The 57,671-nt window shown below is 61.4% G+C and carries 50 protein-coding genes and 1 pseudogene (1 of these 51 running past the window's edge); 15 read left to right on the forward strand and 36 right to left on the reverse strand.

What is annotated here, in order from left to right:
• The 6 genes and pseudogenes from E5W70_RS07010 to tssL form a co-directional block, all read right to left on the reverse strand.
• Positions 1-1,027, reverse strand: a 1,027-nt coding sequence (locus tag E5W70_RS07010) for a serine/threonine-protein kinase (protein ID WP_292655727.1), incomplete at its 3' end; no start/stop codon positions are given.
• A 5-nt stretch (positions 1,028-1,032) separates the two neighbouring features.
• Positions 1,033-1,806, reverse strand: a complete 774-nt coding sequence (locus E5W70_RS07015; protein ID WP_292655729.1) for a protein phosphatase 2C domain-containing protein — start codon at positions 1,804-1,806, stop codon at positions 1,033-1,035.
• A gap of 279 nt (positions 1,807-2,085) precedes the next feature.
• A pseudogene (locus E5W70_RS07020) lies at positions 2,086-2,296 on the reverse strand (RES domain-containing protein); the annotation flags it as partial.
• Positions 2,293-2,679 carry a hypothetical protein gene (locus E5W70_RS07025; RefSeq protein ID WP_292655734.1) on the reverse strand — a complete coding sequence of 129 codons (387 nt, stop codon included), beginning with the start codon at positions 2,677-2,679 and terminating at the stop codon, positions 2,293-2,295. The pseudogene E5W70_RS07020 and the gene E5W70_RS07025, both read right to left, overlap by 4 nt.
• Positions 2,680-2,857: 178 nt before the next feature.
• The gene (gene tssM, locus E5W70_RS07030; protein ID WP_292655737.1) at positions 2,858-6,421 is read right to left on the reverse strand and encodes a type VI secretion system membrane subunit TssM; all 3,564 of its coding nucleotides are present in this window, start codon (positions 6,419-6,421) and stop codon (positions 2,858-2,860) included.
• A gap of 22 nt (positions 6,422-6,443) precedes the next feature.
• A complete protein-coding gene (gene tssL, locus E5W70_RS07035; RefSeq protein WP_366509676.1) occupies positions 6,444-7,679 on the reverse strand; it encodes a type VI secretion system protein TssL, long form in 1,236 nt (411 codons plus the stop codon).
• Between the two features lie 229 nt (positions 7,680-7,908).
• On the opposite strand from tssL, the gene E5W70_RS07040 reads away from it, so the two are divergent.
• Positions 7,909-8,214: a hypothetical protein gene (locus tag E5W70_RS07040; RefSeq protein WP_292655853.1), complete on the forward strand. Its 306-nt coding sequence runs from the start codon at positions 7,909-7,911 to the stop codon at positions 8,212-8,214.
• Positions 8,215-8,237: 23 nt separating this feature from the next.
• Here the strand turns inward: E5W70_RS07040 and tagH (E5W70_RS07045) are convergent, their stop codons facing one another.
• The gene (gene tagH, locus E5W70_RS07045) at positions 8,238-9,245 is read right to left on the reverse strand and encodes a type VI secretion system-associated FHA domain protein TagH (protein ID WP_366509677.1); all 1,008 of its coding nucleotides are present in this window, start codon (positions 9,243-9,245) and stop codon (positions 8,238-8,240) included.
• A gap of 292 nt (positions 9,246-9,537) precedes the next feature.
• Here tagH (E5W70_RS07045) and tssI point away from each other — a divergent pair, with 292 nt between their 5' ends.
• The 3 genes from tssI to E5W70_RS07060 are packed head-to-tail and all read left to right on the forward strand — an operon-like array spanning position 9,538 to position 12,641.
• Positions 9,538-11,868, forward strand: coding sequence for a type VI secretion system tip protein VgrG (gene tssI, locus E5W70_RS07050; protein WP_292655742.1), 2,331 nt, complete (start codon positions 9,538-9,540; stop codon positions 11,866-11,868).
• 12 nt (positions 11,869-11,880) lie between these two features.
• Entirely contained in the window at positions 11,881-12,306 is a 426-nt protein-coding gene (locus E5W70_RS07055; protein WP_292655744.1) for a DUF6484 domain-containing protein, read from the forward strand.
• On the forward strand, positions 12,306-12,641 hold the full coding sequence (locus tag E5W70_RS07060; RefSeq protein ID WP_292655746.1) for a hypothetical protein: 336 nt from the start codon (positions 12,306-12,308) through the stop codon (positions 12,639-12,641). Before E5W70_RS07055 ends, E5W70_RS07060 begins: the two co-directional genes overlap by 1 nt.
• 138 nt (positions 12,642-12,779) lie before the next feature.
• Here the strand turns inward: E5W70_RS07060 and E5W70_RS07065 are convergent, their stop codons facing one another.
• The 17 genes from E5W70_RS07065 to tssA form a co-directional block, all read right to left on the reverse strand.
• A complete protein-coding gene (locus E5W70_RS07065) occupies positions 12,780-13,679 on the reverse strand; it encodes a hypothetical protein (RefSeq protein ID WP_292655748.1) in 900 nt (299 codons plus the stop codon).
• Between the two features lie 66 nt (positions 13,680-13,745).
• Positions 13,746-14,834, reverse strand: a complete 1,089-nt coding sequence (locus E5W70_RS07070) for a PAAR-like domain-containing protein (RefSeq protein WP_292655750.1) — start codon at positions 14,832-14,834, stop codon at positions 13,746-13,748.
• On the reverse strand, positions 14,831-15,856 hold the full coding sequence (locus E5W70_RS07075) for a 3-oxoacyl-ACP synthase (protein WP_292655753.1): 1,026 nt from the start codon (positions 15,854-15,856) through the stop codon (positions 14,831-14,833). The genes E5W70_RS07070 and E5W70_RS07075 overlap by 4 nt, the downstream gene beginning before the upstream one ends.
• Positions 15,853-16,956 carry a DUF2169 domain-containing protein gene (locus E5W70_RS07080; protein WP_292655755.1) on the reverse strand — a complete coding sequence of 368 codons (1,104 nt, stop codon included), beginning with the start codon at positions 16,954-16,956 and terminating at the stop codon, positions 15,853-15,855. The genes E5W70_RS07075 and E5W70_RS07080 overlap by 4 nt, the downstream gene beginning before the upstream one ends.
• Complete coding sequence (gene tagF / locus E5W70_RS07085; protein WP_292655756.1) at positions 16,956-17,483, reverse strand: type VI secretion system-associated protein TagF; 528 nt, start codon at positions 17,481-17,483, stop codon at positions 16,956-16,958. The genes E5W70_RS07080 and tagF overlap by 1 nt, the downstream gene beginning before the upstream one ends.
• Complete coding sequence (gene tssM / locus E5W70_RS07090; protein ID WP_292655759.1) at positions 17,480-21,016, reverse strand: type VI secretion system membrane subunit TssM; 3,537 nt, start codon at positions 21,014-21,016, stop codon at positions 17,480-17,482. Before tssM (E5W70_RS07090) ends, tagF begins: the two co-directional genes overlap by 4 nt.
• 1 nt (position 21,017) lies before the next feature.
• Positions 21,018-22,340, reverse strand: coding sequence for a type IVB secretion system protein IcmH/DotU (icmH, locus tag E5W70_RS07095; protein ID WP_292655762.1), 1,323 nt, complete (start codon positions 22,338-22,340; stop codon positions 21,018-21,020).
• 4 nt (positions 22,341-22,344) lie between these two features.
• On the reverse strand, positions 22,345-23,679 hold the full coding sequence (gene tssK, locus E5W70_RS07100) for a type VI secretion system baseplate subunit TssK (RefSeq protein ID WP_292655765.1): 1,335 nt from the start codon (positions 23,677-23,679) through the stop codon (positions 22,345-22,347).
• A 39-nt stretch (positions 23,680-23,718) separates the two neighbouring features.
• A complete protein-coding gene (gene tssJ, locus E5W70_RS07105; protein ID WP_292655769.1) occupies positions 23,719-24,174 on the reverse strand; it encodes a type VI secretion system lipoprotein TssJ in 456 nt (151 codons plus the stop codon).
• Between the two features lie 3 nt (positions 24,175-24,177).
• A complete protein-coding gene (tagH, locus tag E5W70_RS07110; protein ID WP_292655772.1) occupies positions 24,178-25,656 on the reverse strand; it encodes a type VI secretion system-associated FHA domain protein TagH in 1,479 nt (492 codons plus the stop codon).
• Entirely contained in the window at positions 25,653-26,720 is a 1,068-nt protein-coding gene (gene tssG / locus E5W70_RS07115) for a type VI secretion system baseplate subunit TssG (RefSeq protein WP_292655775.1), read from the reverse strand. Before tssG ends, tagH (E5W70_RS07110) begins: the two co-directional genes overlap by 4 nt.
• On the reverse strand, positions 26,684-28,558 hold the full coding sequence (gene tssF, locus E5W70_RS07120) for a type VI secretion system baseplate subunit TssF (protein ID WP_292655778.1): 1,875 nt from the start codon (positions 28,556-28,558) through the stop codon (positions 26,684-26,686). The genes tssG and tssF overlap by 37 nt, the downstream gene beginning before the upstream one ends.
• Before the next feature lies 1 nt (position 28,559).
• Complete coding sequence (gene tssE / locus E5W70_RS07125) at positions 28,560-29,315, reverse strand: type VI secretion system baseplate subunit TssE (protein ID WP_292655847.1); 756 nt, start codon at positions 29,313-29,315, stop codon at positions 28,560-28,562.
• Entirely contained in the window at positions 29,302-29,763 is a 462-nt protein-coding gene (gene tssD, locus E5W70_RS07130) for a type VI secretion system tube protein TssD (protein WP_023678576.1), read from the reverse strand. The genes tssE and tssD overlap by 14 nt, the downstream gene beginning before the upstream one ends.
• Before the next feature lie 46 nt (positions 29,764-29,809).
• Positions 29,810-31,312, reverse strand: a complete 1,503-nt coding sequence (tssC, locus tag E5W70_RS07135; RefSeq protein ID WP_023720342.1) for a type VI secretion system contractile sheath large subunit — start codon at positions 31,310-31,312, stop codon at positions 29,810-29,812.
• A gap of 2 nt (positions 31,313-31,314) precedes the next feature.
• Entirely contained in the window at positions 31,315-31,851 is a 537-nt protein-coding gene (tssB, locus tag E5W70_RS07140) for a type VI secretion system contractile sheath small subunit (protein WP_292655782.1), read from the reverse strand.
• Positions 31,852-31,857: 6 nt separating this feature from the next.
• A complete protein-coding gene (gene tssA, locus E5W70_RS07145) occupies positions 31,858-33,036 on the reverse strand; it encodes a type VI secretion system protein TssA (protein WP_292655785.1) in 1,179 nt (392 codons plus the stop codon).
• A gap of 337 nt (positions 33,037-33,373) precedes the next feature.
• On the opposite strand from tssA, the gene tssH reads away from it, so the two are divergent.
• The 6 genes from tssH (at position 33,374) to E5W70_RS07175 (ending at position 39,287) form a co-directional block, all read left to right on the forward strand.
• Positions 33,374-36,124 carry a type VI secretion system ATPase TssH gene (gene tssH / locus E5W70_RS07150; protein ID WP_292655787.1) on the forward strand — a complete coding sequence of 917 codons (2,751 nt, stop codon included), beginning with the start codon at positions 33,374-33,376 and terminating at the stop codon, positions 36,122-36,124.
• Positions 36,125-36,253: 129 nt separating this feature from the next.
• The gene (locus E5W70_RS07155) at positions 36,254-36,487 is read left to right on the forward strand and encodes a type II toxin-antitoxin system VapB family antitoxin (protein ID WP_292655789.1); all 234 of its coding nucleotides are present in this window, start codon (positions 36,254-36,256) and stop codon (positions 36,485-36,487) included.
• 438 nt (positions 36,488-36,925) lie between these two features.
• A complete protein-coding gene (locus E5W70_RS07160; protein WP_292655791.1) occupies positions 36,926-37,222 on the forward strand; it encodes a nucleotidyltransferase domain-containing protein in 297 nt (98 codons plus the stop codon).
• Between the two features lie 80 nt (positions 37,223-37,302).
• A complete protein-coding gene (locus E5W70_RS33075) occupies positions 37,303-37,512 on the forward strand; it encodes a HepT-like ribonuclease domain-containing protein (protein WP_366509678.1) in 210 nt (69 codons plus the stop codon).
• Between the two features lie 200 nt (positions 37,513-37,712).
• Positions 37,713-38,810: an AI-2E family transporter gene (locus E5W70_RS07170; RefSeq protein WP_292655794.1), complete on the forward strand. Its 1,098-nt coding sequence runs from the start codon at positions 37,713-37,715 to the stop codon at positions 38,808-38,810.
• Between the two features lie 273 nt (positions 38,811-39,083).
• Complete coding sequence (locus E5W70_RS07175; protein ID WP_292655797.1) at positions 39,084-39,287, forward strand: hypothetical protein; 204 nt, start codon at positions 39,084-39,086, stop codon at positions 39,285-39,287.
• 90 nt (positions 39,288-39,377) lie between these two features.
• Here E5W70_RS07175 and E5W70_RS07180 read toward each other — a convergent pair whose 3' ends face one another.
• The gene (locus E5W70_RS07180; RefSeq protein ID WP_292655850.1) at positions 39,378-40,367 is read right to left on the reverse strand and encodes a Tim44 domain-containing protein; all 990 of its coding nucleotides are present in this window, start codon (positions 40,365-40,367) and stop codon (positions 39,378-39,380) included.
• Positions 40,368-40,725: 358 nt separating this feature from the next.
• On the opposite strand from E5W70_RS07180, the gene E5W70_RS07185 reads away from it, so the two are divergent.
• From E5W70_RS07185 to E5W70_RS07205, 5 genes are all read left to right on the forward strand, one after another.
• A complete protein-coding gene (locus E5W70_RS07185; RefSeq protein WP_292655800.1) occupies positions 40,726-41,445 on the forward strand; it encodes a FadR/GntR family transcriptional regulator in 720 nt (239 codons plus the stop codon).
• Positions 41,446-41,459: 14 nt separating this feature from the next.
• Positions 41,460-42,665 (forward strand): mandelate racemase/muconate lactonizing enzyme family protein, encoded by a 1,206-nt coding sequence (locus tag E5W70_RS07190; protein WP_292655803.1) that lies wholly within the window; start codon positions 41,460-41,462, stop codon positions 42,663-42,665.
• 39 nt (positions 42,666-42,704) lie between these two features.
• Positions 42,705-43,688 (forward strand): sugar ABC transporter substrate-binding protein, encoded by a 984-nt coding sequence (locus E5W70_RS07195; protein WP_292655806.1) that lies wholly within the window; start codon positions 42,705-42,707, stop codon positions 43,686-43,688.
• 196 nt (positions 43,689-43,884) lie between these two features.
• Positions 43,885-44,865 carry an ABC transporter permease gene (locus tag E5W70_RS07200; RefSeq protein WP_292655808.1) on the forward strand — a complete coding sequence of 327 codons (981 nt, stop codon included), beginning with the start codon at positions 43,885-43,887 and terminating at the stop codon, positions 44,863-44,865.
• A gap of 2 nt (positions 44,866-44,867) precedes the next feature.
• A complete protein-coding gene (locus tag E5W70_RS07205) occupies positions 44,868-45,599 on the forward strand; it encodes an ATP-binding cassette domain-containing protein (RefSeq protein WP_254819755.1) in 732 nt (243 codons plus the stop codon).
• Positions 45,600-45,650: 51 nt separating this feature from the next.
• Here E5W70_RS07205 and E5W70_RS07210 read toward each other — a convergent pair whose 3' ends face one another.
• From E5W70_RS07210 to E5W70_RS07260, 11 genes are all read right to left on the reverse strand, one after another.
• On the reverse strand, positions 45,651-46,649 hold the full coding sequence (locus E5W70_RS07210; RefSeq protein ID WP_292655813.1) for a sugar-binding transcriptional regulator: 999 nt from the start codon (positions 46,647-46,649) through the stop codon (positions 45,651-45,653).
• Positions 46,650-46,748: 99 nt separating this feature from the next.
• Complete coding sequence (locus tag E5W70_RS07215) at positions 46,749-47,804, reverse strand: hypothetical protein (RefSeq protein ID WP_292655817.1); 1,056 nt, start codon at positions 47,802-47,804, stop codon at positions 46,749-46,751.
• A complete protein-coding gene (gene ugpC / locus E5W70_RS07220) occupies positions 47,805-48,887 on the reverse strand; it encodes a sn-glycerol-3-phosphate ABC transporter ATP-binding protein UgpC (RefSeq protein ID WP_292655820.1) in 1,083 nt (360 codons plus the stop codon).
• 77 nt (positions 48,888-48,964) lie between these two features.
• Positions 48,965-50,290: an iron-containing alcohol dehydrogenase gene (locus E5W70_RS07225; protein WP_292655823.1), complete on the reverse strand. Its 1,326-nt coding sequence runs from the start codon at positions 50,288-50,290 to the stop codon at positions 48,965-48,967.
• Positions 50,283-51,866: an FGGY-family carbohydrate kinase gene (locus tag E5W70_RS07230; protein ID WP_292655826.1), complete on the reverse strand. Its 1,584-nt coding sequence runs from the start codon at positions 51,864-51,866 to the stop codon at positions 50,283-50,285. Before E5W70_RS07230 ends, E5W70_RS07225 begins: the two co-directional genes overlap by 8 nt.
• Positions 51,867-51,876: 10 nt before the next feature.
• On the reverse strand, positions 51,877-53,406 hold the full coding sequence (locus E5W70_RS07235; RefSeq protein ID WP_292655829.1) for an extracellular solute-binding protein: 1,530 nt from the start codon (positions 53,404-53,406) through the stop codon (positions 51,877-51,879).
• 47 nt (positions 53,407-53,453) lie between these two features.
• The gene (locus E5W70_RS07240; protein ID WP_292655831.1) at positions 53,454-54,353 is read right to left on the reverse strand and encodes a carbohydrate ABC transporter permease; all 900 of its coding nucleotides are present in this window, start codon (positions 54,351-54,353) and stop codon (positions 53,454-53,456) included.
• A complete protein-coding gene (locus E5W70_RS07245) occupies positions 54,353-55,264 on the reverse strand; it encodes a sugar ABC transporter permease (RefSeq protein WP_292655834.1) in 912 nt (303 codons plus the stop codon). Before E5W70_RS07245 ends, E5W70_RS07240 begins: the two co-directional genes overlap by 1 nt.
• 345 nt (positions 55,265-55,609) lie before the next feature.
• The gene (locus E5W70_RS07250; RefSeq protein ID WP_292655839.1) at positions 55,610-56,656 is read right to left on the reverse strand and encodes an NAD(P)-dependent alcohol dehydrogenase; all 1,047 of its coding nucleotides are present in this window, start codon (positions 56,654-56,656) and stop codon (positions 55,610-55,612) included.
• A 541-nt stretch (positions 56,657-57,197) separates the two neighbouring features.
• Positions 57,198-57,566, reverse strand: coding sequence for a GNAT family N-acetyltransferase (locus tag E5W70_RS07255; RefSeq protein WP_292655841.1), 369 nt, complete (start codon positions 57,564-57,566; stop codon positions 57,198-57,200).
• Positions 57,566-57,671: the final stretch of a DUF4172 domain-containing protein gene (locus E5W70_RS07260; protein ID WP_292655844.1), read on the reverse strand. It continues 368 nt past the right edge of the window; only the last 106 of its 474 coding nucleotides appear in the window; the start codon falls outside the window, past its right edge; its stop codon occupies positions 57,566-57,568. The genes E5W70_RS07255 and E5W70_RS07260 overlap by 1 nt, the downstream gene beginning before the upstream one ends.

The raw sequence follows: 57,671 nt of genomic DNA on the forward strand, positions 1-57,671 counted from the left end.
GGACATGCGGGACAAAGCGCTGCCCGCCCGAGCCCGCCAAAGGCGCGTCATGGCCTAAAACATTGGATGGCGGGGACGAGGCCTTCGGATCGGGCGCAAGGGTTTGCCCCGCCCGTGGCAAACCCGGCCTGTCGCGGTTTGGGATGAACGTCGGCGGCGTTGTCCCTTCGTCCTCGTCACGCGTCATCCTGGCGATTTCCGCCATGCTCGCCGGGCGGTCTCGCGGATCCGGCTGCAGCATGGCTTCAACAATGTCACGAAAATCGTCATCGATGTCGGACAGGTCGGGCACGGTCCGGCGCTTTTCGATGATCTCGAATTGGGACCCGCTCATGTCGATCGGCTTGCCGCGCAGGGCGGCAACCAGCACCAGCCCCAGGCTGTAGATGTCGGACTGCTCGCTGACATCGCCGCTGTATAGCCCCAGTTGTTCGGGGGAAACGTAGTTGTACTTTCCCGCGAATTTTCCGCCGATCAGGGTCTCACCGCCGACGGTCGCCGATCGCGCGATACCGAAATCGATGATCTTGGCGCGGTCAACCCGCCCGCCCGGCAAGATGATGTTGTCCGGAGAGAGGTCGCGGTGAATTGCTCCCGCCTGATGCACGGCGCTCAGACCCGACGTGAGGCGATGGCAGAGCTTGCGCACCTCCTCAGTCGGCATTGGGCCACGTCGCATAATGTCGTATAGCGACTCGCCGTCGACGAATTCCATCGCAAGATAGGGACGACCGATCCCTGGATCGATCGTGAAGACGTGATATCTCACGACCGCATCATGCGAGAGGTGATTGAGGATCGACGCTTCCTTGCGGAACAAGGACAAGATCGTCGGGTCGCGGGCAAATTCGGGCAGGACGATCTTGATCGCGACATGGTCGCCAGTCTGGATGTTGTGGCCGCGGTAGACCTCACCCATGCCGCCGAATGCGATCCTCTCGTCAAGTTCGTAGATGCCGCTGAGCTGCGTGCCGACGGCTGTGTTGGCCAGTTGCGGCGATATTCGCGTCTTGTCGTCGGCGCTCATCAGCCTCAACCCTCCGCTCTGGACAGATCAGGGTAGGGGGGGTGCCCATTGCTTCTGCTTGCGAATTTTACCAGTACAATCGTGACATTGTCTGTCCCGCCTCGCTCCAGCACCGTTTTCAGCAGAGCCTCACAGGCCGCCTGAGGTGTTGCAGTCACGACCGCGGCGCCGATTTCGGCATCGGTCAAATGCGCAGTCAGCCCATCGGTGCACAACACAAAGATGTCTCCCGGCATGATTTCCCCTTGCTGGAAATCGATGACGATTTCGTCGCTGACGCCTACCGCATGCGTGATGACATTGCGGCGCGGCCAGGTGAGCGCCTCGGCTGCGCTGATCATACCGCGGTCGAGAAGTTCCTGAACTTCGGTGTGGTCCTTCGATATCTGCGAGATCGAGGCGTTGCGGATCAGATAAACCCGGCTGTCGCCCGCCCACAGGCAGGCAAATCGCCCATCCATCGCCAACAGGGCGGCAACGGTGGAGCCGATGGTTATGCCGCGGGATTCGGAGATCTTGCGGATCTCGGCGTTGGCGCGGCTCAGCCTGTCCTCGAAGCGCGCACGAAGATCCGGGGCGGAACTGGCAATGCCGATCGTGGCCAGATGATCGACAATGCTGGCTGAAGCGACCTCTCCGGCTTCATGCCCACCCATTCCGTCGGCCACCACCCACAGGCCAGTCCGTGGCTCGACCAGATAGTTGTCTTCATTGTGCTCACGGACACAGCCATTGTGGCTCACGCCGAAGCTTTCAAAGGAAAGGGCGACATCGCTCAACTTGCCACCAAGCGCTTCTCGAAGCGTCCTCTGCAGCGCACTCTCAGGCGCTCGCTAGCGCCACTTTGCCATATGCTGCAATATTAAAGTACCGAAATTTAGCTTTGAGCGCGTGACGCTTTTCGGAAGAGGCTTGATGGCAAGGGCTATTGACGACGCCGGGCGGAACGTGGCTGTCATCATTGAACCCAATAGCGGATTGTAGTCTTTGCAGCAGGCACTGGCGGATTACGACCACGACGACTGATTGTGCGGAAGGCGGTTATCGGGATCGTAGGTAGCGAGCGTCGCCGGCGGCGTGATACTGGCGCCTTGCTTATTCCTCGAGCGCTGTCTGGGGCGCTCGCGACAGATACAGCGCTTCGACCCCCGGCCGATTGAAGCGGCCACCGTCGGAAGCTGCGCCCGCACCGCTGGTCGGGAGGAAGGCCCATTTGGGTGTTAGGTAGCGATGAAAGATTTCGTCGGGACCGACGCGAGAGATTTTCACCCGCGCGCGCCGTTCTCAAGATCGCGAACAAACGCGAGAACCGCCTCGACTTGGCCGTTGGCGACAAGTTCGGCCGCCGTGCGATGCCCATAGTCGGCGATCGGCTCGTTGCGATACCAATAAATGGCCCTGTCAACTTCGCCGGTGAGTTCCGTCGCCGCCGAGATCACCTTCACCATTTCGCGCATCCTGCCCTGCAGGCGCTCGGAGGAAGGGTTGCGCAACGTATTTCGATGGACGCCTGTTAGCTGCGCCAGATTGGCAATCTTCACACCTAGGGCCTTCGACAGGCGTTGGGGCGAGATATAGGGGGTCCGAGGCTCCTGAAGGCTGTCAACGAAGCCCGAGACCATTGCGTTGTATGCATGCTGAACCGGCGGCATGGGAAACCTCAAAAATTCATTGCTGCACAATGTATGCACATAATAATGCATATCAACCGCACAGGCAAATGCGCTTTATCCCAGAGTTCACTCTGATGCGACTTCACCGATGGAAGGACAATCCGTGATCGCAGCAACTTTTGGCGCCCTAGTTGCACCAGGTGAGGCTCAAATCCTCTCAAAACGCCTTCGGACAGCTGAATGCAGAAAGTGCGGGAAGGAAGAACGGGCTGGGTCCGGAACCGGTCTGGATCGTATAGCTGACGTCGCGTCCGCCGATTACGAAGCGCGCCTCAACAGTGCCGTCTTTGCTGGTGATCGTCGCCTTGTCCAGCAACCGCTTGAGCGACCACGGCCCTTCGAACCTGATTGCGGATTCGCGGCCCGGCATTTCCGGTATCAGTCTCAGACTGGCGGACGCCGAGGCCGCGCCGCTCGGCCAGGACACCGTGCTTGGCGTGTTACCCGCCTGGTTGCTCTGGACGATCTGGCCATCGACGTCGAGCACCGCAGCATCTGCATCGCCATTCAGCGAGAACGGGGCAAAGGTCAGGTTGACCGAGGGCATTGATCCGCCCGAGGGGAAAAAGGCGTTGCGGATTTCCGCAGCCACCTGAAAGTTTTTCAGCGTCGACTTCGACAGGTCGCGCCCAAAGCGCGCATCCTGTTTCCAGCTCCAGTCCTGGCCGCTCATGTCGATCAAGGAAGCAAGGTTCTGTGCGAAGAACCGGTCCATCAGGCCGCCCGGAGAGAACAACTTGGCGAAGTCCGCCATCGCAATATCCTGGGTACCATCGCCGGCGAAGGGGTAGCGGCCGTTGACCGCCTCCTCGCAGGGCTGCGTGACGGCCTGTTCGAGCATCTCGTTCAAATTCGTCAACGAAATTTCAGCCGCGTTGCCCTCAAATTCGTCTGCAGTTGCGTTGACCATTCTGCCGAGTTGCTTGGGCAGACGCGATGCATTGGCGCGAAGGGTGGCTATCTGCAGCTGCAGGTTGGCGTTTACACGTTCCGTCTGCGAAGGGACCTCGGTTGCCAGTTGCAGGCTCTGGTGGATATCGCGAAAATTCTGGGTCAGCGCATCGATCGGTCGGTGTCCAAAAGGACCGCTTACCAGAGCCTGGAAGGACCTGAACTGCGCTTCGATGTTTGCCCCGGGGCTCTGGCTTTGAAATTTCGCGGACCCGGTACCGGCACGGCTTTGCGATTTTGCGGAGCTAACTTGAATGCCGATGCGAGCCAGGCCCTTGGCCATGTCTGCGGCGTCCTGGGACTGGCGCATGACGGTGCCGGCTTGCATCCCTGTGCCCGACTCTTCGCCAGAGACAGAGTCGCGCGCCAGGGCTGTTTCCTCGGCAATCGCGGTAAAAAGCTGTTCGATCGGCGAGCTTGGTGAGGCAACGGCGGAAAGCGCGACATAGTGCGGCTTGTCGTTCAGCATGGCCTTGAATTTCAAACCATCGAGAACGCTGTTCCATGCGGCTGCGAACTCCTTGCCGTAGCGGTCGAGAAGTTCGGGGCCGAGTTTGAGCAACTCCTGATCGATGCCGCCTTGCTCGCCGCCACCTCCCAGAACCCACTGGTCGTCGTCGAGTGTCTGCGCAATGCGCGAAAGCTGTCCGAGATAAAAGTTGTTGAATCCGGCATGGGTGTAGAGACCGGGAACACGGAGCTTCGACAAATCGCCGCCATCGACGCGCTCGAACACAAGTTGCGCTTCCGGCCCGCCTTTTTGCGAAACAGAAAAATCGTCCAGCGCAGCCGCGTACACCGCCGACTTGATCGACGCGGACGCACGATCGGCAAGGCTCATGCGCCCGAGCGAACGCTGGGCGGCTTCCACAAGCGGCTGGTTGAGTTCGAAAACCGGATCATAGGCATCGTCCAACGCAAGCATGGCGCGTAAGTGCTTTTCGAGCTGCGCGCGTCCTTCCCGGTTGCTCTCGCCCGGATACCGGTTCTGTTCCCAATCCTGCTTCATCCAGGAGATGATCAATGGATCATCGACCTTGGGTGCCTTACCACCGAGCATCAGGTAAATCTTGAGCGGTTCGTAAAGCGCGGCGGGATCAGCCATCGTCGCCTGGACTGTCCGCTCAGCCTGAATAAGCAGACGCGACCGCAACATTCGTTCCAGTGCTTGCCGGTAGGCCGTTGTCGATGCCGAAAGAAGCCTTTCCCGCTGGCCAAGGCCGACCGTTTCCGCGATCGGTGTCGGTAAGTCACTGGTTTCGAAACCGGCCGGCATGTTGCGCAATTGGTCGAGCGGCCCGATGACGTTTTCAAGGTCGACATCGGTGACCGTCGTCGTTTTGAGCAGGGCGTCCGCTGTCACGCGATATTGGCTCATCGCCTGCGTCGTGGAGGCGATCAGTGAGCGGTTGGCCATGAAGCTCATCCCGAGCGTGCCAAGGGCTATGGCTGTGATCAACGCTATGATGCCAAAGCCGCAATATCGGAGAACCGCTGCCCGCCTCTCGGTCGCTCGGTCATAGGAAACCCATTCGGATTCAGCGAAAATGACATCAGTCAGGAGGTCGTGCAAAAAGAAGCTCTTGCCGGTTCCGGACAGATGGGGGCGGGAATTGTTGCCGAAGCTGCGGCCGATTGCGCCCAACACCTGATCGATCGGCGTCCCCTCTTGGGTCCCCGACGAGAAGTAGAGCCCACGCAAGCTGACATTCACCTGCCTGCGGACCGGATCGAACAGGCTGGTCACGAAACCGGCAATTCGGCCCTTGAGCGCGTAAAACTGGGCCGGAAAGCCAAAGATCGATATGCGCGCGACGGGATCAGCCTCTTCCTGCAGGCGATCAGCCATCTCATCCGCCAAGCGGTTCGCCAGTGCATCGAATTCGGCCGGAGCCTCACCGGCCATGTTCTTGTTGCGGTCTGTGGTCTGGAATGTCGCGCCCCAGACCTTGCGCCTGCGCGGCTCCTCGAAACTGCCGAAATAATCCATGAAGCCGGCAACAAGATCGGCCTTGGTGAAAAGCAGGTACACCGGAAACTGGATTTTCAGCGTCTCGTGGATCTCCCTCAGGCGACTTCGTATTTCAACGACATGGGCGTCGAGCTGCTGGTCATCGAGGCTGATGAGATCGGCAAGGCTGATGGCCAGGATAACCCCGTTGATCGGTTGTCTGGTGCGGTATTTCTTGAGCAGTGACAAAAACGCAAGCCAGCTCTTGCTGTCGCTTCCAGCATTGGAATCCTGCGTGGTGTAGCGTCCCGCCGTGTCGATCAGCACGGCCTCTTCGGTAAACCACCAGTCGCAGGAGCGGGTGCCGCCAACACCGGCCACCGGCTGGGCGTCTCCTGAACCGGCAAGCGGAAAATTCAGACCCGAATTGACCAGTGCCGTCGTCTTGCCGGCGCCGGGCGGGCCAATGACGATGTACCAGGGAATGTCGTAAAGGAAATTGCGCTTGCCGCTCGACCGCTTGAGTGCTGCGATGGCCTCACTCATGCGCGCCTCGAGCACCGGTGAATCGTCATTGCCCCCGTCGTTGCGGGCAATGACGATCTCGAGCGCTTTTTGCGCCTTTCTCACCTGCCAGACGCGCACTGCGTAAACGAGGGCCGCGGTCGCCACGATCGTGCCGATGATTGTCGCGCGCAACCAGACAGGTCCCAGCGGCCGGATATCGGCGAAGCGGATCAAAGGTCCAGCAAACCAGATCGCCGCCGCGAAACCGGCCAACGCGGCCGTGCTGAATATCCGCGGCAGCCAACGCATCATGGGCGTTTCCGACCGGCGGTGTTCACAGCGTTTCCTCCTTGGGGATCATCACGTCGACACGGCGGTTCTTGGCGCGGCCCTCGGACGTCGCATTGTCGGCAATTGGCTCATCTTCGCCCTTGCCATCGGCGGTTATTCGCGAGGGATCGCTAAGTTTCGCGGCGATCATTGTTTCAACAGCCTTCGCGCGGACGACAGAAAGGTCAAAGTTGGATTTGAACGTGCTTGATTTCCGTGGCTTCACATTGTCCGTGTGGCCAACGATCCTGATTGGCCCTGGCTCGTGCTCAAGGGCTGCGGCAATCTGTGCGGCCAGTGGCAGAAACTCGGGCTTCACTTCGGTCTTGCCAGGCTGAAACAACAAGAGATTGCTGATCTCCACAACGATGAAGTCGCCCTTCATGCCGACGGTGAGCCCGCCGCGCTCGACTTGCGTGGCCAGTGCCGAGCGGATGCGGTCGATCTGCTCGGTTGCAGCAGGCGAGGCGACTGTCACCGGTTTGGAAAGCGAGGGTACCACACTGGCGCGCTCGATCGTCACAGGCGTCGAGGGATTGAGCGCCAGCAATTGTCTGGCTGCAGCATCGCCTTCATCGGTCATGAACGCCCGCAACGTGAAGAACGCGGCCGTCAGCAGGGCTGAGGCCGCTGCAGCAACACCCCAGAGCGGCAGGCGGATTGAAGACGGCATCATCGTCGCGGCCATGCCTTGCCAGCGGGGGGAGATATCCTCTCCGGCGCGGGCCCTGAAATAGCGAAGCGTCTCGTACACGTCGCGCCGCACACGTTCGAGACTGGTATCGTCGCGCGCCAGCCCCCGATACTGGCCCTCAAATCCCAGGGAAAGGCAGACATGCATCAGCTCGACCAGGTCTAAGTGTGGCTCCGGATTGGCCAGCACCTTGTTCAATGCTTCGTAAAAGCCGGCGCCAGTGGCTTCGATGTGAAAGAACCGCGACAGCATACTGTGCAGTGCCCAGGTGTCCTTGCCGGCCCAGGGCAGGTTGCCCACAAGATCGTCGGCGGTTTCGCAAAGAGCAAACTTCGCGATCCGCGCATCCTCTTGGGGAACGCCTGACTTCTCCAGCGTCCAGTCGAACCTCTCGATCGCAGCGGCGATATGTTCGGCCAATTGCGCCGCCTGTCTTTCGACCGGCACGAGCCTGAGATGCCCGAACAGGACGAGCAACGGTGCTGACGCAGCGAGGATCGGATTTGCCGTCGAATATTTTACGGTGTCTGCGGCGCCGAGCAGCACCTCCTGCGCAATGGTCGGCCTTGACCCGGCTGCCTCGGCTCCGGCCGCTGTACCGGACGATGCTCCCTGATAAAGAATGGTTCCGGATGTCCAGTCCGGCGGCATATGCCGACCTATGTCAGGATCGAAAACTGTCGATTCTTTGACATCCGAGGGCCCGACGGTCTTCGCAATCGGTTCGCTTGCGGCTGGTTTCGCATTCTGCCCGCGCCGTGGGCGGATGACGGTCTTGCCCACCGGGCCGAAAGGATCGTCCTTCGAGCTCATCGCCGATATGCCGCTGCCATGCGGTGCCCGCGTTCGCGTGCGAGAGGCGCCAGATTTTTCCTGGCCGGATAGCGCAGGCAAGTATCATACCGGCACGGCCGCGGTCCGGAGCTACAAGAAACTATGGCGCCGCAATATGACATCTGCCGCAGACCCCCAGGTCAATCAGGCTTACCCGCTTGGCGAACTGTCGTATGTGATCGTAGTCTCAGATGTTGTCGATTGGAACATCATGCGGTGCGCCGACGCGCTTTTCTTCGTCAGCTAAAGCGCCGCAGTTTGTTTGGCCGTCTATTTTTGCTTGTCAGCTTTTGCATACGCTTCGCTGAAATAGGCCAAGAATATATCCAGCATGCCGTTTTCGTGTGCTTCCTCCATGCTCCGCCACGTCCCGACAAACGCGTCCCATGCTTGGGCCTTCTTCGAGGTAAACGACGTCGGCGGGAGCTTTTTGCCGATCGCTTCCGGCGACAGGTCGTCAAGCAGTCGAGAGAGCGCAGCTTGCATGGCGGCATAGGTGGCAAATTCGTGCGCCTTGAGATCGCGGAATGCGTCTTCGACGCTGTGCCTGGCATCGAGATAGCCGGCCCTGCGCCGCGCGAACATGATTTCGAGTATGTCGTCGGTGCCCGGGACAAATTTGAGGGGATTGTTTTCAGCGGAGCTTACCATTGTTCGGTGTGGGCTCTTGGCCAATGTCTTTGCGGCCGCACGTGCCTTCAGCAGCATGGCCAGTTGCTCGACCACCGTGCGCAGCACCGCGCCGATTTCGGCAGCGACTTCATGCGGATCACGCAATTGAAACAATTCCGGCGAAATGCCTGCGGCAATTGCAATTTCCCGCAGCGCCTCGTCTTTCGTCGAAGGGACGGTCGCAGGCGACGACGATGTCGATGGCGGGGCTTGCCCGAGCCATCGCTCTGCCGAACTGAAAAAAGGCTCGCCTCCGGAATCAAGCAGCCGATCGGCCGCGACCGGCATGTGTCGTTGCGTCGAACCTCGGTCAGCCTCCGGCTGACTTGGCGTTGCGTGCTCGTCGTCAATCGATACAAAGATGACGTAGCGGCCGACCAGGAGCCTGTCGCCGTGGTCTAGCCGGCGCGGACCGGTGATGCGTTGGCTCGATCCATTGATGAAAGTGCCATTGCGCGAAATATCGTGCAGCCAAAACGCGCCTGCCTCGTATCGGATCTGGCAATGCCGGCCGGAGATGAACTTGTCAGGGTCGGGCAAGATCCAGTCGCAATGTTCGCGCCCGATTTTGAAGCTGCGATTACGCGATCTGTAGCCGGGCGACACGCCAGCGGGCAGGGCATCGACATTGCTGATCTGCAGACTGATTAACATGCGAAATCGCCTGTGTGATCGCTGGCAGCCTTGCCGACACGATACTCCATGTTTTTAGCGTGGCTAATCCCAAAATTCGCATCACAGTGGGCCACCTATTCGTGGTCCGCTTTGGCCTGCACAACAAACATGTGGTACGCTCGAAATGGACTGGCAACCATCAGGGTTTGATGTGATTTCGAGTTCCTGATCAGGATCTTCAAATCCACTGGGCTGGCCGCCAGGCCGAGGAGGGGCACGACCCATGCCAAGTGAACAACGTGCCACGGTGGTGCAAACGCCAGTTGGCGCTGAGCTGTTGACCTTTACACATCTCGTCGGGCGCGATGAGATCAGTCGTTGTCTGGCCTATACGGTCGGGTTCGTGAGCCCCAGCCACGATATCGATCCGCTGAAGATGCTGGGTGGCCCCGTCTCGATCGAAGGTGAAGCCGACCCCCAGCGCTGGTTCAGCGGCATCGTGTCGGAGTTTCGCCTCACCCGGATCGAGGATCGACTGGCCTATTACGAAGCAGTCGTCAGGCCATGGCTCTGGTTTCTCGGCAATACGACCGACTGCCGCATCTTCCAGAACATGAGTGTCATCGAAATTATCGAGGAAGTTTTTTCGAAATACAGTACGGCAAAATTCGAGAAACGCCTGCAAGGTTCCTATCCGCCGCGCGAATATTGCGTGCAATATGATGAGACCGATCTGGACTTCGTGCAGCGGCTGCTCGAGCACGAGGGCATCCTGTATTTCTTCGAGCATGACGAGGGCAAGCACACGCTTGTGCTGGCCGATGCCATGAACAAGCTGAAGCCGGCGCCGGGCTATGAGAAGGTGCCGTATCACTTCGAAGGGCAGGGCTCCCGGCGCGACGTCGAATACATCACCGAATGGATTCCAGGCAGTTCAGTGCGGCCGGGCGCCTATGCCCATACCGACTATGATTTCAAGAAGCCGGGCGCCGACCTCATGGCCAAGTCAGCCCAGCCGTTCGGCCACAAGCTGGCTGCTGGCGAGAATTACCGCCAGCCTGGTGCGCATCTTGAAGTCGGTCGCGGCGACAGCCTGGCCGCGATCCGGCGCGAGGAGATCCAGGCGGTGCACCAGCGCATCGCCGCTGTCGGCACCGTGCGCGGGTTGTATTCGGGCTGCACGTTCGAGCTCGACGGGTTCCCGCGCGAAGACCAGAACCAGGAGTATCTGGTGGTCAGCGCCGAATACAGGCTGTTTGATCCGGGCTACAGAGCCCTTGCCGATGTCGCAAGCGAGAACTTCAAGGTGATCCTCGGCGTGGCGCCGACCGCCTTGCCCTATCGCCCGCCGCGGGTCACGACCCGGCCGATCATGCGCGGCCCGCAGACGGCGACGGTAGTCGGCCCGTCCGGCGAGGAGATATTCACCGACAAATATGCGCGGGTAAAGGTCCAGTTCCACTGGGACCGTCTCGGCAAGAAGGACCAGAACAGCTCCTGCTTCGTGCGGGTTTCGCAGACCTGGGCTGGCAGCGGCTGGGGTTTCATCCAGATACCGCGCATCGGCCAGGAGGTGATCGTCGACTTCATCGAAGGCGACCCGGATCTGCCGATCATCACCGGCCGCGTCTACAATGCCTCGCAGATGCCGCCCTACGGACTGCCGGGCAGCGCCACGCAATCCGGCTGGAAGTCAGATTCCTCCAAAGGCGGCGGCGGTTACAACGAGCTGATGTTCGAGGACAAGGCCGGCTCCGAACTGGTCAATTTCCAGGCGCAGAAGGATCATAACCTTCTGATCAAGAACGACCGCACCAAGCTGGTGCAGCACGACCAGTCCGATCGCATCGACCACGACGCCAAGCACTCCGTCGGCCACAACCTTGACGAGGACGTCGGCAACAACAAGACGGTCAAGGTCGGCGTCGACCAGACAACGGATATCGGCAACAACGACACCGAGACGGTGGGTGTGAACCGTTCGCTGACGGTGGGTTCGAATGAGACGATAGGTATCGGTTCGAACTCGACGGAGACGATCGGCGCCAACCACACACAAACCGTGGCGATCGTCCAGACGGTGACCGTTGGCGCTGCCCGGGTCGATTCGGTCGGAGCATCCGAGACGCGAACCGTCGGTGGCCTGCAAGCGAATACGATCGGTGCGACGCGGTCGGTCACTGTAGGCGCGGCGCAGAGCCACGATATCGGGGCAGCGGACAGCTGGAACATCGCTTCAAATCAGGACGTGACGATCGGCGGCGGCCAGACCTTTAACATCGCCGGCGACCAGAAGTCGAAGATCGGCAAGGGAAGGCGTACCGAAATCGCCACCGACGACGGAACCAAGGTTGGGGGCGCCTACGAGTTGCAGATCGCCAAAGCGAGCATGGTTCAGATCGGCGAGGACGGAAAGATCAATGTCGGCAAGACGTTCCTGATCGAAGCCGGCGACGCGATCGCGCTGAAATGCGGCTCGGCGTCCATTTCGATGAAGAAGGATGGCACAATCACGATCGAGGGCAAGGACATCACGATCAAGGGGTCCAGCAATATCAACGTGAAGGCATCGAGCGATATCGTCATGAAGGGCAGCAACATCAAGCAGAATTGACAGAGGTCATTGATGAACGAAGTTCGCGAGCGCATCGAGGGCGTCGTGATCGGCATATTCCTGGGTTTTGACGCGGAGGCTCCCCTGGTGGTTTTTCCAGGCAACCCCGTGGAAACCGCGGTGCCGGCGCGCAGCCTGACGGAACTTACCTCGGCGATGATTGGCGCCGAGGTTGCACTGCTGTTTCAGGAAGGCGACCCGGGACGGCCGCTGATCATCGGCCGGATCGTCGAGCCATCGCGCAAATCTCCCGCTCCGCAGGTGATACGCGATGGCGAGCGCGTCACCATAAACGGTGAAGAACGCATCGAACTTCGCTGCGGAAAGGCGACAATCATCATGGAGAAGGATGGCCGCATCACCATCCGCGGCACCTACGTGACAAGCCACGCCAGCGCCACGAACCGTATCCGCGGCGGATCGGTCAACATCAACTGATGGACAAGATCGTTCTGCCCGAGATCGTCAGGCAGCACGCCGAAATGGCTGCGTTCCTGTGGACCGTGTACGACCGTCACCTCCTCCACCCGGACGAGAATCCGGACATGGACGAGGAGCGGCTGTCGCGGCTGATGGAGCGGCTGGACGCCCATATCGACGGCCTTCGAGTTGCCGGCGATGCGGGCCGCGAAATCGCGGAAGAGCGCTATGCAGAATATCCCGAGGCAGGGGAGTTGTTCGTGCTGCGCATGCTGGTCAACGGCGCGCCGCGGCGAATCTCGGAACTCGACCTTGCCAAGGTGCGCGCCTACCTGGCCGAGAATGGGCTCTGACAGCCGCCCTGAAGTCGATCCAAAGGGCAACGTGGCAAAAAGTTGCGACTTGTCTGACCGGATAACGTGCAAAAACAGGTGGCGGCCGACGAGATCGACGTTTGCAGGGCTACCCTGCTCGTACGAACCTCGGTCCGACTACTCCAGCCGGAAACCGTCTTTGTACACGAGCGTGAGCGTCTTCCATTCCTTGCCGTCGAAACGCCAGGCGGCATCGATGCCGGCGGCGTAAAGGAAGTCGCCGTCGGAGCGCAAGTCCGATGCGATGCCGGTATCCTCGAACGCTGCCAAAGCGTCGCCGTTCTCGATGTTGATGCCCACCTCGTCACCCCAATAGCCCTTGCCTTTGTATGTACGCACGGCGAGATGAGTCAAAGCTGCGACGGGCTCTATTTCCGTCACTTCCTCATTGGCGATCCGCAGGCACACGCCATCCTCGCCGGAGACCCTGATCGTGCCATCGGCCGCGACATCGATCCCGTAGAACATATCGTGCCGGTGAACTTCGAGCGGCTGCCACGTTCCGCCAACTAATTTGTGAACCACCCCCATGTCTCCGCAAGCATAGATTCCGTGCTTGGGATGGCCGTGAATGTCCATATATTCGTCGTTGCCGATCGGCGTGATCGGCTGCCAGTTGGACCCGACCTGCCTGTATGCCGCTCCTTCCGCGCCGACTGTGATCGCTCCACCCGGGTCCGCGGCCCATACCTGGCGCATGCTTTGATCGCCAATCCTGTCACGGGTCCAATCGGCGCCAGCATAGCGCCAGATCCATACGGTCGCCTCCAGCGCGAACAGCTCGCCGGAGGGGGATGCCGAAAGCGACGTGAGCCATTCACTGGTGAAAAGGACTCCGCGCGCGGTCGAGGGTTCGAAATTGTCGACGATGAAGATTACCGAGACCGTGGTCTCGTAGTCATCGTCGCTGAGCAGAAACAGGATCGCGACCTTGCCGTCGCCCATGGGAGCAACCTGCAGGCACTCGGCGGAGGTGTCCTCATCGTTGACGAAGTCTTCGAGGTCTTCCTTGTCCATCTTGATCTGTCCAATCATGTCCGGATACCCGTAGCGTTTCGGTCGGCTCGATGCAGGCTTACGCAATCATGGCGGGCAAGACTTGCTCGACGGCCACACGTCGGACGCCGTGACGACAACTTTCGACGGATCTTTGCCGGCTTTCTTTGCCGCCGCTTTCAGTCGTTTTTTCGCGACGCCTGCAAGACGACCCTGGTCCGCCGCCTTCGGGCAGCTGTCGACGCACCTCGTCTTGTCTTTCACCTGCTTTTGCGTCTTGTTCATGCTCTTCTTTTGATAGTCCTCATTGGCATTCTTGAGGCATTCGGTGGCAGCTGCATGGACTTGTTTCGGGATCGTCGGATCCTTCATGTGCTTGACGGTCTCGCTCGCGCATTTGTCGTTGAAGTCTCCAAGCTTGCCCTTGGGATTGTCCTTTATCCATTTTGCCGCCTCTTGGGTCTTGGCCCAATGCGCCGTCTTGCGTTTCTTGCCGAGGATCTTCTTGGTGGGAATTCCTGCCACCTTGGCCTTGGCGCCTTCGCCGGCCACCCATTTTGCTTTCATGCAAATGCACGGCGCTTCCTGTTCGTCATAGGCTTTGCAGCAGTCGAGCGTAAGATCACGCACCCCCGCGGCCGTAAAGAACCGCACTTCCGTCGTATGCTCCTTCTCGTAGCCTTCCGGACATTCAAGGTCCTTGTAAGGCTTGATTTCTAGCATGTCGCACGTGAAGTCCGCCGGCGTTGCCGTGGAGATCAAGGACATGGGCGGCCCACCGGCGGCCGGCGAGGCGTGGTCGTTGGACCCCAGGTCGGAGAAACGGCTGACCGGCTCGCCATCCATCTTCACATTGCCCGACCAGGCATGGTTGTATTCCTTGCCGGTGTTCACCGAGGTGATGAGGTTCTTCTTCGGTGCGCAGCCGGCCTCGTTGCCCGAGCATTTTGTGTAGTACGATTTGTTCTTCTGCGTGATCGTCTTGCCGCCGATCTTGACAGTGCCGGTGCCGCTGTCGGTGTCGCTATCCATGCTGAATGTCGGATACGGAACCGGCACGCCGGGAGGCGTCGCCGGCGTCTGTGGCGGCGTGAAACAGACATAAGGGAAGGCCGCGATCACATTGTTGGTCTGCGCCTTGCAAGCTATTTCGAGTCCATTCGCGAAGACCGTCATGCTGCCATCCTGGTCGTGTCGGCAAAAACAGCCGCGCCGCAGGCCCCCTCGTCGGACGATGCCTCAACCAGAACCGGATTGCCGGCGGCGTAATTTTTCCGCGCGGCCGTCCACGCCATCCCCACCATCAACGGCACGGCGGCGGCGCCGATGTTGCCGAGGGATTCGGCCGGCGACCACAGGTCCTGAAATTCATGACGGCCACGCAGAAGCCGGATCGAAGCAAGAGCCGTTTGCTTGAAGTAATACTGCTCGCCGATCAGGTCGGAGATGCGGTAGCCGAGCCGGCTCATGTCGATACCGGTTTCGCGGAAGGCCGCGTCATAGGCGGCCGTCATGCCATCGGCTCGCAACGGCAGATCGCTATTGTTATAGATTGACGCCGCTTCGCGCGAGAGCCCAAGCCCGAAGAGCTGGAATCCTCCGCGCCCAGACAACGTGCATAGAACCGCGGCGGCGGCCTCGCCCGGAATGAAGCCATTCGGGTTGTCAGCCGTCAGCAAACGGCGCTTGTCCAGATAATGCGCGATCGTCGGCGCGGTCAGGTAACAGTCGACGCCGGCGATCATAACATACGGCGCTTCGCCTGACGCAAGCAACTTGCGGGCATGGTCGAAGGCAACGTGTCCGGACGGCCGCCCATGCGCGACAATGCGGGAGCGTCGGTGGGGCTCGATCTCGACGATGTCGCCGATACGCCGCACCAGGCGGGAATTGTCCCGTACCGGTCTGCCCGGACGGTCCTCCTCGGGCAAGCACAGGATCAGGGCGGTCTGGCCGCGCGCCTGCGGCACGCTCTCGAAAGCCTCGGTGATGGCGCCGGCGGCGAGATGGGCGAGGCGCTTCTCGCCAATCCAGTTGCGCGGCAGCGGCACCGGCGCTCCGGTCAGCCACCCTTCAGGCGTGCTGGCAAAGCGTGTTTCCTGAAAGCCGTCGAGCCGGGCGCGCATCGCCGCGCATGCGGAAGGCGCGTCTAGGCCCACGGCCGTCGCCATCCCGATCGAAACGACGTCAACGCTCATGCTCCCTCCGTTTCGTCTTGTGGTGCCCTGCCGCTCGCTCGGATGAAGGTCCGGCCGGTTGCCCTTGCCCGCAACATGGATTCGGTCGGAGGCCCGACCCAGCATTCGCTGAAATCAAGGATGGTTCGCTCGATCCGCTGCGACACACGCCAGACCAGCGAAAAGCGGCGTTTTTCCGGGTCAAGCAGAACAGTGTCTGGAAATATGTCGGCCTCATAGGCTTTCTGCCTGCCTTTGAACAACGTCATCGGCAATGCCGTTGACGACAGGCGAAAGCTCACCCGCCCCTCAGGCGTCAGGTTCACCAGCACCACCTCTTCGCCGCCTCTCGGCAGCTCGATCTGCTGGTCGGGTGGTGCCATCTGGAAATAGCGCTCGTCGAAGTCCGGTGGCAGAAATGGAAAGATGTTGGCGGTCCAGTTGTCGTCATAGGTGCCGCCATATTCGATGCGGCCGGGCCAGCCGCGACCCATCGGCCCAAAACTCATCGGCTTGTAATCGCCGAAGGGTGAGCGGATGTCTTCGCCGACCGCTTGGGTGTTGGGCAGGCGCAGGCCCGGGATCAGCCGTTGATTTCGGGCACGCGACCAGCCGGTTCCGACCGGGTTGTATTTATAGCTGGCGGGGAGCTTGTCCTCCGGATCCAGTCTGTCGACGCCACCCCAGGCGACGTCATAGGAGATGGGCAGCTTCAGGAAGGGCTGCGGCGCGGTTGCGCTGAAGACCGGACCGATGGCGCGCCATTCGCGTGTGCCGACGACTTCGAACAGCTTCGACCAATTGCCGACTTTTATGCCGACCGGGACCCGCTCCGCCGGGCGCCCGCCGGGCGCATAGGCACAGCCATTGGCGATGACGTCGCAGCGCGGTTTGCGGAAGGCAAAATCGGTTTCCCACAGCGTGGCGGAATAGCCGGGTTCACCGGTCTGTGTGTCGGCCATCACCAGCGGCACCTGCTCCGCCGATTTCCGCACCGGGCCGCCCGGCGTCGCGGGAAAATCGAACGTGCCCTTCACCACGACGACGATCCACTCATGGCCGGCCTTGTCCATGCCCATCGTGAATTGATGCGGATACCCAATCTGGTTCCAGATCTGCATCAGCTGGTCTCCCAGCTGGCGGCGAGGATCTGTTCCAGCGTCGCTTGCGGCGATTGCGGATCGATATCGAAAATGTCGGAGTAGGCGGTCCACATCACCATGCCGCTGATCAGCTCTTCGCGTGGCTCGACAGGCGGCACCGGCAGAGCACGCAACGCGGTGTCCAGTTCGTCGGGCGTCAGTTCGCCGCGTTGGGCGGCGATGGCCGCTTCTTCGATCCAGGCAAACCATGCTTCGACATGGGCCAGGTCCAGCGGCGCTTCGGCGAGCTGCGCGACGACACTCAACGGGAATTGCCTGCCGACCCTGTCCGCGCTTTGCAGAACGATACCCGCTGCGGCTCCGAACAAAGCCGGGCCGGTCATGAAGCGTAGCGCGGTGGTGCGCGGCCAGGTTTCGATGCCCACCAGCGGCACGATGTGCTGCGCCAGCCAGCGATCCCAGACGTGCACAAAATCCCCCGGCAACCGCCGCGTGACGAAATCGCCGGTGGCAGGCATTTTGCCGTAAAAGCCGGGCAGGATCATATCTGCGGCGGACATGAGAATTTCTTGAACATCTGGAGATTGTAAGGGTTTTCGACGCTCGCGGCCTTGAGCTCAAAGTCGGCGTACATGCCTTGCGTGCCCAGTCGCAGGCTGTAGACGTCCGACAGCGAGGTGCCGGTGAACCGACCGCTGCGCAACATTCTCAGCCACGCCCAGCTGCCGGTCTCGTTGAGCAAGATTTCGGGCGAGCCATCGATCGGCTGGAAGGCAAGCGAGATGACCCCTGTGCCGTCCTTGCCGGGCCACGTCATCGGCTGCGGCCTCGTTGCATTGTTATAATAGACGAGGTTCTGGCCATCGAGGTTGAGCGTCACGCGCGCGACATTGGGCGACAGGTCCTTCGGTTCGAGCGTGAAGCTCATCAGCGGGCCTGTACCGCCGGGAAAGAGATCATCGCGGATCCGCCTTGCCTGTTCGAACGCGGCCAGTGCCGAAGGATCAAGGCCGAAATCGGCGCGCCATTTCCATGGCTGCGCTGACGTGTCGACATAGCTGATCAGATGGTCGTTGATGAAGGTGTCGATCAGCCCTGCCGGTCCGAACAGACGGGCGAAGTCGCGGACATTGACGTCGACGGCGCTGTCAGGGCTGAAAGGATAGCGGTTGTTGAGTGCTGCCTGGCAGAACGGCAGGATGTCGGCTCGCCAGATGGCGTTGAGCTCCGAGGTGACCGCCTTCTGCGTCAGGCCGCTAGTATCGCCGGCAATACCGCCCAACCAGTCGTCGATCGGATCGGGCAGGATCTGCGCCTGCCTGGCAACCGCTCCAGTCAGTTCGGCGAGGCCGCCCTGCTTTTTGATGGCGTCCTGAGGATCGGGATTGGCCGTCACCGTCTGCAGCACGTTGGACAGTGCGGTCAGCGCGACAATGGCGGCGTCGAGCGCCGGTGGCTGGCCGTCGACCTCGGCGATGGCACCCTTGAGCGGCTTGAAATGCTCGGCCACCAGACTGCCGGTAAGATCCACCTCGTCGGCGGAGCCCGCACGCGGCAAAAGCTTTGCTCCGGTTTTTACGATCTTGCCAAGCTTGCCTAGCTTGCCAAGCAGTTTCGAGCCACCTGCCGCCGCTGCCTTGTCGTTTGCCGGCGCTTCATCGGATCGCGTAAGCTCGGTCTCCTGGACCACCGCGGTGACCAGGCGCTTCAGCGCGGAGTCGGCACTTGAAAGATCCTTGAGGTTCTCACTGGCGACGTTGAGGTCGGTCAATGGCGCCAGCCTCATGTCGCGCAGGAAGCTGTCCCATTGCGCGATGTAGTCGTCGTAATAGAGCTTCAGAATATCCTCTGACAGCGCTGAAACCGAGGTTTCGGAATTTTCCGAGCAACCGCCGGCGAACACCGCCCGGTCGAGTGCTGCTTGGGCGGCGACATCCTCGACCCGGTCGAGAATGGCGTCATGGAAGCCGGCATAGGTAAACGCTCCCGAAATGCCGACCCGAAGCGTCTTGTCGGAACGCCGCGCAAAGACCTTGGCGCCGTTGGGACCTGCGAAGTTAGCAGGAATCCATTCCTTGAGCGCAGCCACCGCCGGGTCCGCCAGCAATTGCTTATAGGCACGCGCCGGCAAGGAAATCGTACAGACGGTTTTCAGTGCCTCTGCAACCAATGCCTGGTCCGGGGCGATATAACTGGCGTCAACCGCCATGCGACGGATCGCGGCAAGCTGGTGCTCTTCGGCGTCGGCTGTCGGAAAGGGGGCAGCCGCGGCGAATTCGGGCAGCCTGTTCACCCACCAGTCCTGGGCAAAGTCCGGATCCATCTGAGAAAGGCCGGTCATCATGCGATAGGTCTTCAGCGCGCCAAGCATGAAGTCCGGATCGCGGATCTGCCGCCACATCGTCGCCTCGAGCAGCGCCACCATGTGCGGCTCGAGAACGTTGCGCAAAGCATGGTCGTAAGTGTCGGTCTGTGCCCGCACCAGTTCCGCCGAGGCTGATGGCCCCAGCAAATCCTGTGCTGCGCCAGGCGGCGGGGTACGGGCATTTGCGACCTCATCCATCGCACTGAGGGCGCCATCGATCGCGGGCTGTTCTACGGATGCCGGGTTTGCCGCGGCCGAGGTCAGTGGCGTTTGCAGCGCCTCGAACTGGCTTGCCTGGGCCGTGATTGCGTTGCGGTTGTCGTAATAGGACCAGGTGAACAGCCCGCTGACCAGTAGGGCGGCTGCGACACATGCGGCGGCCGCGCCACGCCAGATCCAGGCGCGGCGGCGTTGCGCCAGCGGATCGAAGGTGCCGAGGCCGGCTTCCTTGAAGATGACTTCTGTAAGCAGGTTCTTTAGGAAGAAGCTGCGTTTTTCGACACGCGGCGCGGCCAACGCCCGGCGCGGCGGAAGACCGAAGGAGGCAGACAGCGCCGCGGTCAGCCGGTCGATGGGCGCCCCTTCCTGGGTCGCCGATGTCAGATAAAGGCCACGCAGCCAGGCGGCCTCCTCATACCGGCTTTCGCCGAACATCGCCTCGATCAGAACCTGGATCGGCTCGGACAGGCTGGCGAGTTGGGCGGGAAACCTGAAGATTTCGGCGCGGGCAGCAAGCTTGTCTTCGTCCTCCAGCCGGGGCACCAGCCGCCGCTCGAGCTCGGTTGCTAACGTCGCGATTTCCCGCTCGATAGTCTTTGCATCGACATGCGCATCGAGTGCGAACGTGGTCCCCCAGACCTGCTCGCGCGCAGCCGTCGACAAACCGCCGAAGAAAGCCTCGAACCCCTTGATCAGGTCGGCTTTGGTCAGCATCAGATAGACGGGAAGGCGGATTTCGAGGCGATCGTTGAGTTCGGCCAGCCGACGGCGGATCTTGCGGCCATGCGCCTTGATCGCTTCGTCGCCCTCCGAAAGCACATCGATCGAAAGCGCGACGATCACACCATTGAGCGCGCGACGGCCCCGGTGCTTCTTCAAAAGGTCGAGGAAGCCCAGCCACTCCACCGCGTCGACGTCGGGTTGGCTCTCCTGTTGGACATAGCGACCCGCGGTGTCGATCAGAACGGCGCTCTCCGAAAAGAACCAGTCGCAATTGCGCGTGCCGCCGACCCCTTGCAGGTCGTCGGTCAGGTCGATCGGAAAGTTCAACCCCGACTGCCGCAAGGCTGTGGTCTTGCCGGTGGCCGGCGGCCCGACGATCACGTACCAGGGCATCTCGCGCAGGAACTTGCGACCGCCCAGTTTGCGGCGCTTCAACTCGGCCATGACCTCGCCGAACTTAGCTCCGACGGCAGCAACATTCTCTTCGCCGGGGCTGAGTGGCTTCTCTACGGCCGGCGCGGCGATTTCGGCGACGAACATCCGGTTGGCACGGATCGCCCGACGCTGGGCAACGATCAGCCAGATCAGCCAGAAGATGACCAGCAGCGCGATGATGACGATGCGCACATTGTCCGAGGCGAAAGGGTCGTAGGGTCCGACCCTGACGATCGGCCCGAATACCCAGATCACCAAGGAAAGCAGCGTGATGCCAATCAGTGTCCACAGCCAGCGCGATGTCAGGACCGCCCAGAGGAAGCGCAGGATGAACATCTCACAGCCTCTTTTCGACCAGCACCTCTACGCGCCGGTTCAGGGCCCGGCCCTCGCGCGTGCCGTCGTCGGCCACTGGATCCGTGGCTGCCCGGCCTTCGGAATGGACGCGTTCCTGCGGCACTCCGCTTTGTACCAGCATGTCGGCAATGGTCTGGGCGCGAGCCTCTGACAGTCGCTGGTTGGTCGACAGCGGATTGGTTCTCTGCAAAGGAACGCTGTCCGTATGTCCGACCACAGTGATGTTGCCGATCAGGTCACGATTGGCGAGGATCACCTTGGCGATCGAGCCGATCAGCGGCTCGAATCCTTCCGTCAGTGTTGGCCGCGACGACTGGAACAGTTCGGGGTTGGAGGCCTGGATGACCAGCTTGGCCAGTGAAACGCTCTCGGTGCCGCTGAGAGCCGATCTCAGATTGCCCGGCGCCCCGGCCTCAAATTCGGGCAGCAGTGCAAAATCCACAGTCTCCGGCGGCGGGACATCGACCGTTGGCGACACGCGGCTGATGTCGCCACGGGTCGGCGGCGGCATGGCGCGGACCAGCGCTGAAAGCTCCACCGCCTGGCTGCTTAGTCCCATCGAGAGCCCGACATAGGTCGCGGTGGCGATGACCGCCGCGGCCAGGGCCATCACCCAGATCGGAACGATGAAGCGCTGCGGCTCGTCGGATGCGATGACGCCTTTCCAGTTCGGCGACAGCGGCGCATTCTCGGCGTCGGCATCGCGCAGGAAACGTGCCGCGGCCACCCGAACGGCATTGAGCGAGCGATCGCCCGACCGGCCGGGCACGCGATACTTGCCGCGAAAACCCAGTGCCAGGCAATCATACTGGAGTTCCAGCAATTCGCGATCTCGGTTCGGATGGCGTTCCAGTTCGTCGAGCCGTGTGAAGAACTGCGTGCCGGCGTCGACATCGCCGCGCAACATGACCACAAGCGGCTGACGCGGCCACGCGCTGGCCCCGCCCCAGGGCGTGTTCAGGGCCAGATCGTCGAGCAAGGCCGCCACCACCCAGGCTGCCTGATCGGCCCGCTCCATCGACGATCCCGCCGCCATTGCCGTGTCGCGTGCCCGAACCAGTTCTTCGAGCAGCCGAGTGCGTAACACTTCCGGATTCTCCGGTGGCAGCGCGCTTTCAAGCTCAGGCGCAAACTCGAGCAGGGGCGCGAAGGCGTTGACAAGGCCGTTCGGGTGGGTGCGCGAGCGTTTTACTGGCCCGCCTGGCAAGGATGCCGCCATCGGCCGCGGCATCGGCGTGCCGGTCAGCCTAATGCGAGTGCGTTCGCGATCCTCCGACAGTCCGAAAGGATCATCCCGGCTCATGGTTTCACCTGTTCACCGAATAGCAGTCCACCTGCGGTTCGCTCGGCAGTACACCCGAAACGCCAATGACGAAGCCTGGAGCACCGAGAAGCGATGCCCAGTGCTCGCTTTTCTGGTCGAGCTCAAGGCACAGCCGATCGCCGTCGTAAGGAATCTCGCGGGGTTGCGAATGAAGCGGTTTCAGCGGGATGCCGGGCAGGCGGGACTTCCACAGGCCCTCGAACTCATCCGCCGAGCCCACGGTCGCCTGGTTGACGAATATCTTGCGTAGCGCGTCCTCCGACAGTTCCGAACCGACCCGGATGACGATCCGGCTGGCCACCAGCAGCTTCGGATTGTCGATGCGGATTTTCCAAACATTGGTCGAATGGCGCATGACGGGCAGCGCGCGCGATTTCGGCTCGATGTAGCGCAGGCTCAGGATCAGTGAGCGCAATGCATCCGCCAGCGCCGAAAACGGTGGGCCGGGCGCTATGTGATCGTAAGCCGGCAGCTCGCCCAGTCGCCGCGCGCTTGAGCCGTAGGTCGCCATCGAACCGGCAAGCCCGGCCAGTTCCAGGTAAAGTTCGGCCGGATGGAAAACATCCTGCGCCAGTATATGGGCCAGTCGCGGACGCGCCGCGTTGGCGAGGTTGAGCATCAACAGGTCTTCGACGCTGCGCCCTGGCCCGCCCATGACCATCTTGCCATGCGCCTCGGCGATTTGGTCAAGGCCTGTGACGACTTCCAGAAGCAATTGCCGGTACCAGGCCACTGCACCAGTAACCAGGGCTGGTGGCAGGAATGTCTCGTCCAGCGAAACGCCGCCATCGGCACGAACCCCTTTGATGTCGGCTATCGGCAGGGCGGTATAGCCGCCGACCGATTTGCCGGGTGCAAGCAACAGCGATTGCGGCCGGGCGATTTCGATTTCTTCGGGGTCTGAACCGCCCTGGACGGCATCGCGCACCGAAACAATCCGTCCATGATAGCGCGCACCGCTGGGTGGCGCGTGCGCCGGATCGAAGCCGACGCCGCCGGTCGGCTCGAGCGGCAAGGCGACCAGCACCGGGCCGGCGCCTGTATCCGGGGTGACCGGCAGCGGACGCGGCGCGTCCATCAGATCCGGAATGGAGAAGGGGGTTCCGTCCGGGAAAATGCCTCTTGCAGACAGTATCGAGATCTGGCCGGCATCGAGCAATGCCTTATCCAGGGTCAATTGCTGAAAGCCGAACGTATGCAGCTGGCCGGCCTGCAACGCGCCGCGCACAGTCGCCTCGAAGAAACGATCCTGCTGCTGGAAATGCTGGGTCCGCAGAAAAAGGCCCTCGGACCACAGCACCCTGTTTGCATCGCTCATCCGGCTTCTCTCTGCATCGAACTCCCCTTGCCTTGGCCGTCAGGCGGAAATGCCGCCGCTGCCGAGTGTGACATTGATCGTAAAGTTTGATCCGGGCGAAACCGATTTGGTGGTCCGCCAGTTTCGCCCTCCAGGCTCACGGATGAGTGCAACGAAGCCCAGGGCCGTCGCATCCGGTTCAACCGTAATGGTCTTGGTCGCGGTTTTTCCAGGCCCGACGGCAATCTGATCGGATCCGATGAGATCGCCTGCCAGTGCCGAGCCGGCATCCCCCTGCAAGGCAAAGTAGTCGGCGGAATTGAACTTACCGGTGCTGCGCAGCCGCATGACCAGCACCGTCACTGGCCGGTCGCCGCCGCCTGGTCCAGGGTTCATGCCGGCCGCCCCTGACAGCTTCACCGTGATGACCGACGGTTTTGGCGGCCCGGCGCTTTGACAGGCCGTAAGCAGCCCGGTCGCACCCAAGGCAACGATAAATCCGCGTCGATCGATCATGTCTTACTCCTCCTCATATGCATCACGAAAATCGGCACCTATTTCGCCGAGAAAGCTCTTTTCCGCGCTCTCGGCGATTTCACGATGGCGTTTCTGGTAGAGCTCCCACAGCTTGGCGCCGCGCCCGCCTGACAACAGCGTGCCGATCGCGGAACTCGATTTCAGCTCTTCTTCGATGGCTGCCGGCTCAAAACGGTCGACCATCCGCCGCAAGGCGGCCTGCACGCCGCGCCAGGCGCGCACGTGATGTTGTGCGAGGTCGCGAACCGCATCCGCGATAGCCGCTTCGCCGGCGAGAAATCCGGGGCTGCGTTCGGCAATAAGCGTCACGATTGCGTCGTCGACCGTCGGCAGAAACTTGAGTGGATTGACTTCGGAGGCTCCGACCATTGTCTGGGCAACGCGGGCATTTCCCTTTTCTTCGGCACGCTTGCGCAGCAGCTGCATCAATCCTTCCATCATAAGCCGATATTCGCGGCCGAACTTCTCCATCTCGGCGACGGCGTCGCGCCCGGGAAAATCGGCTTCCGCGATGCCCATGCCGCGCAGGAATGCGGTGCGAAGCGCCATGTCGGCGTGCTGCCTCGCAGGCGGCTGGCGGGCAGGGCTGGCGGCTGCGCCTGCCCGCATTGGGGGAGGGGCATCTGCCGCTTGCACGGGCAGGTCCCAGGGATTGGCCGCTTGCAGTGGCTGGGCGTCGCGCTCGCGCTGACCGGTCGAGCCCGCATCGCGTCCTGGGCTGGGCGCCGCGGCAGGCCCAAAACCGAAATCGTCATTGAATTCCGGCATCTTTGCTGTCGCGGGCTCCGTTGCGCCGTTCGGGGACGACATAGGGTCGAGGCCGAATGGGTCCGCGCGGCTGGGTGTGCTGTCTGGTTCCAGGTAGGCGTCGGCGCTTTTTGACAGGGGCGTTGAAACCGGATCGAGGCTGAACGGGTCGTCGAAAGCAGGCGAGCTTCGCTGTCTGGAATTGGCGCGTTCGAACGCACCCGGGATCGGCTGCTCGAACGGGTTCGGCAGCTCGGCTGGACGTGGCCGCTGCGGCTCTTCTTCCACGGTGGCTGAAAAGAAATCGTCACGGCCGATGCTGACCGGCGCCCGAGACGCCGGCGGCGAGCGCTCCGGAACTGGCCCTGCGGCTGCTGCTGCTGTGGCTTGGGCGCTCGACGTCTGCAGATCGACATACACGATGTAATCGCCCAGTCTCAGCCGCATGCCATTGCGAAGACGCGCCGACTTGCCGGCGCCGAGCGGGCTGTCGGAGTCGTCTATGAACAATCCGCTGCTCGACGTATCAGTGACGAAATATCCATCGCGCCCACCAGTGATCCTGCAATGGGCGCGTGAAACGAACATGTCGGGATCGTCGATCTGCCAGCCGGCATCCGCGCTGCGGCCGATCACCAGTTCCCCCTCGTCAAGCCGGGTCTGCCGTACCGCCTGGGTGCGTGGCCCTTGCTCCAGCGTCAGCAGCAGACTCATGCCGCGACCTCCGCCCCTTCCTGCCGCCAGCCGACTAATGTCCGCAGCCGCATGTCGTCAGCATCGCCCCTTTCAGCGGGCCGCGCAAGCCACGCGGTCCGGGCGAGTTGCACGGTTCCAATACGCGGCGGCGGAACGGCATCGCGCGCCAGCACGATGCGCAGATCGACGTCGAGCGATTCGCCGACCATGTCGCTAACGGCCTGCTTGAACAATTTGAGGCGCTGACCACCCGGCAGGAACGCCTTGAAGTCTTCATAGCCCAGCGGGCCGACGCGGAGCTCGATCCTGCTTTGACGGTTGAAGACACGCGGACCGATCGTCGCTCCCCGACCGAGCCCTGCGTAGGCTTTGCCAAGGCGGGTCTGGAGCGCGGCTGGTATGGTCATCCAGGCAGCGATGAACTCCCTGATCTGGACCGGCACCTTGAACGCCTCAGCCAGGAACAGCGTCAGCCGCTCGGGGCCGTCGACCTGATTGGCAAGCGAAGCGGCCTGGCGCAGCTTAACGGCGTCCAGTTCGGGGTTGTGGGTGCCGGGAAGCCCTATTCCCGCCATGGCTTCAAGCATGGCGCGAACGCGCCCACCTACCGGGCGCTCGACCTGAACCGCCGGATGCGCATCCGCCCACGCCCTGTAATACAGCCCAATCATGCGGTTCTGAAGAATGTTGACGAAGTCCATGAAGGTCGTGTCGCTGGTCTGCTGCGCTTCGGCGCCGGTGAACCAGCGTTGCGACAGGCGATCGAGCACCCAGCGCGTCAAATGCAGGGGCATCGGACCTTCAGGTCCCATCAGACCAATGTTTGCGACCGTAACCCGAGCGGGCGCTTTGTCAGTCGCTTCGCGGAATTCTGCCAAATCCTTGGCGGAAAAGCTGAGACGAACATGCTGCCCGAGCCGCGAGGGTTCGCGCTCCGGCGGGCCTGAATAGCCGAACAACCCGCCTCTTCGTTCGAGTCGGCGCAACAGCTCGAAGAAGTCGAACGCATCCGACAGCTCTTCGGGCTGGTGCAGGCCAGGCTTGTCTAGATCAGGTAGCGATTGCCGGGCGTCATCGGCCATGGCACATCCTCCTGCTTCTGCAGCAGCCATGTGCGGGTTCGCACAAAGCCGTTTATTCCAGCGTGACGGGCAAACAGCCGTGCCAGCAGGGCCGAAAGCAGCAAGGTGCTCTGCCCCGCCAGGACAGACTGATCGACATGCAATGTCACCTCCGTGCCTCGTCCGAAGCACATCGGCCCATCGATCTGCAGTCGTTCGATGACCGACCGGGAGTCGATGCGCACGATCGAGTGCACATTGCGGGCGAGGTTCGGGTCACCCCTGTCGGCGTAGAGCTCAAGCAGCGCATGCAGCGGGTCGACGCCGCGCCCTTCCTTTGCAAGGCTTAGAAAGTTGAGCGCGAGCTGCGCTACAAGCCGCCAGGCGAGATTGTCGGCTCGCGATTCACCCGCCGCGCCCGCCGGCAGTGCTGCAGGGATGGCTGGGCGAGGCGGGCGCAATGCGCCGAGAAGCCGGATCATTTCGACCGGATCGCCGGCTTCCAGCGTCAAGGTAGGGTTGTCGTCAAGGATTGGCAGATCGCGGTTAGTGCAGAGCGCCACGATATCGACGCGCTTCAGCGGCCGGTTAGGCGGATTTTCCGCTGGGCGGGAAATCGCCAGGAAAACGTCATCGCCGGTGTATGAAGTGCGGGTGAGGCCGTCGCGCCGTTCCTCCTCCGTCGGGCGACGTGGGCGCCGTTCGGTGGAATAAACCCAACCGCTGCCGCGGTTCTGACCCAGGCTGAAGAGCTCCGGGATTGCGGCGTCGCTCCCCTCGCTGTCGGCGTCCTCGACGCGGGTAACCCGATAGATTTCGAAGTCCCGCGCTCGCGTGCGGTCGGCATGCAGCACCTGCCGCGTCTTGCGCGGGTCGAGCTCGACGACGTTGCACTCACGTTCGAACAGATTGATGATCGGCGTTGCGAAAAGTTCAAAATCGGCCGCCGCCAGATCGGCAAGTTCAGGCACCGGACGCCTGAAGATGAAGATTATCTCGAGCTCGGCTGTGCATCTGCGCACGATGGGCTGCAACCCCGAAATCCGAGCATAGTGAAAGCGCTCCGGCATCATGAAGTATTCGCGCAGAAGACGGTATCCTTCGAACGTCGGACGTGTGCGAGGCATCAGAGCCTCGTCATCGCTGATGCCAACCATTTCAGGTACCGGCAACGCCGATATTGGGTTGGCCTTGCCTTCCGGTCGTGCACCAACGGCTGAGCAGGCGCCGAAAATCGCGTCGAAAAGCAGTGGTGCCTTGGTGCGCGCGGCAAAGTAAAGATCAAGCCGGTCGAGCGACAGTTCGTCGAGCTTGCCTTTTCCAGTACGGGCCAGCGTGATGCGAAGCGCCGCCTCGCCATCCACACCGCCGATCCGCGTGATGCCGGCTGCCGCCAAGGCGCTGCGATCCTGAAAATAGTCGACCGAGGTGATGGCTATCGGCCACAGCGTGAGGTCCTGGGCGGTGGTGAACGTGCAACGCGTCGAAAGGCCAGGCTGGAGGCTGGAAACCAGCCGCGTATTGCGCTTGACGACATGGCCCCCAATCATTGTCTGGACCTGCTGGCCGGGTTTGAGCACTACCATGGCGGTTGCCGGCGCCGGCGTGACAAGGTCAGGATAGAGAAAATCAAGGACGGCGCGCGAGAAGCGCGAGCGTTCCGCATCGACCTTGAGCCGGGTCCGCGCGGCCAAGAAAGCAACGCCGTCAAGCAGCCGCTCGACATAGGGGTCCGGACAGGGGACCGTATCGAGTGAAAGGTTGCGCGCCACCGCCGGATGCATGTCGGCGAATTCTGCCGCGAGCGCACGGATATGGGTCAGTTCCTCCTCGTAATATTCTACGAAGACCCGATCCATCTCAGGCTTCCCTAAATTCGGTCCGAGCCAAGCCGTTATCGAGATTGATCGTGGTGCGCAGGCGCATGCGTTCGGGCGTCGGCGTCATGATCAACACCGCATCTATCTCGATCTTCAGGCCCACGGTTTTGTCGCCGAGGGTTACCGTAACCTTTGTTGCACTGTCCTTGAGACGCGGCTCGAAGGTTGCAAGCACCGAGCGGATCTCGCGCGCCAGGGCCTCGCGATCGAAGTCGCGGGAGGAACGGCCCGAGAAGGAAGGCACTCCGTAATTGACGACGCTGCGACGCACCTCCGGAAAATCGGCGAGCGACGGCGGGTTGCCCGCGGCCTGTTCGCTTTCAAGGTCGGAAAGAAGCGGAACGGCCTCGAAACGCTCGGTGTTGAACAAAGCCTCGACATCGCGCCGCACGGCTTCCTTGAGCACACGAGCCGACACCACCACGCCACGGCTTTCGATTTCAGCGCGGTGCTGGCTCTGAAAGGCCAGGCGATGCAGACGCCGCTTCTGGTCGGCCGTCAACTCCGCGTCGGCGTCGATGAGCCGCGCGCTGGCCGCAACAAGATTGTCCAGCCGCTCCGCGCCAAGCTCGTCCTGCAGTGCCTGGCGCAGCCCGTCTATCTCGGAGGTCATACCCGGCAGATCGTTTACGAGGCGGTCCCATAAAGAGGGCTGGACCGCTTCGCGCTTTGCTCGCGAGCTGCCGCTACCCAGCGACTTGTCCGCGCCGGGCCGCCGGGCCTCACTTGCCGACATAGACATCCATTTCGATTTCGTCGTTGTCGTCGTAGACGAACTTTATCTTCTTGTAGGCAAAGCTGACCTCTTCCTCGATCAGGTCTTCTTCATCCTCGGCCTGCGACATGTCGTATTCCATGATCGAGGCGTCGGTGAGTGTGACGACCAGGTAATCCTTGGTCTCGCCATCAATGGTCCGCCGTGCCGAAAACACGACTTCGTCCAGGGCCTTGTTTTCGAACAGCGCCTTTTTCAGGTAGGGCGAAGACTTGTCATAGTGCTTGGTGAACTTGATCATACCCAAGGACACGCGACCGCGACGCGAGAGCGAATTTGGATCATAGGGTGCGATCATCTTGTAATCGACGCCATGGATTTCGATTTCGTCCTCATGGCCATCTCGAGTGCTTGGACCCTTGATATCCGGAACCTTTAGAAAGCCATCAATCTTCGTATTTGTGGGCATTGTGTTTCTCCACCGCTTTCAAAAACCAAGATGTTGTTGCTGCAAATCAAGTCTTCACCGACGGAAGTTCCGAAACCAGTCGGAGCGAGGCATTGATACCCTCCAGCTGATAATGCGGGCGCAGATAGAAGCGGGCATTGTAGTAGCCGGGGCGCCCTTCCACGCTGTCGACCTGAACCTCGGCGGCGGCGAGCGGGCGCTTGGCGCGCGCCTTGTCGTCGGCAAAGGCCGGGTTGGCCAGCACATACCGGTTGATCCATTCGGTCAGCCAGATCTGCATGTCGGAGCGCTCCTTGAACGAACCGACCTTGTCGCGCGCGATCGCCTTGAGGTAGTGGGCAAAGCGCGAGACCGGGAAAAGGTACGGCAGGTTGGCGCTCAGCCGCTCGTTGGCCTGCGCATCGGGGTCGACCAGCCGTCCCGCCCTTGTCTCGTCGTCCTGCAGCGAATGGGCGCCAATGAAGGCGGCGAGATCGGTGTTCTTTCGATGCAGGATGGGCATCAGGCCGAGCTTGGCCAGCTCCGCCTCGCGCCGGTCGTCGATGGCGACCTCCGTCGGACATTTCATCGCTATCGAGCCATCATCGGTCGGGAAGCTGTGCACTGGCAGGTTAAGGACCGTGCCGCCATTTTCGACGCCGCGGATCTGCGTGCCCCAGCCATAGAGCTTGTGGCTGCGGTTTATGTTCACGCCCATCGGGAAGGCGGCGTTCATCCAAACATATTTGTTGTGGTCGCCATGCACCTCCTCCTCGAAGGTGAAGCCCTTCACCGGAACGGTATCGGTGCCATACGGCAACCGTGCCAGAACGCGAGGCATGGTCAGGCCGATGTAGCGTGCATCCTCGCTCTCGCGCAGCGACTGCCACGAGGCATAGGCGGGGTTGGAGACGATCTGCTGCAGGTCCTGCGGGTTCGGCAATTCCTGCCAGCTGTCCATGCGGAACAGGCGAGGCGAGGCAGCTGCGATAAAAGGCGTGTGCGCTGAGGCGCAGATGCCGGAGATGTTGCGCAGCAGACCGACGTCGCGCGGGTGGTTGGAAAATTCGTAGGCACCAATCACACAGCCGATCGGCTCGCCGCCAAGCATCGAATACTCGTCCGTGTAGACTTTCTTGAAGATCGGGCTCTGATCCCACATCTGGCCCTCATAATCCTCAAGCGTGTCGGCCAGCTGCTCCTTGGAAATGTTCATCACCCGGATCTTCAGCTTCTGATCCGTCTCGGTATTGTTGACGAGATACCACAGGCCACGCCATGTTCCCTCCATTTCGCGCACTTCCGGCGCGTGCAGGATCTCGTTGACTTGTTCGGAAAGCATCTTGTCGATCCCGGCGATCAGCGACTTGATCGACTTGATCGCATTCGACGAGATGGTCGTGGTATCGGAACGCGTCTGCGCTGCAAGTGCGAGATTGCGCACCAATTGCTGCAGCTTTTCACTGTCGTCCTTCTTGACCTTGAAATCCTTCTCGAGGAGCCCGCTGAATTCTCCAAGATCGATGGTTTCCGCCTCGGCGACGGCGGCGGTTTTTTGCTGTTCGGCCATGGTCATTCCCCTGCCTTGTCGTCCGCCAGTGCCTGGCTGGCGATCTGGCCAAGAAGCGGTTGATTGTTCAGCAGTTGCGCAATGCGCTTTTCGGCGTCGACGCGCCCGTCCATGAATCCGAGAAGTTCCTCGAGTTGGCGGCGCATCTTGAGGATTTCGGCCAATTGGGGCACTTGCTCGGCAATCTTGTCCGGCGCAAAATCGCCCATCTTGGTGAAGGTAAGATCGAGCGCCAGTTCCTCGTCCCGCTCGGCGCCTTCAGCCTGGGGCAGCGTATTCTTCACGCGGGCTTTGACGCGTGGTCCAAGTGCCTCCATGAAACGCGGAAACCGGTTCGCATCGGTCTCGACAAAGGAGCGGTCCAGCACCGACTTCGCCGCTTCCTTCGTCTGCGAAGCCCCCGAAAGGTCGGCCATGACGGCCATGACAAACGGCAGCTCGATGGTCGTTGGACTGCCGTAGGTTTCCACGTCATAGGCGATCTGCACCCGCGGCGCGCGATTTCGTTCGATGACCTTGGCTTTGCTTTCGGCTGGCATTGCTTGCTACCTTTCATCCTTCTGAGCCGTCTTCTTGGCATCGGGAACGCCGGCAAGAAGCCGGAACTCCTTCAGTCCCGACGGGGCGAGATCTTCCATCAGTTCAACAAAATCCATATGCACCATCCGGCGAACACGGCGGGCGAGGTGGGGGATCGGGCTCGATGGTTCGGTGCGGTCATAAAAGGCGACGACGAGGTCCAGGCATTTCACCACGTCGTCGCGCGAAGAAATCCGGTCGGGGAGTCCGGTGCTCGAGTCCGCGTAGCTAGCCACACTTGCCATTGTATCGGCTCCATGACCGTTTCGGGCAGGCATTACCGGTTCTGCAGGCGAAGGGGACGGCTTTGCCGAGCCATTCGCCATCGCGCCGGCAGCCGAGTTGCGCTCGAGGGTTGTCAGCAAACGCTGCAGGAACCGTTTTAATTCCGGAATGGTGGTCCCGCCGCTGCCTTCAAGGCGAGCGTTGAGGGCTGTCTCGACCGCTTCCAGTGCCGCGACCGCCGCGCGCGCATCGGCGATGAGCGACTGCATTTCCTCATTGGCTTGATCCGCCTGTGCCGCGCACCCGGCACGAACCCGGTTCAACAGTTGTCCGTGCGCACTGACAAGCGCTGCCTTTTCGGCCGCATTCAATCCTGACGCTGCTTCTTGCAGCATAACGCGGTCGTCGAGCGCAGCGTGTTCCAGGTCCCGTCCGCTGATCGGCCCGATCGAGCGTGGCGCAAAGAAAGTCATTTGCCGCAGGTTGGCCAGCAGCCCGTCCTGACCGTTTTGAAGGTCGAGCAGCGCGTTGATGCGACGCAAGGCGGCCTGGCGAGGCGACGTGTTGGGCCGCAGCGCCGGGTGCATGCTTTCCCAATGCTGGTCGAATGTCCGCCCAATAAGCGTCAGACCCTGCGCCAAGCCGGCCAGTCCCTGCTCGTGGGCCAGTGCGCGTGTGACAATTACAATCAGGCGCAGGTCGCGGCCACGCGCGCGCAATTCCTCGGCCTTGGTGAGCACTGCTGGCCAGTCGACGGGAATGGTGCTTTGCGAGACCGGCCTGTTGTTGCCGTCATGGACAACCTTGACCTGGGGCTCCGTCAGGCGCTCCAGTTCGTGAAACGCCGGATCGTTACGCAAATCCTCTCCCGACGGATTTTCACCGTCGAGCGGAGCAAGCCAGAGTGCGACGTCGATCACACCGATCCCCCAGTCACCGGCCCTGAGGCCGACCTGCCCCTACGTTATCACACGGTTGCGCTTTTCCACAATTCAGCGAGTGCGGAAAAAATTAACAAAAGCTAATGCAGCCTTGTCTTGATTGTGGAATCCGGGGGCGTGATTGGCGAGCCCTGGACCAGGAATGCGTCGTGCTGGGATGTCAGGACCCGCGTTGTTTGCGGCCGGCGATGCAGGATCTTCCACCAATGATGGGAGCCCACATAATCGGGCATTGAAACCTTTGTTCATCCCGCACTTTGTCAAGCGGCTGCTTATGTGGCAGGTTATCCACTTGCAGAATGCAGGAGCACGTTCGATGGAACAGCGCCGGTCATCGCAGAGTTTCAAGCGCAAGGAACTGGTCGGCAAGCTCAATCCTCTAGGGTTGCGCGCCTTCAAGGCAGCGGCCGACAGTGCCAAGCTGCGCGGCAATCCTTACGTCGAACTCGTCCACTTCATCGAGCAGCTGGTGCTCTCCGACCGCTCGGATGTGCAAATGATGATCGCCGATGCGGGACTGGATGCGAGCCGACTTACGGCCGATATGACGCGTGCGGTGGACAAGCTGCCTTATGGCGCAACCTCGATCGAAGAGTTTTCCGACCATATCTTCCACGCCATCCAGGAGGCCTGGAATCTGGCAACACTGGAATTCGGCGTGGAGGAGGTCCGCAGTGCACATGTTCTGCTTGCTTGCCTGAAGACACCGGTGCTGGAAGGCCTGCTGTCGAAGATCAGCGGCGAGTTCGACAAGATCGACGCCGACGCCGTCGTGGCGCGCTTCGCCGATGTCACGGAGGGCTCACTCGAAGCCGGCGCTGCGCCAACGGTCACCGCGACAGAGGCGCCGCGGCGGGCTCCGAGCGGGGATTCGGCACTGGCCAAATATGCCACCGACCTGACCCAGCGCGCCCGCGACGGAAAGATCGACCCGGTCGTCGGCCGCGATCCGGAGATCAGGCAGATTGTCGACATATTGATGCGACGGCGGCAGAACAATCCGATCCTGACCGGCGAGGCGGGCGTCGGCAAGACTGCAGTCGTGGAGGGTTTTGCTCTGCGCATCGCCAAAGGCGATGTGCCGCCTCCACTGCAGGGAGTGAGCGTGCGCATGCTCGACGTCGGATTGATGCAGGCAGGCGCAAGCGTAAAAGGTGAATTCGAAAAACGGCTGAAGGCCGTAATCGACGAAGTTCAATCCTCTGAAGCGCCGGTCATCCTCTTCATCGACGAAGCCCATACCCTGATAGGCGCCGGTGGTGCTGCCGGAACCGGCGACGCTGCCAATCTGCTCAAGCCGGCGCTGGCGCGCGGTGAACTTCGCACGATAGCGGCAACGACCTGGGCGGAATACAAGCAGCACATCGAGAAAGACCCGGCACTGACCCGCCGCTTCCAGGTGATAAAGATCGACGAGCCTTCGGAATCGGTTGCCATCCTCATGTTGCGCGGCGTGGCTGGCGTTCTCGAACAGCACCACAAGGTCCAGATATTGGATGAGGCGATCGACGCGGCGGTCGCCCTGTCGCATCGCTACATCCCGGCGCGGCAGCTGCCGGACAAGGCGGTCAGCCTTCTCGACACCGCCTGCGCGCGTGTCGCCGTATCGCAGCACGCCACGCCGGCCGAGGTCGAGGACATTATGCGCCGTCGCCAGGCGCTGGAGGTCGAGCGCGGCATTATCGGCCGCGAGGCTGCAATCGGCATCGAAGTGGCCGAGCGGCAGGCACGGGTCGAGGCCGGACTTGCCGAGACCGAACGCACGCTCGCAGCCGCGCAGCAGCGCTGGGAGCGCGAAAAGGCGCTGGTGGCGGAGATACTCGAACTGCGTGCCAGGCTGCGCGGTGACGGCGTGCCGCTCGATGCTGTGGAAGGGCAGGAGGCCGCCACTGAGACAGAGAGCGTCGAGGTGCCAGGGACCGAACAGTCCAGTGCCGGGACGAAGGTTCCGGCGGCAGATGGTACTCCGCCTCCCGATCCGGCTGCCGATCTCGCTCGGCTGCGCGAACTGATGAGCGAACTGGCCGAGGCGCAAGGCGAAACACCGCTGATCCTGCCATCGGTCGATCGCAACGCCGTGGCGGCCGTGGTTCAGGACTGGACGGGCATCCCGACGGGGCGGATGCTGTCGAGTCAGACCGAGAAGGCGCTGCGGCTCGCGGCCACTCTGTCCGAGCGCGTTGTCGGACAGGATCACGCCATGGAGATGATCGCCAAGCGCGTGCAGACCAGCCGCGCCGGTCTCGGCGCTCCGGAAAAGCCGGTGGGTGTATTCCTGCTTTGCGGTCCCTCGGGCGTCGGCAAGACCGAAACCGCCTTGGCACTGGCCGAAACGCTCTACGGCGGAGAGCAGAACCTGATCTCGATCAACATGTCCGAATTCCAGGAGGCGCATACGGTCTCCACCTTGAAGGGCGCGCCGCCCGGATATGTCGGCTATGGCAAAGGCGGAATTCTCACCGAGGCGGTGCGACGCAAGCCCTACTCGGTGATCCTGCTCGACGAGGTCGAGAAGGCGCATCCGGACGTGCACGAAATCTTCTTCCAGGTCTTTGATAAAGGGATGATGGACGACAGTGAAGGCCGACGGATCGATTTCAAGAACACGCTGATCCTTCTCACGTCGAATGTCGGCTCCGAAGTCATCATGGACCGGACAAGGAACGGGGCGGAACGGGCAGGGCTCGACGAATTGGACACCGCGTTGCGCAGTCCGTTGCTGAAGGTCTTTCCTGCGGCCTTTCTCGGCCGGGTGGTGACCATCCCTTACTTCCCGCTTTCGGATTCGATGATTGAAGCGATCGCTCGTCACCAGTTCGCCAAGATTGCTCGCCGGCTGCGCGCAACCAACGATGCGGAATTGGTCATCGGCGATGGTGTCATGGATCTGGTCAAGGCCCGCTGCACGGAGATCGAATCCGGCGGCAGGATGATCGACGCCATTCTGACCAACACTCTTCTTCCGGAATTGAGCCGCGGCGTGCTGAACCGGTCGCTCACTGGCGAAAAGATGACGAAGGTGACGGTTGGCGCCTCAGCCCAAGGGTTTACCTATTCCTTCGAATAAGAGTGCGAATATTACGGGCGGCTCCTTTCGTCAGCTGTGGCGTTAATCGCTCATGCGGCAGCAAGCCAACACCACCCATCTTTGCTAGTAAGGGAAGTGGGTCTAAGTAATGCCGCGAAGGAACCCGATATGGCCGATCCACAGCTCTCAGTCCGTAGCGGCAAGGCGCGTGATCTTGCGCGCCGCCTGGCTCGCCGTCAAAATCGCACCATTGTGGACGCGGTCGAGCGCGCGCTCGAGTACTACGAGCTCCGAGAGGCCGGTCGTGAGCCTGCTTCGGTCTTCTATCGGCGTCTTTCAGCGCAATCCGTTACAGACATCGATCTTGACGCAGTGATTCATGAAACCGGATCAGCCGGCTGAACGGCTGGAGCAAGGCTGCCCGACTGGCCCAGGCGTTTCGCAAACCGCATCTCTGACTGAAGAAGCTGCTCTGGCTTGCCGATTGATTATGGGTGCTGCTGTTCGCAAGAGGTGCAGCATAGCGGCATCCGCTGGTACAAAGGAAGATGCGCCGGCGCCGGTCAAGCACGGGGAAAGGGAGCGCCTACGGCAATGTTTCCGTTCTCGCCGTAAGTGCTGGCAGCTGATCTGATCCGTTCAGAGCCGGCCGCTGTCCAGCCCCGACGGTAGGCACGGCCTTTACGGGCTGCGGCCATCTTGCTGGCTCAGGTCGCGATGAACACGATGAACAATGACATCAGCTGCTTCGTTGGGGATTGCAGGCAGTGTGCTAAGCGCAGCCGGCACAGAAAGCGCGAAAAAGTGGATAAGTTGTGCTCGCTGATATGAGTTAAGGCCATGAACAGAGTGGATGCCATCAACAGGTTGCAGCGGACAGCTGATGCCGTGAGACGCATGGGCGCGACCGCGCTTTACCTGTTTGGGTCAACGGTTCGAGATGAAGCCGGACAAGGAAGCGATCTTGACCTTTTCATCGATTATGATCCCAAGAGCCGTTTCAATGCCTTCGATCTTGTGGGCATTAAGCTCCTTCTGGAGGATGAACTGCACGTCCCGGTTGACGTAACCACGCGGGATGGCCTGCATCCCCGGTTGCGGCCGCAAATCGAACAATCGGCCGTGCGCATCTTCTGAATGGCACGTGAATTCCGCCACGCCTTGGACGATATCCTCGAGGCCATCAACGGGATTCAGGCCGCTGTCGCAGGCAAAACGTGGCCGACTATCAAGGCGACTGGGTTCTCAAGCACGCTGTGCAGCGCGGCACCGAAATTATTTCCGAGGCCAGCCGGGCCTTGCCGGATGAAGTCAAAGCCCTCCAGCCGGACATCCCAGGGCGACAGGTGCGCACGATCGGAAATGTACTGCGGCATGAATATCACGGCCTGGCAGACAATGTTCATCATCTGGGGTGTGGTCGTTGACGAACTTCCCGCGTTGAAAGCCGCCATTGAAGCCCTGAGCGAGCGGTTTGCTGATGAATAGGCGGCAAATCCCTGAATTGCCCTAAGCACCCTACGCTTCCGATTTCGCCATCCTGCCTGCACCGTAACCGCACGGCAGCCGACGCTGCCCTTTTTTCAAGAAACCAATTAGGCTCGCTGGGCTTGCGAGACAGCGAAAGGTGCCTGATCTGAAACAGATGCCGGACGTGAAACAATTGAGATTGCTCGGCGTCCTCACAGCGGCGGCGATCGGTGTATATGTCTGCTATCTGCTGGCGTGGCCTTTTTTGCCGGCATTGACCTGGGCGCTGGTCCTGGCAATCATCCTGTCTCCGGCTCATGGATGGGTTGAGAGACGGGTCGGAAATCGAAACCTGGCCGCATTGATATCTGTAAGCGTTGCTGCGATTGCCGTCGGCCTGCCGCTGGTACTCGTCGCCCAACAGCTCGTTCGCGAGGCGGTAAACGGAGCCAATTATCTGGAGGAGGTCGTCCGTGGTTGGGACGCAGACGGTTTCATGTCTGACTATCCAACGCTTTCGACCATTGCCCAATGGATTGAGAACCAATTCGATCCGGCCGGTTCGGTCGCAGCATTCGTACAATGGCTGACGGGACAAAGCACATCGCTGTTGCGCGGCTCCATCTATCAGGTCGCGATGTTCGGTCTGACATTTTATCTTCTGTTCTATTTTCTGCGGGATCGCCAACAGGGCCTGCAAGCCGTCGCGGGCCTTTCGCCCCTGCGCGCTCCCGAGACAGCACACGTCTTGTCCCGCTTTGCGGAGACCGTTCATGCGACACTGCTCGGCACCGTGTTCGTTGCCGCCGTCCAAGGAACACTTGGTGGCCTGATGTTCTGGTGGCTCGGTCTGCCCACGCCGGTCTTTTGGGGCCTTGTCATGGGACTTCTTGCCATCGTGCCTGTGCTCGGGGCATTTGTGATCTGGGTGCCCGCGGCAGTCTATCTCGCAGTGGCGGGAGCTTGGGCCAGCGCGGCGATATTGACCGTCTGGGGCGGCGTCATTGTCGGTGGCATCGACAATCTGCTCTATCCGATGCTTGTCGGGAACAGGTTGCGCCTCCACACGGTGGTAGCCTTTATCGGCTCGGTCGGTGGCATCGTCCTGTTCGGCGCATCCGGCCTTGTCCTCGGCCCCGCGGTGATCGCCATCACCGTCAGCCTCATTGATGTGCTGAAGAATCGATTGACTGACCAGCCCGGAGAGGCGGCGACGCGCCCTGCCGAGCTACCGCATCAGTCCGTAACGGATTGAACAATGTTGCCAACCGTGGGTGCTCGCCGTGACCTTAGCCAAACGCATCGGAGGCTTATTGGCTCGCGTCCCACTCTCCAAGCGCCTCTCACCTGTTCGACCGAGGTACGCCCACAATGCGGCGCTGGCATCCGCGGCGCCTCGCAATACCCTTGTTCCACGTGACGGGCGTTTTTCTGTGGCTATCCAGCATGATCTTAGCAAACTTTAATGCAAATCTTGGAGGGGCGGTTCTATCGTTCGGCTGAGAACATCCGAGACGGAGAATTGGCCATGCCGATCCATCGAAAAGCCCAGACTGCTGGTATTTTTAATCCATCCGAGCTGGCGCTTCTGGGCCGGGTATTCGACGGGCTCAAGGGTGACTGTCAATCCGAGCATGAAGCGCTCGCGTCGCGCATCATTGCAAATTACATGGCCGGAGTGATGGACGAGGCCGAACTGATTACGACTTCGAAGCTGCCCCTGGGCCGATAGGGCGGGCTTCACCTCGGCTGACAGGCCTTTCAAGCGCGCAGATGGCAGACTGAACCAGTCTCCTTGCAAACATTCAATCAGGCAAGCACATCAGCCAGGCTGCTGTATTGCGGCGAGTTTCCACTCATCGCCGGCCTGGCGCATGAAGGTCCACAGTTCGGTTGTCTCCGTTGGCCGATCGGCCTGGCCCTCAACGATCTTGCCGCTGGTGCGATCGCGGGTCACGTCACGGGATTCATAGCGCAAAGCAGCCGTCGCGTAGTCGCGGTCACCCTCCCGCCAGTTTTCAGCAATATCGGCCTCCAGCAGGCTGACGTCCGAAACATCATTCCTGACGCCCTTTTTGGCGTTATTGGCAAGTTCCTCGGACAGATAGGAAACCATTTCTGGCGTCACCAGCCGGCGCAAGGCAGCATGATCCTCGCGCCCGAATGCTTCCTGAACTTCCGTCAGCCGCTGTTGGAACGTGTCGAGATCGGCTTGGGTGAGCGTGATCTCATCGGAAGCATTGTCTTGGCTCGTTCCGCCATATCCTGATCCAATACCTGGAACGGGGAACGCTGTGGCGTTGCTCGGCTCAGGCCGGGCTGCTGCGCTTCGCCCAAAGGTCCCCGTACCCCGGGAGGCACCGGCCATAGCGGGCGCCGGGCTTTGCGCCGCCTGCGAGCGGAAAAAGCGGATCGCCAGCATGATCGCGCCGCCGATCACCAGTACTTGGAGTAAAAGACCCAACATGCCGGCCAAGCCGCCGAACCCATGGCCCAGAAGAACGCCGATCAAACCGCCAAGAAGCAGCCCCCGCATCATCGACCCGCCGAGGCCGTTGAAGAAGCCTGGACGCTGGAATGCCTGCGGCTGACGAGCCGCATTGTTCGTTGCCGCATTCGGCGTCATCGAGCGCTCGACCGGTGCGGCCGGTTGCGGCGCAACTCTGGTCGGCGGGACCGGCTGGAAAGTGCGCATGCCGCGACTGCCGAAGCTGCCACCACGACGCGCATCGGCGTGATCCACAGCGACCGTGGAAAATGCCAGGAACAACCCCGCAAACAAAACTGCAAATCGTCCCCAACGCGAAATCAGCATAGGCAAATCCTCAAGTGACGCTTTGTCCACCCATATGGGGTGCGTCGATCGAAATATCAGTGAATCGTGCGCCGAGATATTTTCGGACGGCATGGTCGGCCGCCCGCCGGTGTTCACCACGAGAATGTCCAGCCTACCCAAGCGAGATGATCGCCTGAGGAATCCCGCGCCCGGCCGACCGGCATCGGTCGCGTCAAGAGCATCGGTCATGCAAGCCTCTGGTCATCGGTCTTCCGGCGATGACGCCGACGGTCTCCCTGCGATGACTCGAGCTTGACATACAGCTTTCCTAGGTACTATCAACACATCTGGAAAACCTGCCATACAGGTTTGCCCCTCCTGAACTGGAGATTGCGTGAGCACGGCGGTATCCGCAAAACATTCCGACGCAGCGAGCCTGGTCAGCAATACGATCGGCGAGATCACGCGCCATATCCGCGCGCATGAGCTCGGGCCCGGCGACCGGCTGCCCAGCGAGGCCGCCCTTTCGAGGCAATTGAGCGTCTCGCGCACCGTGGTTCGCGAGGCCTTCAGCTCGCTCGCCGCCATGCGGCTTATCGACCTGAGGGCAGGCAGACGGGCTACCGTCGCCGAGCTGGATTATGGCGCCATGTCACTGGTGATCGAGCATGGCGTCCACACCGAGCAGATCACGGTGCAGCAAATCTACGACGTGCGCCGCACGATTGAGACCCGCACCGCCATGCTGGCGGCCTTGCGCAGAACAGCCGACGAAGTGGAAAGGATCAGCACCCACGCGCTCGCCATGCGCGAGAATTTCCAGCTACCGGAACAGGTCATGGAGCATGATCTCGCCTTTCACCTCGAAATCGCCAAGGCTGCAAAGAATCCGGTTTTCAGCCTCATCGTCGGCGCGTTCGAGCGCGTATCGCGCCAGACCTGGCCGATCGGCTGGCGGACCCGCCCTTCGGATGCCGAGCAGTTGGAGATGATCCAGATCCATATCGACCTCGCCGAAGCAATCGAGACCGGTGATCCCCAGTCGGCGCGTGACCTGATGGCGAGGCATTTTGACGAGAGCGTCAAGGCCCTGCTGGCGGCCGGCATCGCCTGAGGAGCAGGGGCGCAATGAAGATCACGAAACTGGAAACGCTGCGGCTCAAGGAGCGGCCCAACCTTCTCTGGGTTCTGGTTCACACGGACGAGGGCCTCGTCGGACTGGGCGAGACCTTCTTCATGGCTGAAACCGTCGAGACCTATCTGCACGAATACGTCGCTCCGTGCGTGATCGGGCGCGACCCCTTGCAGATCGACCTGCTTGCCGCTGACCTCGTCGGCTATCTCGGTTTCAGATCGACGGGCGCGGAAGTCAGGGGCAACTCGGCTTTCGATATCGCGCTTTGGGATCTGTTCGGAAAGGCGACGGGTCAGCCGATCGCACAGCTCCTCGGCGGTTTCACGCGGCACGAGATCAGGACCTACAACACCTGTGCCGGAACCGAATACATCAAGAAGGCCACCGGCCAGACGACGGCCAATTACGGGCTCAATAAGGCCGGCGACGGCTACGATGATCTGAACGGCTTCCTTCACCGCGCCGACGAACTGGCGCATTCGTTGTTGGAGGAAGGCATCACGGCCATGAAGATCTGGCCCTTCGACATGGCCGCCGAGAAAACACGCGGCCAGTATATATCGCAACCCGATTTGAATTCCGCGCTGGCGCCATTCGAGAAAATCCGCAATGCGGTCGGCGACAAGATGGACATCATGGTTGAATTCCATTCAATGTGGCAGCTGCTGCCGGCCATGCAGATCGCTCGCGAGCTTGCCCCCTACAAGACCTTCTGGCACGAAGATCCGATCAGGATGGACAGCCTGTCCAGCCTGAAACGCTATGCCGAGGCTTCGCTGGCGCCGATATCGGCTTCGGAGACGCTCGGTTCCCGCTGGGCCTTCCGCGACCTTCTCGAAACCGGAGCGGCCGGTGTCATTATGCTCGATGTCAGCTGGTGCGGCGGGCTCTCGGAAGCGCGCAAGATCGCTGCCATGGCTGAAGCATGGCACCTGCCGGTCGCGCCACACGACTGCACCGGTCCAGTGGTGCTCGGCGCATCGACCCACCTGTCGCTGAATGCGCCGAACGCGCTTGTCCAGGAGAGTGTCAGGGCCTTTTACAAGACCTGGTACCGCGACCTTGTGACCGCTTTGCCGGAGGTGAAGAACGGCATGATCACCGTGCCTCCCGGACCGGGCCTCGGCATGGAACTGAACCCGGAAATCGATCGCGCATTCACGGCGCTTCGACGGGTGACCGACGCATCGACTCTCTGAAAATGAACCTGAAGCAGCTATCTACGGAGGAGGAGAACCATGAAGAAGCTACTTATCTCGGCAGCCTTGGGAGCAGTACTGGCTGGAGGCTCGGCAATCGGCTCACGAGCGCAGGAGCCGATGAACATCGTCTTCACGCATCATTCGTCGGCCTCGAACCCGTTCTGGCAGGCGGTGAAGAAGGGGTTTGACGACGCCTGCGCCAAGATCCAGGCCAATTGCCAGATGGTCTTCACGCAGACCGAAGGCTCGATCGAGCAACAATCGGCCAACATGCAGGCGGCACTCGCGGCAAAACCGGACGCGCTGATCACCTCGATCGTCGACAACAATGCCTTCGACCAGATCATCGCCGACGCCCGCGCTGCCGGCGTCACGGTCATCGCGTCCAACGTCGACGACACCGAGGGTGCAGCCGGCAATGCCCGCCAGGCTTTCATCGGCCAGGGCTTCATTCCCGCCGGCTACGAACTCGGCAAGAAGATGTCCGAGTTCTTCCCCAAGGAAGGCAAGATCAGGGCGCTCGTCGGCGTTTCCGCGCCCGGTCAGAACTGGTCGGAACAGCGTGCTGCCGGCGTCATGAAGTTCCTTGAGGAATACAAGGCCGCGAATGCCGGACGCGAAGTGGTCATTGAACGGCTCGACACCGGCACAGATGGCGCTGTTGTCGCCGATCGTGTTGGCGCCTATCTGTCTGCCCACCCGGACACCACGGTGTATTTCGACACCGGCCTTTGGCATGCCTACGTGGCCCAGGTCCTGGTCGATCGCGGCATCGAGCCGGGCAAGGTGCTGATGGGCGGCTTCGACATCGTCTCGGAAGTCCTGCAACAGATGGAAGCGGGTTATATCCAGGTCCAGGTCGACCAGCAGCCCTACATGCAGGGCTTCATGCCGGTGATGGAAGCCTATCTCGCCAAGAACGTCGGTCTGCTGCCAGCAGACATCGACACCGGTAAGGGCATCATCGTCAAGGAAGACGTGCCGAAGCTCAAGGAACTGGCCGCGCAAGGCGTGCGGTAGGCGCCAAGCCGGCGTCCTCTCCTCGTTGTTTACGCGGAGAGGGCAAGGGGGAGGGCAAGGCAGCACGGCCTTGGGCGTTGGCTCTGTCCCATCTTCCAACGGCATCTCCCCGTCAAAGGCGGTAGAAGACAGACTGCCGCCATCCCCCTTGCCGATGCGACAAGCCAGCGCAAACAATCACAAGCCGGAGCGAATGATGAAGCGCTTGATGAAGATTTATCTGGAGAAGCCGGAGCTTGCGGCGGTCGTGTTCCTGCTCCTCCTCCTCCTCGTCTTTCAGATTCGCTCGAACGGCGTATTTCTGAACACACAGAACGTGCGCGGAATGCTTGGACTGCTGCCTGAAATGGGGTTGGTCGCGATCGGCGTGACCCTGCTGATGATATGCGGCGAGTTTGATCTTTCCGTGGGCTCGGTCTTTGCACTGACCCCGATGACCATGGCGGTGATGCTGGCGGCCGGCGTGCCATTCGCGCCGGCCTTTGCCGCCGGCCTCGCGATCGCCGCCCTGATCGGCTTCTTCAACGGGTTCATAACGATTCGTTTCGCGATACCAAGCTTCATCACCACGCTTGGCATGCTGTTCATCGCGCGTTCGCTGACGGTGGTAATCTCGGGTGGCTTCCCTCCTGTTATCCCAGCCAACGCTCTGCCCAAATGGCTGTTTACGATCTATGTGGGGCCGGGCGACCTCTTTCGCATGTCGTTCTTCTGGTTTGTCGCCGTCGCAATCCTGGTGACGGTGCTCCTGTCGCGCACGAATTTCGGCAACTGGGTGCGCGCCACCGGCGGCTTTCTGCCCGCCGCGCAGTCGATGGGCATCCCGACGGCCCGGGTGAAGGTCGCCTGCTTCATGATCTGTTCGGTGCTCGCCGGCTTTGCCGGCACCATTCAGGTGATGCGGCTCGGCGCGCCCTTGCCCTCGATCGGCGAGGGGCTGGAGTTGCAGGCCGTATCAGCTGCTGTCATCGGTGGCGCCTCGCTGGCTGGCGGCATCGGCACCATCTTCGGCGGCATCATCGGGGCTGCCCTGATCCGCGTTATCGACAATGGTCTGGTGCTGAGCCAGGTTGACGCCAACTGGTTCAAGATGGCAATCGGCTTCCTGACTATCTTCGCGGTCGTTATGAATGCCTGGCTTCGAAAGCGGGGCAGGGCAATGAAGGTGGAGACCTGATCATGGCGGCACCCATCATTGCGATCAAGGGACTCCAGAAATGGTATTCCGGCGTCCACGCCTTGAAGAACGTCACGCTGGACATCTACCCCGATGAGGCACTGGGCCTCGTGGGCGACAACGGCGCCGGCAAATCGACGCTGATCAACATCCTGTCAGGCACCCAAAAGCCCGATGGCGGCGAGATCAGGATCGAAGGTGAACCGGTCCGATTCTCGAACCCGCGCGACGCGATGGATCGCGGCATCGAGACGATCTACCAGTACAATTCGATGGTCCCGACCATGACCATCGCCCGCAACGTTTTCATCGGACGCGAGCCGGTGAAGGGCTCGGTTTTCGGCATCGGCATCCTGGACCAGAAGCGCATGCGTGACGAAAGCGTCAAGGCGATCGCCGACGTCGATCTGCATCTGAGGTCGCCCGACGCGCTGGTCGGCGAACTGTCGGGCGGCCAGCGCCAAGGCGTGGCGATCGCCCGGGCCATGCACTTCAAGTCGAAAGTCATGATTCTCGACGAGCCGACCAATCATCTCTCGGTGAAGGAGACGCGAAAGGTGATCGGCTTCGTTCGCGCCCTCAAGGCCCAGAACATCACGAGCGTCTTCATCAGCCACAACATGCATCATGTTTTCGAATGCTGTGACCGGGTCGTTGCCATGGCGCGTGGAGAGATCGTTCTCGACAAGCGGATCGGCGAGACTTCGATCGAGGAAATCCACGAGGTTCTGTGACGTGAAGAAACGATCATTCGCGGGCCACTCTGCTGGTAAAGATCAGTCTGGCTACGGCTTTTCCGCAAGGATCGCCTCAGCGGTTTTCTCGTCGGTGATCAGCACATCCACGAGTCCCAGACGCAACACCGCGCGCAGCACCGGAACCTTGTCGAGGCCGCCGGAGGGCAGGATCACAGTGTCGACATCGCGCAGATGTTGGGGGGCGAGGCCGATGACGCGACTGTTTAGCGGGTGATCGACGAGTTGTCCGTCCGCGCCGATCCAGTGGCCGCAAATATCGCCGACCGCTCCGGCTTCGCGGAGTGATCTGAGATCATCGTCTCCTACCAGTCCGATCCGAAAGATGGTGGCGTCCTTGTGCACCGCGCCCACCGAAACGAAAGCGGCGTCAACGTCGCGGGCATGGGTGAAGGCGTCTTCCAGAATGGACTGGCGCATAAGCAGATCGCGCGTGGCCTCCGTGTCTGTGAACACCGGTGCCGCGATGTAGAAGCATTCCGCATCGAAAAGCGCCGCGAGCCGCGAGGCGATTTCATAGATGTTGATCGCCGATCCACGCGTGAGCCCGCCAAGCAGGGAAACGACCGACATCCCTTTGACCGGGCGCACGGTCACTGACCGCAGACTAAGCTGGAGCGTCCGTCCCCATCCCACGCCCACCGATATCCCGTCACGGATTCTAAGCGACAGGGCTTCACCGGCAGCAGCTGCAACGACCTGTGGCACCAGGGCAGGATCGGGCGGTGTCGGAACCACGATTGGGTCGGAGACACCATAGGCGTCCCGCAGCCGGTTCTCCAGCTCGATGCAGTTCGCCACCTTGGAATTGATGCGAATCTGAACGATCCCCCGCTGACGGGCATGCGCCAGCATCCGGTTGACGCGAAGGCGTGTCAGGCCAAGAGACTTGGCGATTTGCGCTTGCGTCAGGTCACCGACATAAGCAAGCCAGGCGGCGCGCACGAGCAGCCCTTCCTCGCGATCGGCCGTGACGGAACTCGTTACGGCTTGGCGGCCGTCGCGTTTCTTTGGTGCGGGTTTCTCCATCAGATCATCCTGTCCACTCCGCGGCAGCGGGTCCAGAGCGGGCTCGGCGAAGCCATGTGCTCATCGATATGAGGCATCAATCGAGTTTCCCCGGCTCCGCTAGCCTCGATGATAGCGGTCGAAGGACAAAACCAGCGGAGCATCATGGCAAATCGCGTCGATGATGGCCCTCGTCAGCGGCAGGCGATCGTGGGGAAGTACACCCCGGCCCATCATATTCTTCAAAGTCGGACCAAGGTCCAGCGCCAGTTGCGCGCCCTCGACCGTGTCCGAACTCATATGTTCGCGCTTCGCCACGGAATAGGGCAGGCCGCGGCCGAGCAGGCGCCCCATGCGACCGTTACGGCCCGCCTGGCAGGTCACATAAAGATCGCCGGAGCCGGCCAGCCCCAGCACCGTTTCGATTTTTCCACCCAGAGCTTCGACCAGAAGCGCCATCTCGGCGAGGGACTGCGAGAATAACGACGAGGCAAGATTGTGCATGAGCGCGCCATTGGGCGCCTTGCCGTCGCGCTCAAGCAGTCCAACCGGAGCCCCAACGGCGAGTGTGTAGAAATTCTTGAAAGCGGCGCAGATCTCGACACCGACGAGATCGGATGACGATCGCGCATGATAGAAAGGCGCGCGCAGAATGCGGGACGCCGCGGCCACCTGGTCGGGCTCGTGCCCGGTCACGATCACGGAGGTATCGCGCTGTGCGGCCAGTTCGCCAGCAATGCACGGTCCGCCGACGGCCATCACCGGGACAGACAAGCCAGTGCGTTGCTCGATCTCGCGAGCAAGCAGATGTGGCAGGATTTCGATGCCTTCGTCGCTTGCTGCAAGTCCTTTCGTAATCATCAGTATCGGCACGGGCGACTTGATGCTTTCTGCAATGCGGTCGATCGCCCAAGGAACGCCGGCCGACGAGACGCCGAGTACAAGCAGATCGGGTCCATCATTCATCGCCGCCCCGAATTCGGTCCAGGAACAGGCGGTTACCACATCAGGCAGAGTGATGTTGAGGCGTGGGTGATGACTTGTGCTGGCCACCGAGCCGACGATCTCCTCATCGAGATGGGTCCCGACAAGAGTGATGCGGTTACCAGCGTGAGCGGCCGGAAGCGTCATGGCAGAGCCCATGACGCCGGCGCCGAGGATGATGATCCGCGCCATTCAACTTCTTCCCTTGTCCAGCCGCTCGCCGCTACCTTGGTCGAACAGGTGGATTCGCTCAGGCGCCGGCTCCAGATGGATCACAGCTCCAGGGGAGAGCTCCATGCGGTCATGCAGCACCGAGCAGATCGCGGTGTTGCCCATGCTGGCAAAGATGTGGATTTCGGGGCCAGTCGGCTCGACAACCGTAATCCTTGCCGGGATCCCGCGCCCGTCGGCCACTGGTCGAAGATGTTCGGGGCGAATGCCGTAGATCACCTTTTGGCCAGGCCGGACCGCAGCCCCTGGCGGGAGCGGGAGGGATAGCTCGTCGGTCCGCACCACCCAGGCGTCGCGCTCGGAAGCCACCTCGCCATGGAACATGTTCATTGCGGGCGAGCCGATGAAAGAGGCGACGAAGAGGTTCGCCGGGCGATCGTAGACATCGAGCGGGCGCCCGATCTGCTCGATGTGGCCGTCGCGCATGATGACGATGACATCGGCCATGGTCATGGCCTCGATCTGGTCATGCGTGACATAGACGGTGGTGGTCTTCAGCCGCTGGTGGAGTTCCTTGATTTCGGTGCGCATCTGCACGCGCAGCTTGGCATCGAGATTGGACAGCGGTTCGTCGAACAGAAACACAGTTGGGTCCCGCACGATGGCGCGGCCCATGGCAACGCGCTGCCGCTGGCCGCCCGAAAGCTGGCGAGGGTACCGTTCCAGATAGGGAGTCAGGTTGAGGATCGATGCCGCCCATCCGACCTTCTGTTTGATTTCTTCGGTTGGGCGTCTCTTCAACTGCATGGAAAAGGCCATGTTGTCGAAGACGGTCATGTGCGCGTAAAGCGCGTAGTTCTGGAAGACCATCGCGATGTTGCGGTCTTTGGGGTGGAGTGTGTTGACGACCCTGTCGCCTATGGCGATCTCACCGGACGTGATGGGCTCGAGACCGGCTATCATGCGCAACAGCGTGGACTTGCCGCAGCCGGACGGCCCCAACAGAACCACGAACTGGCCATCCTCGATCGAGAGATCGAGTCCATCGATAATCGAGAGGGCGCCATAGTCCTTCTTTATGTTGCTGATGGTGACAGACGCCATTAATTGCTACCCTTCGATTGCCCTTGCCGGTTGGATCTCATTTTCGCCACGCGAGCCATTGGCGATCGGATGCGCTCTCACCATTCGCTCTCCAGAAACTCTTCCAGCAGCCCCGCATCGGCGGCCAGGTTGACAAACGACCATCGGCCGCGGATCTCTCGCGAATAGCGAATGGCATCGTGCCAAAGCGCGCGCGGCAGGCCTAGTTCCGCGCCGGTGACCGGCCCCCCCGCAGCCTTGAGCGCTGCCTCCATACGGGCAATCGGCATTGCCATCGGCCGAACCTCCTGGCGCAGCGCCGGCCAGATTTCCGCAAGCCTGCGGTTGAAGTTTTCCGTGTTGCTGGCGTCGAGTGCTGTCTTCTTCATCTCGGCAATGCAAAGTGGTCCAAGTTGTGCGCCATAGCGGGCCAGCATCGCCGCCTCGTCGATGACGGTTGGCTTTGCCTGCGGCGGCTCTTCCATGTCCAGCAGCCGCGCTTGCAGACGGGCCATGACCAGCGAGGCAACCCCGACCTGCTGACCGTGCGTGGTGCCGGGATGATGGGCTTGCGCGAACATGTCGATCCAGTGGGAAATCTGGTGCTCTCCCATGGACCCAGGATGGGAAACGCCGGCGAAGCACACACCCATCGAGCACAGCGTCAGGACGCGCTGGAGATGCCCGACGGCAGTGATGTCATGCCTGGCAAGGCCAGGCGCATGGGCCAGCATCGGCTCCTCGTCGCCCGCCTGCAGCAGGTAAGGCACCTCAGAATAGTAAGTGTCGAACAGCCGATGCGAAGCCCACCAGTCGATCTGGGCGGTGGGGCGGCAGAGGCTGTCGCCAAGCCCGGCGGCGCTGAGCCAGGCCGGTGCTGCAGCCGACACACCAAGGTCCAGGAAGATGCTCCTCGGCGCGTGCGAAGGCAGCGAGATCTTGAGCCCTGAAGCCAAGGTCACCGACGCTGTCGAAGCGCCGTAGCCATTCATCGAGGCGGCCGTGCCGAAGACGGCATAGGGCCGCTCATCGAGGAAGGTTGCATGTTTGCAGCTGTCGTTGAGGACACCGGATCCGACGGCCACGACCCCGTCGACGTGACGCGTCCTCTCCCTGACCATCTGGATCGTTGCCTCATCGCAGTCGAGGCCGTCAGGCAGCACGATTTCATCGATGTCGGCCACGCCGCGCAGCGCCCTCGCGACGCGCCTGCCCATCACATCGACGGTGTTGACATCGGACACCACGGCGATGCGGCTGCCTAGCGCCAGGGGCGCAACGAGATCCGCCTCGCGGCCCTCCGTCGTCTCCAGCAATTCGATCGTCTGGAACGGCAGGACCGCGGCCGCGCCTGTCTTGGGATCTGTCCAGCGTCCTGCGACAACGTCCTCGATCAACGCGTTCCAGTTGGTCGTTTCAGCCATGATGGGTCTCCATGAAGGCCGCGAGGCGCTGGTTCCAGGCTGAAAGCGTTGGCCAAAGATCGGCATGGATCGCAAGAAGTTCGGCGTAGAGCTCGGCCCGTTTCGCGTCCGGTTCGAAGGTTTTGGCCGGCTCGCTGGCCATTGCGGTCGACGCTTCGGCGATGGTGGAAAACCAGCCCACGCCCTTTGCCGCCGCCATCGCCGCGCCAAGCGAAGAGGCTTCGACGGTCGTCGAACGTTTTATGGGACGATCGAGTGCATCGGCCAGAATCTGCATCCACAGGTCGGACTTCGCTCCTCCGCCGATCGCTATGAACTGGTCGATGGTCTGGGCGGCAGCCGCAGCGGCCCGCTGACTTGTCGCGGCTTGATGCAGCGCTATGCCTTCCAGCACGGCGCGATAGATGTCGCCGCGGTGGCTCGAGCCCGAAAGCCCGGCAATCACACCACGGGCCGCACTATCCCAGTGTGGGTCCATGACGCCCTGCCAGTAGGGTAGGAGCATTATGCCGCCTGCGCCGATCGGGCTGGCAGCGGCTTCGGCCTCGAGCGCCTCCAGCACGTCGCTTGCGCCATGCAGATCGACGCCAAGCATTTCGCGCGCCATCCAGTCGACGAGAAAAGTGCCGGCGCGAAGGCACGTCTCGTAGATGTAGCCGTCATCGGCGACCGCCGTCTCTGTGCGGAAGGCCAAATCATGGACGTAGTCGATGCCGAAGCTGCCAGAGACGACAGCCGTGCCGAGGTTGATGTAAGCGCATCGCGGCTGCAACACACCCGCGCCCGTGCCGGCGCATTGACCGTCGCCGCCGCCGGCGACGATCGGCGTGCCCTCCCGCAGGCCCGTCAGCATGGCGGCTTCCGAAGTCAGTTGGCCCAGAACGGTGCCGGGCCGCGCCAGATCCAGCATCATTCGCCGGGCGACGCCCGCTGCGTCGAGTATTTCGTTCGACCAATCCATAGCTCGCATATCGAGTATGCCCATCGGGTCGGCGGATGCGGTGGACGTCACCCACCGGCCGCTCAAGCGAAACACCAGATAGCCATGGACTTCGGCCATTCGCTCCACGCGGGCAAAAATCTCGGGCTCTTCCTCGCGAAACCAGATCATGCGGTAAAGGCAAGGAATGACGTCCAGCGGCTTGCCGGATATTGCGTGGACGCGTGCCGCGCCGAAGCTCTCGCCGAAGCGCCGTGCTTTCCCACGGGCGCGCTCGTCGAGCCAGAGGGTCGCGGGCCCGACCGCCTGGCCCTGCTCGTCGAAAAGGCCGAAGCTCTCGCGTTGGTTGGCAATCGCAAGGGCCGCAATGCGTGCCGGCGAAACTGTTGCCGCGACAGCACGAAGCGCTGTGACCGTCGAGGCCCACCATTCGGCCGGATCCTGCTCGAAATAGCCCGAACGCGGGCTCGACATCGCAAGCGGTGCACGACCTTCAGCCACGGCCAGACCGTTGCGGTCCCAGGCGATCGCCTTGGTTGCCGAGGTCGAGGAATCAATGCCGATGACGAGATCCGGAACCATTGCCGCCACATTGCCAAGGGCGAGGGCGGTCGAAGCCGCCTTCGCCCAAATCACCGACTAGCCGCTAAAGACCGGCGTCTTTGACTTTGCCGTCGACAATGCCAGCAATGGCATCCAGGCATGCCTTGGCATCGCCACCATAGTCCTGGCCCGTAAGCAATTTGCCGAGCTCAACCGGAATGTCGTTGTTCGACAAATCCGCCCAGATCGGCATGTCCGGCTCCGATCCCATCTGGTTGTCGATGGTGTATTTGATCGCGTCGAAGTGGCGTGTCGTACCAGGGCCGACAACGGCCTTCGCCTTGACCCGAGGATCTGTAAAAGAGGAATTGCGCATCGGCGAGGCGCCGCCGCCGAGCGTCGATACCCGCGCCATGACATCCTTCGAGCAGACCCACTGCATAAACAGCCATGCTGCTTCCTTGTTCTTGGAATATTGCGACAGCGAGATCGTCGAGCCGCCCTGGTGGCCGACGGCCGGGATTTCGTTGAAGCCGCAATCGGCGGCGGCGCGACGGCCAGGAACCTCCTTTGGCGCGGGCAGGGCCTCGAATAGGCCCTTGACCTTGGAATCCTTGGCGTCAAAGCCGGGGAAATCCTCGCCCCAGGTAATTGCCATCGCGGCCTGACCTTGTGTCAGCGCCTGGCCCTGACCGTCCCAGGTCCACGTCGTCGCGGAAGGCGGCGAGTTCTTGACCAGCTCCTGATAGAATTGCAGCCCGGCCACGCCGCGTTCGTCATTGCCGACAAACTTCTTGTCCTTGTTGAAGATCGAACCGCCATGGCCCCACAATGCGAAAGTCCAGTCGCATTCCAGCGAATAGTGGCCGGACTTCGCCTGGCACGCGGTGCCGAAGATGCCGTTGCTTTTTTCTGCCTCAGTGAGCGCCTGCACGGCCTTGAGGTAGGCGTCGAGGTCTGTCGGCAGCGCAATGTTGTGTTTGTCGAATAGATCCTTGCGGTACATCAGGATGAAGATCGGAATATCGAATGGAATTCCGCACTGTTTGCCGTTGTACATGGCAATGCCGTCGACCAGCGGCTTGGAGAAATCGTCCCAGTCGAAGTTGGGCATCGCCAGTTCTTTGTTCTGGTCATAATACTCGCGCGGATCGACGACATCCTGGGCAAATGTGGCCATCCAGGACTGGTCGAGATAGTAGACGTCGTAGGTGCCAAGTTGGCCCTGTACGTCTTGCGTCGCCTTGGCGAGAACCTGCTCCAGCGGCACGATCTCGACTTCCACCTCAATGCCGGTTGCCTTGGTGAATTCACCCGCGACAAGCTGGTTGGCAACGATCGTTGGCGGCGTCGCTTCCGAAGTGTAGCGGATTTTGGTGCCGGCATATGGCTTGCCGACATCAGCCAGCCACTTCAGCATGTCGGCGTCCTGGGCGCGGGCTTCCTCAACCCCGAGCCCCAGCATCCCCCGATTGGTGCGGCCGCCACCTAGCATGGCCGATCCGAAGGCAGAAAAGCCGGCACCGGCGAGCGCCATCTTCCTCATGAAGTCGCGTTTGGTTATTCGGCGCGCCGTAAAATCGTTGCAGGTATCGGCGACGAATGTCTTCTTGTCGTGTTCACTGAAGCTCATGATCGTTCCTCCATTGCGTTTTTGTCGTCGTTCTTCTCGTCTGCGCCTCACTCCTTCAGGGACCCAAGGGTGAGGCCGCGGACCAGATGCCGTTGAACCAGCAGGATGAAGATGAAGCTGGGTATGATCGCGGACGTGCCCAGCGCTGTGATGTAGCCCCACTCGGTCGCGGTCGAGGTGACAAAGGTCGAGATCTTCACCGGCACGGTGCGGATCGACGTTGTCAGGAACAGTGAGAGCAGGAACTCGGTCCACGAAAAGATGAAACACAGCACGGCCGTCGCAGCGATGCCGCCCTTGACCATCGGAAGGACCACGCGTCGGAACGTCTGCCAGCGCGTCGCGCCGTCAATCAGCGCCGCCTCATCAACCTCGCGCGGAACATCGTCGAAGAACGACTTCAAAAGCAAAACCGCCAGCGGCAGGTTAATCAAACTGTGAACGAGGATGAGCCCCGTATAGGTATCGCGCAAGCCGAGGTCCCGGAACATGAAAACGACCGGAATGACGATCGCGATTGGCGGCATGAAGCGCTGCGAGAGAATCCAGAACAGGAAAGACTGCTGACCACTGAACTGCATTCGCGACAGGCAATAGGCGGCCAGAGTGGCCAGCAGCAGCGTCAGCGCCGTCGATCCGACGGCTATGATGGCGCTATCGAGCAACGACTGACGGGAATCGTAGGAGCTCGCGCCACCCTTGATCACCCCGGCCGCCTCGCCGCCCTGTTCCATGCCGATGTCGACGCGCGAAACGCCAAGCAAGGTCACACGGTAATTGTCCGGCGTCGGCGTGAAACCCGTGTAAACCGGTCCGCTGCGGTCGAAGATCGCCGAATAGGGTTTGATGGACGACAGAGCCCACCACGCGATCGGGAACATGAAGATCGCCACCACCAGGACGGCGAGCACGTCACGGGCGATCGTTTGGGCGCGCGACGACTCCATCAGAACCTCACCTTGAACAGCCTGACGAAGAGGTTCGACACGACGATCAAGACGACGAGCACGATCAGCGACAGGGTCGCGGCATATGGGAAGTCGCCGGTGAAGTAGATACGGCCAGCGTAGAACGAAAGCGTCTCGGTGGCCGTGCCTGGCCCGCCGGCGGTGATGATGTAAACGTAGTCGTAGATGCGAAAGAGATCGACGCCGCGGATCAGCACCGCGACCGCTATCACCTTGCGCAGCATGGGCAATGTGAGGCGCAAGAACGTCTGGATGCCGTTGGCGCCGTCGATCGCGGCGGCTTCGAAAGGTTCCTTCGGCAGCGCCCTGAGCCCTGCCAGGATGATGAGCACCATGAACGGCGTCCATTGCCATATGTCTGCCAGCAGGATCGCCGCCAATGCGGTTCCGGGCTGCGTCAGGATCGGCTGTGCCGGCGAGATCAGGTCGAGCGCATAGAGGTAGAACGACAGGACGCCGAAAGAGCCGTCCTGCATCAGCAGGAACATCATTCCGGTCACCGCAGGCGGCACCACCAGCGGCAGTGTCATCAGCGCCCGCAGCACGCCGTAACCTTTGCGATCGGTGTCAAGCAGAAGGGCAATGAGGATGCCGAGCGCAAGCTGAACCGCAAGCGCGACGAAGGTGTAGATCAGCGTGGTTTCCAGCGAATGCCACATACGCGCATCCGAGAATGCGCGCGTCCATTGGTGGAGCCCGGCGAAGTCAAGTTGCCGGGAAACGACATTGCGTTTGTGAAACGACAGCCAGACTGAATAGGCGAGGGGATAGATGCCGAAAACAAGAAGCATCACCGTGATCGGCGCGAGCCAGGGGAAAGGATGCTCGGCCGTCATGAACCGGGGCAGGGCCCACCTGGAAGTCGGCCGCGTGAGGATAGCGCTGCTCACGTGCAAATCTCCGCTCGGTCACAGAGACGCATCGGCCTTCTCCCTATCGGCCAGATTGTGCCAACTTGAACTTTTGTAAGTTTGTTGTGCCTTTTGTTAAGAACGTGTCGGACGGCCGCCGATTTGTCAAGTCGGTTCCGTCCGCGCTCAAGGGATTTGCTCGTGGTCCCAGAGGATGCCGTCATCGCCGGCTATGGAGTTGTTTTTGGAGGAAACGCCGCCGGTAAATGCCGTGCACCAGCCTCAAAAGCGCCCAGGGCCGCCGCCAATTTTGGCAGCCCAAGGAAAGCTACGCAACGCATCGAGGAGATCGGGAGGACAGCCCGGGGGCTTTTGGAACTCCCCTTAATCCGGCAACAGGATCTGAAGCTTTACGTCCGCGGGCCGGGCTTCGACTGCGCGGTCGAAAACGGTGATGGAATCTTCGAAGGGGAAGGTCGCCGAAATGAGTGGCTTTAGGTCAACCCGACCCGACCCCATCAGCGCGATTGCCCGCTCATATTGGTGGGCATATCGGAACACAGTCTCGATGCGGACTTCCTTGGTCGAGGCGGTGGCAATGTCGAGCGTCACAGGCGCCACCGGCAGGCCGACCACCACCACCGCGCCGCCGGGCCGCGGCAGATCGAGCAGGGTCTCCCATGCCTTGGACGAGCCCGAACATTCGAAAACGACATCGGCGCCCCAGCCATCGGTCAGGCGCTTTACCTCCGCCGCCAGGTTCTTGTCGCGGATGTTGACCGGGATCACGCCTTGATAGCCGCTGGCGATATCGAGCTTGGGTTGGGCGAAATCTGCAACAATGGCGCGGGCGCACCCGCCGGCGAGTGCCGCGATCGCCACCATAGTCCCGATCGGCCCGGCGCCAATCACCACCGCCGTGTCACCAGGCGTGATCTTTGCTTTGGCAGCCGCCTGCATGCCGACAGCGAAGGGCTCCACCATGGCGCCTTCGGCAAAGCTGACATCGTCGGGCAGTTTGAATGTGTAGTTGGCGGGGTGGACGACATAGGGCGTCAACACACCGTGGATCGGCGGCGTTGCCCAGAATCTGACAGCCGGGTCAATGTTGTAGAGACCGAGCCGGCTCGCCCGCGAATTGGGATTGGGGATACCCGGCTCCATGCAGACGCGGTCGCCGACCTTCAGATGCTCGACGCCTTCCCCTGTTTCGACGACGGTGCCGGCGGCTTCGTGGCCCAAGACCATCGGCGCTTCGACCACGAACGGGCCGATGCGGCCATGCGTGTAGTAGTGCACGTCCGAGCCGCAGATGCCCACCGTATGGATCTTGATGCGAACTTCGCCCGCGCCTACGGTCTGTGGCAGATCGATCTCACGCAGCTTGAGTTCGTGCTGGCGTTCAAGGACAAGGGCGCGAACGTTCGTCATCGACGTAATCTCCTCTATTGCCGATTGTTCGAGGCCTCCTCGACCTTGCTTGCACTCGGCACGTTCATCATAGCCGCTCATTTAAGGCTTCAAAATCCAGTTCGGAAACGGGTGTTGCAAGATTTCGACTATCCGTACCAACTTCCCGGCCAAGGGACTTTGAAGGCCGACCATGCCGCTGCCGAATTTGCGTTTGGATCATTCAGGGTGCTCTGAGGTATCCAGTGATAGATTCGGATAGGAACCAGTGTTTAGAGGGCGACGTGCACACTCGCTGCACACAAAGTTCTCCCATCGTTCGGTTCTGTTTTGGCGAAGAGGCGCAACAGGCCATGCTGTGACGCTATGTTTGAGAGATTGTCGCCCGGCTTCGGCTGCCCGAGCGACTGAGCACCTGACAGGGCGCCGTAGCACACGAAAGAGGGTCTTTTTACTGGGTGTGCGAGATGCTTCTGAGGGCTTCGGCAAAGCACAGGGTGGCCGAACCGGTCGCGGTCCGACGGCGAAGGCTCCGCGTTAGGCGATGTAGGTGCCGCGTCGATCATGGCTCCACCAGTTGCTGGATTGCGTGCATCGGTAGGACCAGCCAGAGGGAGTCCGGCAGCCGCACGAAGCCGTTTCCCTCATAGAAGGCAGCGGCGCGCTCGCTGATGGCATCCACCACCAGCATCGAGGAACCGACTGTGGCCGCGCTCGCATAGGCGCGCCGCACGGCGTCGGCGAGAAGCATCGCACCCAGGCGTTCGCCCTGACGGGCTTCCGAGACCGCCAGCCGTCCCATCAGCGTGGCGCTGACCAGCGGATAGCGCGGGATGTGCTTGCGCGCGGCGGCCGGCACGTCGCCGTGTGCAACCCCGGTTGCGCAAAGCGTATAATAGCCCAGCACGACATCCGGTTTATCAGGCTCCACTAGAATGAAGACCCCATTCGCCTTGCGCCGCACATCTTGGCTTGCCTGCGTCCGGAGATAACGGTGCCGATGGTCCCGATAACCCGCTCACCCGACATCATCATC

This window comes from Mesorhizobium sp. (assembly GCF_005063415.1).
In the GTDB taxonomy this organism is placed as follows: domain Bacteria; phylum Pseudomonadota; class Alphaproteobacteria; order Rhizobiales; family Rhizobiaceae; genus Mesorhizobium.

Bases quoted from the DNA above. Each gene is read 5' to 3' on its own strand.
- E5W70_RS07070 (WP_292655750.1), bottom strand. From the start codon at position 14,834: ATGACGGTCTTCGCGAATGGACTCGAAATAGCTTGCAAGGCGCAGACC.
- tssM (WP_292655759.1), bottom strand. From the start codon at position 21,016: ATGTTCATCCTGCGCTTCCTCTGGGCGGTCCTGACATCGCGCTGGCTG.
- E5W70_RS07075 (WP_292655753.1), bottom strand. From the start codon at position 15,856: ATGAGCGTTGACGTCGTTTCGATCGGGATGGCGACGGCCGTGGGCCTA.
- E5W70_RS07055 (WP_292655744.1), top strand. From the start codon at position 11,881: ATGAACGAAGTTCGCGAGCGCATCGAGGGCGTCGTGATCGGCATATTC.
- tssI (WP_292655742.1), top strand. From the start codon at position 9,538: ATGCCAAGTGAACAACGTGCCACGGTGGTGCAAACGCCAGTTGGCGCT.
- tssE (WP_292655847.1), bottom strand. From the start codon at position 29,315: ATGTCGGCAAGTGAGGCCCGGCGGCCCGGCGCGGACAAGTCGCTGGGT.
- E5W70_RS07190 (WP_292655803.1), top strand. From the start codon at position 41,460: ATGAAGATCACGAAACTGGAAACGCTGCGGCTCAAGGAGCGGCCCAAC.
- E5W70_RS07200 (WP_292655808.1), top strand. From the start codon at position 43,885: ATGAAGCGCTTGATGAAGATTTATCTGGAGAAGCCGGAGCTTGCGGCG.
- E5W70_RS07060 (WP_292655746.1), top strand. From the start codon at position 12,306: ATGGACAAGATCGTTCTGCCCGAGATCGTCAGGCAGCACGCCGAAATG.
- E5W70_RS07175 (WP_292655797.1), top strand. From the start codon at position 39,084: ATGCCGATCCATCGAAAAGCCCAGACTGCTGGTATTTTTAATCCATCC.
- tssJ (WP_292655769.1), bottom strand. From the start codon at position 24,174: ATGATCGATCGACGCGGATTTATCGTTGCCTTGGGTGCGACCGGGCTG.
- E5W70_RS07240 (WP_292655831.1), bottom strand. From the start codon at position 54,353: ATGGAGTCGTCGCGCGCCCAAACGATCGCCCGTGACGTGCTCGCCGTC.
- E5W70_RS07160 (WP_292655791.1), top strand. From the start codon at position 36,926: ATGAACAGAGTGGATGCCATCAACAGGTTGCAGCGGACAGCTGATGCC.
- E5W70_RS07250 (WP_292655839.1), bottom strand. From the start codon at position 56,656: ATGACGAACGTTCGCGCCCTTGTCCTTGAACGCCAGCACGAACTCAAG.
- E5W70_RS07065 (WP_292655748.1), bottom strand. From the start codon at position 13,679: ATGGACAAGGAAGACCTCGAAGACTTCGTCAACGATGAGGACACCTCC.
- E5W70_RS07155 (WP_292655789.1), top strand. From the start codon at position 36,254: ATGGCCGATCCACAGCTCTCAGTCCGTAGCGGCAAGGCGCGTGATCTT.
- E5W70_RS07025 (WP_292655734.1), bottom strand. From the start codon at position 2,679: ATGCCGCCGGTTCAGCATGCATACAACGCAATGGTCTCGGGCTTCGTT.
- E5W70_RS07205 (WP_254819755.1), top strand. From the start codon at position 44,868: ATGGCGGCACCCATCATTGCGATCAAGGGACTCCAGAAATGGTATTCC.
- tagF (WP_292655756.1), bottom strand. From the start codon at position 17,483: ATGATCCTGCCCGGCTTTTACGGCAAAATGCCTGCCACCGGCGATTTC.
- tssD (WP_023678576.1), bottom strand. From the start codon at position 29,763: ATGCCCACAAATACGAAGATTGATGGCTTTCTAAAGGTTCCGGATATC.
- icmH (WP_292655762.1), bottom strand. From the start codon at position 22,340: ATGAGCCGGGATGATCCTTTCGGACTGTCGGAGGATCGCGAACGCACT.
- E5W70_RS07235 (WP_292655829.1), bottom strand. From the start codon at position 53,406: ATGAGCTTCAGTGAACACGACAAGAAGACATTCGTCGCCGATACCTGC.
- tssG (WP_292655775.1), bottom strand. From the start codon at position 26,720: ATGGCCGATGACGCCCGGCAATCGCTACCTGATCTAGACAAGCCTGGC.
- tssM (WP_292655737.1), bottom strand. From the start codon at position 6,421: ATGATGCGTTGGCTGCCGCGGATATTCAGCACGGCCGCGTTGGCCGGT.
- tssB (WP_292655782.1), bottom strand. From the start codon at position 31,851: ATGCCAGCCGAAAGCAAAGCCAAGGTCATCGAACGAAATCGCGCGCCG.
- tssK (WP_292655765.1), bottom strand. From the start codon at position 23,679: ATGAGCGATGCAAACAGGGTGCTGTGGTCCGAGGGCCTTTTTCTGCGG.
- tssF (WP_292655778.1), bottom strand. From the start codon at position 28,558: ATGGATCGGGTCTTCGTAGAATATTACGAGGAGGAACTGACCCATATC.
- tssH (WP_292655787.1), top strand. From the start codon at position 33,374: ATGGAACAGCGCCGGTCATCGCAGAGTTTCAAGCGCAAGGAACTGGTC.
- E5W70_RS07210 (WP_292655813.1), bottom strand. From the start codon at position 46,649: ATGGAGAAACCCGCACCAAAGAAACGCGACGGCCGCCAAGCCGTAACG.
- E5W70_RS07215 (WP_292655817.1), bottom strand. From the start codon at position 47,804: ATGGCGCGGATCATCATCCTCGGCGCCGGCGTCATGGGCTCTGCCATG.
- tssC (WP_023720342.1), bottom strand. From the start codon at position 31,312: ATGGCCGAACAGCAAAAAACCGCCGCCGTCGCCGAGGCGGAAACCATC.
- E5W70_RS07080 (WP_292655755.1), bottom strand. From the start codon at position 16,956: ATGCAGATCTGGAACCAGATTGGGTATCCGCATCAATTCACGATGGGC.
- ugpC (WP_292655820.1), bottom strand. From the start codon at position 48,887: ATGGCGTCTGTCACCATCAGCAACATAAAGAAGGACTATGGCGCCCTC.
- E5W70_RS07195 (WP_292655806.1), top strand. From the start codon at position 42,705: ATGAAGAAGCTACTTATCTCGGCAGCCTTGGGAGCAGTACTGGCTGGA.
- tagH (WP_292655772.1), bottom strand. From the start codon at position 25,656: ATGAGTCTGCTGCTGACGCTGGAGCAAGGGCCACGCACCCAGGCGGTA.
- E5W70_RS07225 (WP_292655823.1), bottom strand. From the start codon at position 50,290: ATGGCTGAAACGACCAACTGGAACGCGTTGATCGAGGACGTTGTCGCA.